Origin of the sequence: Streptomyces sp. NPDC058307 (assembly GCF_042880295.1) — a bacterium.
Lineage (GTDB): Bacteria > Actinomycetota > Actinomycetes > Streptomycetales > Streptomycetaceae > Streptomyces.
Map to the genome: position 1 here is coordinate 162238 of NZ_JBHVYZ010000003.1, position 55834 is coordinate 218071.

Annotated in this window: 54 protein-coding genes and 2 pseudogenes (1 of these 56 cut by a window edge); 25 read left to right on the plus strand and 31 right to left on the minus strand. The window is 71.4% G+C overall.

Annotated features, from left to right (window positions below):
• Window positions 1–735: 735 nt before the first annotated feature.
• Window positions 736–1449 carry a dienelactone hydrolase family protein gene (locus ACFVYN_RS03815; RefSeq protein WP_389991994.1) on the minus strand — a complete coding sequence of 238 codons (714 nt, stop codon included), beginning with the start codon at window positions 1447–1449 and terminating at the stop codon, window positions 736–738.
• A 177-nt stretch (window positions 1450–1626) separates the two neighbouring features.
• Between ACFVYN_RS03815 and ACFVYN_RS03820 the strand changes: the two genes are divergently transcribed.
• Window positions 1627–2019, plus strand: coding sequence for a VOC family protein (locus ACFVYN_RS03820; RefSeq protein ID WP_389991996.1), 393 nt, complete (start codon window positions 1627–1629; stop codon window positions 2017–2019).
• 46 nt (window positions 2020–2065) lie between these two features.
• Window positions 2066–3139, plus strand: coding sequence for an adenosine deaminase (locus ACFVYN_RS03825; protein WP_389991999.1), 1074 nt, complete (start codon window positions 2066–2068; stop codon window positions 3137–3139).
• Here ACFVYN_RS03825 and ACFVYN_RS03830 read toward each other — a convergent pair.
• The 3 genes from ACFVYN_RS03830 to ACFVYN_RS03840 all read right to left on the minus strand — a co-directional run bounded on the left by ACFVYN_RS03830 (window position 3127) and on the right by ACFVYN_RS03840 (window position 6229).
• Window positions 3127–3636, minus strand: a complete 510-nt coding sequence (locus ACFVYN_RS03830) for a DinB family protein (RefSeq protein ID WP_389992002.1) — start codon at window positions 3634–3636, stop codon at window positions 3127–3129. The genes ACFVYN_RS03825 and ACFVYN_RS03830 overlap by 13 nt on opposite strands.
• Window positions 3637–3715: 79 nt before the next feature.
• On the minus strand, window positions 3716–5215 hold the full coding sequence (locus ACFVYN_RS03835; RefSeq protein WP_389992006.1) for a carotenoid oxygenase family protein: 1500 nt from the start codon (window positions 5213–5215) through the stop codon (window positions 3716–3718).
• 114 nt (window positions 5216–5329) lie between these two features.
• Window positions 5330–6229, minus strand: a complete 900-nt coding sequence (locus tag ACFVYN_RS03840; protein WP_389992008.1) for a LysR family transcriptional regulator — start codon at window positions 6227–6229, stop codon at window positions 5330–5332.
• Between the two features lie 123 nt (window positions 6230–6352).
• On the opposite strand from ACFVYN_RS03840, the gene mgrA reads away from it, so the two are divergent.
• Window positions 6353–7348, plus strand: coding sequence for an L-glyceraldehyde 3-phosphate reductase (gene mgrA / locus ACFVYN_RS03845; protein WP_389992011.1), 996 nt, complete (start codon window positions 6353–6355; stop codon window positions 7346–7348).
• A gap of 74 nt (window positions 7349–7422) precedes the next feature.
• Here mgrA and ACFVYN_RS03850 read toward each other — a convergent pair whose 3' ends face one another.
• On the minus strand, window positions 7423–7806 hold the full coding sequence (locus tag ACFVYN_RS03850; protein WP_389992014.1) for a nuclear transport factor 2 family protein: 384 nt from the start codon (window positions 7804–7806) through the stop codon (window positions 7423–7425).
• Between the two features lie 332 nt (window positions 7807–8138).
• Here ACFVYN_RS03850 and ACFVYN_RS03855 point away from each other — a divergent pair, with 332 nt between their 5' ends.
• The 4 genes from ACFVYN_RS03855 to ACFVYN_RS03870 are packed head-to-tail and all read left to right on the plus strand — an operon-like array spanning window position 8139 to window position 12458.
• Entirely contained in the window at window positions 8139–8549 is a 411-nt protein-coding gene (locus tag ACFVYN_RS03855) for a hypothetical protein (protein ID WP_389992017.1), read from the plus strand.
• Window positions 8550–8604: 55 nt separating this feature from the next.
• Complete coding sequence (locus ACFVYN_RS03860) at window positions 8605–10938, plus strand: FHA domain-containing protein (RefSeq protein ID WP_389992019.1); 2334 nt, start codon at window positions 8605–8607, stop codon at window positions 10936–10938.
• A gap of 7 nt (window positions 10939–10945) precedes the next feature.
• Entirely contained in the window at window positions 10946–11479 is a 534-nt protein-coding gene (locus ACFVYN_RS03865; protein ID WP_389992022.1) for a hypothetical protein, read from the plus strand.
• Complete coding sequence (locus ACFVYN_RS03870; RefSeq protein ID WP_389992025.1) at window positions 11469–12458, plus strand: serine/threonine-protein kinase; 990 nt, start codon at window positions 11469–11471, stop codon at window positions 12456–12458. The genes ACFVYN_RS03865 and ACFVYN_RS03870 overlap by 11 nt, the downstream gene beginning before the upstream one ends.
• On the opposite strand, the gene ACFVYN_RS03875 is transcribed toward ACFVYN_RS03870, so the two are convergent.
• Both ACFVYN_RS03875 and ACFVYN_RS03880 read right to left on the minus strand, forming a co-directional pair.
• Window positions 12459–12872 (minus strand): nuclear transport factor 2 family protein, encoded by a 414-nt coding sequence (locus ACFVYN_RS03875; RefSeq protein WP_389992028.1) that lies wholly within the window; start codon window positions 12870–12872, stop codon window positions 12459–12461.
• 46 nt (window positions 12873–12918) lie between these two features.
• Window positions 12919–14196, minus strand: coding sequence for a streptophobe family protein (locus tag ACFVYN_RS03880; protein ID WP_389992031.1), 1278 nt, complete (start codon window positions 14194–14196; stop codon window positions 12919–12921).
• 169 nt (window positions 14197–14365) lie between these two features.
• Here ACFVYN_RS03880 and ACFVYN_RS03885 point away from each other — a divergent pair, with 169 nt between their 5' ends.
• Both ACFVYN_RS03885 and ACFVYN_RS03890 read left to right on the plus strand, forming a co-directional pair.
• Window positions 14366–15607: a DUF6777 domain-containing protein gene (locus tag ACFVYN_RS03885; RefSeq protein ID WP_389992034.1), complete on the plus strand. Its 1242-nt coding sequence runs from the start codon at window positions 14366–14368 to the stop codon at window positions 15605–15607.
• Between the two features lie 86 nt (window positions 15608–15693).
• Window positions 15694–16152 carry an ATP-binding protein gene (locus ACFVYN_RS03890; protein WP_389992037.1) on the plus strand — a complete coding sequence of 153 codons (459 nt, stop codon included), beginning with the start codon at window positions 15694–15696 and terminating at the stop codon, window positions 16150–16152.
• 111 nt (window positions 16153–16263) lie between these two features.
• Here the strand turns inward: ACFVYN_RS03890 and ACFVYN_RS03895 are convergent, their stop codons facing one another.
• Together ACFVYN_RS03895 and ACFVYN_RS03900 are read right to left on the minus strand one after the other, a co-directional pair.
• On the minus strand, window positions 16264–17160 hold the full coding sequence (locus tag ACFVYN_RS03895) for an RNA polymerase sigma factor SigF (RefSeq protein WP_389992040.1): 897 nt from the start codon (window positions 17158–17160) through the stop codon (window positions 16264–16266).
• A 218-nt stretch (window positions 17161–17378) separates the two neighbouring features.
• Window positions 17379–18158: a class I SAM-dependent methyltransferase gene (locus ACFVYN_RS03900; protein WP_389992253.1), complete on the minus strand. Its 780-nt coding sequence runs from the start codon at window positions 18156–18158 to the stop codon at window positions 17379–17381.
• 88 nt (window positions 18159–18246) lie between these two features.
• On the opposite strand from ACFVYN_RS03900, the gene ACFVYN_RS03905 reads away from it, so the two are divergent.
• Window positions 18247–18684 (plus strand): helix-turn-helix domain-containing protein, encoded by a 438-nt coding sequence (locus tag ACFVYN_RS03905; protein WP_389992042.1) that lies wholly within the window; start codon window positions 18247–18249, stop codon window positions 18682–18684.
• Between the two features lie 18 nt (window positions 18685–18702).
• Here the strand turns inward: ACFVYN_RS03905 and ACFVYN_RS03910 are convergent, their stop codons facing one another.
• The 3 genes from ACFVYN_RS03910 to ACFVYN_RS03920 form a co-directional block, all read right to left on the minus strand.
• Window positions 18703–19305 (minus strand): ClpP family protease, encoded by a 603-nt coding sequence (locus tag ACFVYN_RS03910; protein WP_389992045.1) that lies wholly within the window; start codon window positions 19303–19305, stop codon window positions 18703–18705.
• 1 nt (window position 19306) lies between these two features.
• Window positions 19307–19930: a ClpP family protease gene (locus ACFVYN_RS03915; RefSeq protein ID WP_389992047.1), complete on the minus strand. Its 624-nt coding sequence runs from the start codon at window positions 19928–19930 to the stop codon at window positions 19307–19309.
• 123 nt (window positions 19931–20053) lie between these two features.
• Complete coding sequence (locus ACFVYN_RS03920) at window positions 20054–21277, minus strand: epoxide hydrolase family protein (protein ID WP_389992050.1); 1224 nt, start codon at window positions 21275–21277, stop codon at window positions 20054–20056.
• Between the two features lie 124 nt (window positions 21278–21401).
• On the opposite strand from ACFVYN_RS03920, the gene ACFVYN_RS03925 reads away from it, so the two are divergent.
• Window positions 21402–21884, plus strand: coding sequence for a VOC family protein (locus tag ACFVYN_RS03925; protein ID WP_389992053.1), 483 nt, complete (start codon window positions 21402–21404; stop codon window positions 21882–21884).
• Between the two features lie 50 nt (window positions 21885–21934).
• Here the strand turns inward: ACFVYN_RS03925 and ACFVYN_RS03930 are convergent, their stop codons facing one another.
• The 4 genes from ACFVYN_RS03930 to ACFVYN_RS03945 form a co-directional block, all read right to left on the minus strand.
• Window positions 21935–22834: an SGNH/GDSL hydrolase family protein gene (locus ACFVYN_RS03930; protein ID WP_389992056.1), complete on the minus strand. Its 900-nt coding sequence runs from the start codon at window positions 22832–22834 to the stop codon at window positions 21935–21937.
• A gap of 169 nt (window positions 22835–23003) precedes the next feature.
• The gene (locus tag ACFVYN_RS03935) at window positions 23004–23882 is read right to left on the minus strand and encodes a geranyl diphosphate 2-C-methyltransferase (RefSeq protein ID WP_389992256.1); all 879 of its coding nucleotides are present in this window, start codon (window positions 23880–23882) and stop codon (window positions 23004–23006) included.
• Window positions 23883–23932: 50 nt separating this feature from the next.
• On the minus strand, window positions 23933–24979 hold the full coding sequence (locus ACFVYN_RS03940) for a family 2 encapsulin nanocompartment cargo protein terpene cyclase (RefSeq protein WP_389992059.1): 1047 nt from the start codon (window positions 24977–24979) through the stop codon (window positions 23933–23935).
• Window positions 24976–26412, minus strand: coding sequence for a family 2B encapsulin nanocompartment shell protein (locus tag ACFVYN_RS03945; protein ID WP_389992062.1), 1437 nt, complete (start codon window positions 26410–26412; stop codon window positions 24976–24978). The genes ACFVYN_RS03940 and ACFVYN_RS03945 overlap by 4 nt, the downstream gene beginning before the upstream one ends.
• Before the next feature lie 618 nt (window positions 26413–27030).
• Between ACFVYN_RS03945 and ACFVYN_RS03950 the strand changes: the two are divergent.
• The 5 genes and pseudogenes from ACFVYN_RS03950 to ACFVYN_RS03970 all read left to right on the plus strand — a co-directional run.
• Window positions 27031–27267: pseudogene (locus ACFVYN_RS03950) on the plus strand (LLM class flavin-dependent oxidoreductase); the annotation flags it as partial.
• Window positions 27268–27764: 497 nt separating this feature from the next.
• Entirely contained in the window at window positions 27765–28565 is an 801-nt protein-coding gene (locus ACFVYN_RS03955; RefSeq protein ID WP_389992064.1) for a VOC family protein, read from the plus strand.
• 443 nt (window positions 28566–29008) lie between these two features.
• Window positions 29009–29224 carry a hypothetical protein gene (locus ACFVYN_RS03960; protein ID WP_389992067.1) on the plus strand — a complete coding sequence of 72 codons (216 nt, stop codon included), beginning with the start codon at window positions 29009–29011 and terminating at the stop codon, window positions 29222–29224.
• A gap of 100 nt (window positions 29225–29324) precedes the next feature.
• A complete protein-coding gene (locus tag ACFVYN_RS03965) occupies window positions 29325–29528 on the plus strand; it encodes a hypothetical protein (RefSeq protein ID WP_389992070.1) in 204 nt (67 codons plus the stop codon).
• Between the two features lie 23 nt (window positions 29529–29551).
• Window positions 29552–30253, plus strand: coding sequence for a ribonuclease H (locus ACFVYN_RS03970; protein WP_389992073.1), 702 nt, complete (start codon window positions 29552–29554; stop codon window positions 30251–30253).
• 21 nt (window positions 30254–30274) lie between these two features.
• On the opposite strand, the gene ACFVYN_RS03975 is transcribed toward ACFVYN_RS03970, so the two are convergent.
• From ACFVYN_RS03975 to ACFVYN_RS03985, 3 genes are all read right to left on the minus strand, one after another.
• The gene (locus tag ACFVYN_RS03975) at window positions 30275–30727 is read right to left on the minus strand and encodes an SRPBCC family protein (RefSeq protein WP_389992075.1); all 453 of its coding nucleotides are present in this window, start codon (window positions 30725–30727) and stop codon (window positions 30275–30277) included.
• A gap of 82 nt (window positions 30728–30809) precedes the next feature.
• Window positions 30810–31634, minus strand: a complete 825-nt coding sequence (locus tag ACFVYN_RS03980) for a tyrosinase family protein (protein ID WP_389992077.1) — start codon at window positions 31632–31634, stop codon at window positions 30810–30812.
• A gap of 32 nt (window positions 31635–31666) precedes the next feature.
• Entirely contained in the window at window positions 31667–32011 is a 345-nt protein-coding gene (locus tag ACFVYN_RS03985) for a tyrosinase cofactor (RefSeq protein WP_389992081.1), read from the minus strand.
• 334 nt (window positions 32012–32345) lie between these two features.
• On the opposite strand from ACFVYN_RS03985, the gene ACFVYN_RS03990 reads away from it, so the two are divergent.
• From ACFVYN_RS03990 to ACFVYN_RS04000, 3 genes are all read left to right on the plus strand, one after another.
• Window positions 32346–33572: an FAD-dependent monooxygenase gene (locus ACFVYN_RS03990; protein WP_389992084.1), complete on the plus strand. Its 1227-nt coding sequence runs from the start codon at window positions 32346–32348 to the stop codon at window positions 33570–33572.
• A gap of 93 nt (window positions 33573–33665) precedes the next feature.
• A complete protein-coding gene (locus tag ACFVYN_RS03995) occupies window positions 33666–35156 on the plus strand; it encodes an MFS transporter (RefSeq protein ID WP_389992087.1) in 1491 nt (496 codons plus the stop codon).
• Window positions 35153–35734, plus strand: coding sequence for a TetR family transcriptional regulator (locus tag ACFVYN_RS04000; protein ID WP_389992089.1), 582 nt, complete (start codon window positions 35153–35155; stop codon window positions 35732–35734). Before ACFVYN_RS03995 ends, ACFVYN_RS04000 begins: the two co-directional genes overlap by 4 nt.
• Here ACFVYN_RS04000 and ACFVYN_RS04005 read toward each other — a convergent pair.
• The gene (locus ACFVYN_RS04005) at window positions 35731–37455 is read right to left on the minus strand and encodes a cholesterol oxidase substrate-binding domain-containing protein (protein WP_389992259.1); all 1725 of its coding nucleotides are present in this window, start codon (window positions 37453–37455) and stop codon (window positions 35731–35733) included. The genes ACFVYN_RS04000 and ACFVYN_RS04005 overlap by 4 nt on opposite strands.
• Window positions 37456–37606: 151 nt before the next feature.
• Here ACFVYN_RS04005 and ACFVYN_RS04010 point away from each other — a divergent pair, with 151 nt between their 5' ends.
• Both ACFVYN_RS04010 and ACFVYN_RS04015 read left to right on the plus strand, forming a co-directional pair.
• The gene (locus tag ACFVYN_RS04010) at window positions 37607–38590 is read left to right on the plus strand and encodes an aldo/keto reductase (RefSeq protein WP_389992092.1); all 984 of its coding nucleotides are present in this window, start codon (window positions 37607–37609) and stop codon (window positions 38588–38590) included.
• An 83-nt stretch (window positions 38591–38673) separates the two neighbouring features.
• Window positions 38674–39159 (plus strand): DUF6328 family protein, encoded by a 486-nt coding sequence (locus ACFVYN_RS04015; protein ID WP_389992095.1) that lies wholly within the window; start codon window positions 38674–38676, stop codon window positions 39157–39159.
• On the opposite strand, the gene ACFVYN_RS04020 is transcribed toward ACFVYN_RS04015, so the two are convergent.
• The 4 genes from ACFVYN_RS04020 to ACFVYN_RS04035 all read right to left on the minus strand — a co-directional run bounded on the left by ACFVYN_RS04020 (window position 39080) and on the right by ACFVYN_RS04035 (window position 42490).
• Window positions 39080–39772, minus strand: a complete 693-nt coding sequence (locus tag ACFVYN_RS04020; protein ID WP_389992097.1) for a DUF2238 domain-containing protein — start codon at window positions 39770–39772, stop codon at window positions 39080–39082. The two genes, ACFVYN_RS04015 and ACFVYN_RS04020, sit on opposite strands and share 80 nt — an antisense overlap.
• A 97-nt stretch (window positions 39773–39869) precedes the next feature.
• Complete coding sequence (locus tag ACFVYN_RS04025; RefSeq protein WP_389992100.1) at window positions 39870–40307, minus strand: SsgA family sporulation/cell division regulator; 438 nt, start codon at window positions 40305–40307, stop codon at window positions 39870–39872.
• A 61-nt stretch (window positions 40308–40368) separates the two neighbouring features.
• Window positions 40369–41424, minus strand: coding sequence for a hypothetical protein (locus tag ACFVYN_RS04030; RefSeq protein ID WP_389992102.1), 1056 nt, complete (start codon window positions 41422–41424; stop codon window positions 40369–40371).
• A 94-nt stretch (window positions 41425–41518) separates the two neighbouring features.
• The gene (locus tag ACFVYN_RS04035; RefSeq protein ID WP_389992105.1) at window positions 41519–42490 is read right to left on the minus strand and encodes an LLM class F420-dependent oxidoreductase; all 972 of its coding nucleotides are present in this window, start codon (window positions 42488–42490) and stop codon (window positions 41519–41521) included.
• Between the two features lie 87 nt (window positions 42491–42577).
• On the opposite strand from ACFVYN_RS04035, the gene ACFVYN_RS04040 reads away from it, so the two are divergent.
• Window positions 42578–43993: a serine hydrolase domain-containing protein gene (locus ACFVYN_RS04040; RefSeq protein WP_389992108.1), complete on the plus strand. Its 1416-nt coding sequence runs from the start codon at window positions 42578–42580 to the stop codon at window positions 43991–43993.
• Here the strand turns inward: ACFVYN_RS04040 and ACFVYN_RS04045 are convergent.
• The 7 genes and pseudogenes from ACFVYN_RS04045 to ACFVYN_RS04075 form a co-directional block, all read right to left on the minus strand.
• Window positions 43985–45628 carry a serine/threonine protein kinase gene (locus tag ACFVYN_RS04045; RefSeq protein ID WP_389992111.1) on the minus strand — a complete coding sequence of 548 codons (1644 nt, stop codon included), beginning with the start codon at window positions 45626–45628 and terminating at the stop codon, window positions 43985–43987. The genes ACFVYN_RS04040 and ACFVYN_RS04045 overlap by 9 nt on opposite strands.
• A 157-nt stretch (window positions 45629–45785) precedes the next feature.
• The gene (locus tag ACFVYN_RS04050; RefSeq protein ID WP_389992114.1) at window positions 45786–46745 is read right to left on the minus strand and encodes a threonine/serine dehydratase; all 960 of its coding nucleotides are present in this window, start codon (window positions 46743–46745) and stop codon (window positions 45786–45788) included.
• Between the two features lie 73 nt (window positions 46746–46818).
• Window positions 46819–47793 (minus strand): polyprenyl synthetase family protein, encoded by a 975-nt coding sequence (locus ACFVYN_RS04055; protein ID WP_389992116.1) that lies wholly within the window; start codon window positions 47791–47793, stop codon window positions 46819–46821.
• A complete protein-coding gene (locus ACFVYN_RS04060; RefSeq protein WP_389992118.1) occupies window positions 47790–48830 on the minus strand; it encodes a tetratricopeptide repeat protein in 1041 nt (346 codons plus the stop codon). The genes ACFVYN_RS04055 and ACFVYN_RS04060 overlap by 4 nt, the downstream gene beginning before the upstream one ends.
• Before the next feature lie 171 nt (window positions 48831–49001).
• Window positions 49002–49678: pseudogene (locus ACFVYN_RS04065) on the minus strand (AIM24 family protein).
• 55 nt (window positions 49679–49733) lie between these two features.
• Window positions 49734–51203: a CAP domain-containing protein gene (locus ACFVYN_RS04070; RefSeq protein WP_389992121.1), complete on the minus strand. Its 1470-nt coding sequence runs from the start codon at window positions 51201–51203 to the stop codon at window positions 49734–49736.
• Window positions 51204–51271: 68 nt separating this feature from the next.
• Complete coding sequence (locus ACFVYN_RS04075; RefSeq protein WP_389992123.1) at window positions 51272–52498, minus strand: serine hydrolase domain-containing protein; 1227 nt, start codon at window positions 52496–52498, stop codon at window positions 51272–51274.
• A 92-nt stretch (window positions 52499–52590) separates the two neighbouring features.
• Here ACFVYN_RS04075 and ACFVYN_RS04080 point away from each other — a divergent pair, with 92 nt between their 5' ends.
• The 3 genes from ACFVYN_RS04080 to ACFVYN_RS04090 form a co-directional block, all read left to right on the plus strand.
• Entirely contained in the window at window positions 52591–53769 is a 1179-nt protein-coding gene (locus tag ACFVYN_RS04080; RefSeq protein WP_389992125.1) for an ROK family protein, read from the plus strand.
• A 51-nt stretch (window positions 53770–53820) separates the two neighbouring features.
• Window positions 53821–55599: an alpha-galactosidase D gene (locus ACFVYN_RS04085; RefSeq protein ID WP_389992127.1), complete on the plus strand. Its 1779-nt coding sequence runs from the start codon at window positions 53821–53823 to the stop codon at window positions 55597–55599.
• A gap of 107 nt (window positions 55600–55706) precedes the next feature.
• On the plus strand, window positions 55707–55834 hold the start of the coding sequence (locus ACFVYN_RS04090) for a glycoside hydrolase N-terminal domain-containing protein (RefSeq protein ID WP_389992129.1). Its footprint extends 2215 nt past the window's final position; only the first 128 of its 2343 coding nucleotides appear in the window; its start codon is at window positions 55707–55709; its stop codon lies beyond the right edge, outside the window.

Below are 55834 nucleotides of genomic sequence, written 5' to 3' on the forward strand. Positions count from 1 at the left end.
CCCGGCGCCCGGCAAGGCGTGTCTCCCAGGGGGCGCCGCCCCGCTGGCCGGCGTTGCCTGCCGTGCGGGGGCGATGGCAGGGCCCGGCTCGGGTGGGTCGACGCAGTGCGGCCGCCTGCCCGGCGCCCGGCAAGGCGTGTCTCCCAGGGGGCGCCGCCCCGCTGGCCGGCGTTGGCTGCCGTGCGGGGGCGACGGAAGGGCCCGCTCGGGTGGCCCGACCTCACGGTCGCCTTCCCGGCGCCGGGAAGGGCGTGTGCCCCAAGGGGGCGCAGCGTTATCCGTCGGCGTCGCCCGACGCGCAGCGGCCGACGGCACGGCCACCACCGCTCGGCCGGATCTGCCGGACCCCGCTCACGGCCGGCTCGATCGAGGGGCACGCCCCAACCTAGCCGCGCGCTAAGGCCCCGCCTCCGCTCGGCTGGGTGTGCCGGTCCCCACTAGCGGTTGGCCTGAGCCAAGAGGCAGGCCCCGATGCAGCCGCGCGGCACGGCCCCGCCTCCGCTCGTCAGGATGTACCCGCCCCCACTCATGGCCGGCGTGATCGGAGGCGCAGGCCCCGTCCCCAATTCAGCCGCGCGCCACGGCCCCGCCACCGCGCGGCCGGGCGTGCCGGACCTCGCTCACCGTCAGCGTGATCGACGCGCAGCCGGACCCCGCCGCGCCGCCCGGCCCCGCCACCGCGCGGCCGGGCGTGCCGGACCCCGCTCAGCGTCAGCGTGATCCGACGCGCAGGCCCTAACCCAGCCGCTCGTGCAGGAAGGGCACCGTGCGCTCCCAGGCGCGGGCGGCGGACTCGGCGTCGTACGTTTGGCCACCGTCGTTGAAGAAGGCGTGGTTGGCCGGGTAGAGGCGCAGGTCCGGGGTGATCCCGGACTGCTCGCGGACGGCCTCGCGCAGAGCCTCCAGGCTTTCCGCCGGGATGCTCTGGTCGAGCTCGCCGTAGTGGCCCAGGATCTGCGCCTTCAGGCCCGAGAAGTCGGGCAGCTCGCCCTGGATCACACCGTAGAACGGCACGGCGGCGCTCACCCGGGGGTCGGCCGCCGCCAGGTACACGACGAATCCGCCGCCCATGCAGAAGCCGACCGCACCAACGGTGTCCGAGGTGACCTCGTCCAGCGACAGCAGGTGGTCGACCGCGCCGGACAGCAGCTCCACGCCCCGAGAGACCGGCAGCGCCCGCATCATCCGCAGGGCCTCCTCGCTGTCGTGGGCGACATTGCCGCCGTACAGGTCGGGAGCGAGGGCGACGAAGCCCTCCGCCGCCAGCCGATCGGCGACGTCGGCGATGTGGTCGGTCAGGCCCCACCACTCCTGGATCACGATGACGCCCGGCCCGCTCCCGGACGGCGGCAGCGCCAGATAGCCGTGCGCGGTGGTGCCGCCGCTGGGGAAGGTGACGTTCTGGTGGGCGGGTGCTCCGGTCGACTTCGGCTTCGGCAGTTCGGCCATGGTGCTCGACTCCTGTGCAGCTGTCCGGTGGGGGCGCCGGAGCCGTGGCCCCGGCGGTGATCACCAGCCTGCCACGCACCGGACGGCCCGCCCACGGCAGCCCCGGCGGACCGGGCTGGCGCCCCTCAGGTTTTACGTATAACCTCTCCCGTCAACCCCCCCTCCCGAGAGGCCCCGATGAGACGCGTCGCCCTGGTCACCCTCGTCGTCGACGACTACGACGAGGCGATCCGCTTCTACACCGAAGCCCTCGGCTTCCGGCTCGTCGAGGACACCCCCCGCCCCGACGGCTCCCGCTGGGTCGTCGTACGGCCGGACGAGCGCGACGGCGGCACCGACCTGCTGCTCGCCCGCGCCAAGGACGAGGCACAGCAGAGCCGGGTGGGGAACCAGACCGGCGGCCGCGTCGGATTCTTCCTCCACACCGACGACTTCACCCGCGACCACGCCCGCATGCTCGCCGCGGGCGTGACCTTCCTGGAGGAGCCCCGCCACGAGCCCTACGGCTCGGTCGCCGTCTTCCAGGACCTGTACGGAAACCGCTGGGACCTGCTCCAGCCCGCCGACTGAACGCCGACTGAACCACCCGCCACCCTGTTCGAGGAAAGACCCCGCCATGACCGCTACGCGCGTAGACGCCGACCTGATCCGCCGCCTCCCCAAGGCCGTCCTGCACGACCACCTCGACGGCGGCCTGCGCCCCGCCACCGTGGTGGAGCTCGCGGCGGAGGTCGGCCACACCCTGCCCACCACCGACCCGGACGAGCTCGCCGCCTGGTACTTCGAGGCCGCCAACTCCGGTGACCTGGTGCGCTACATAGCCACCTTCGAGCACACCCTCGCCGTCATGCAGACCCGCGAGGGCCTGCTGCGCACCGCCGAGGAGTACGTCGTCGACCTGGCCGCCGACGGGGTCGTGTACGGCGAGGTGCGCTACGCCCCCGAGCTGAACACCAAGGGCGGGCTGGCCATGGCCGAGGTCGTCGAGACCGTCCAGGAGGGCCTGGCCGCCGGTATGGCGAAGGCCGCCGCCGCGGGCACCCCGGTGCGGGTCGGCACCCTGCTGTGCGGGATGCGGATGTTCGACCGGGTGCACGAGGCCGCCGACCTGGCCGTGGCCTTCCGGGACGCCGGTGTCGTCGGCTTCGACATCGCGGGCGCCGAGGACGGCTTCCCGGCCGCCGACCACCTGGCGGCCTTCGAGCACCTGCGGCGCGAGAACGTTCCGTTCACCATCCACGCCGGCGAGGCCCACGGCCTGGCCAGCATCCACCAGGCCGTGCAGGTGTGCGGCGCCCAGCGGCTCGGCCACGGCGTGCGGATCACCGAGGACATCCCCGACCTCGCGGGCGGCAAGCTCGGCCGGCTCGCGGGCTGGGTCCGGGACCGCCGTATCGCCCTGGAGATGTGCCCGACCTCCAACCTCCAGACCGGCGCGGCCACCTCGATCGCCGAGCACCCGATCACGGCGCTGAAGGACCTGGGCTTCCGGGTCACCCTCAACACCGACAACCGGCTGGTGTCGGGGACGACGATGACCCGCGAGATGTCTCTGCTGGTCGAGGAGGCGGGCTGGACGGTCGAGGACCTGCGCACGGTCACGGTCAACGCCCTCAAGAGCGCCTTCATCCCGTTCGACGAGCGCAAGGCCCTCATCGAGGACGTCGTCCTGCCGGGCTACGCGTTCTGAAGCAGCCCCCGCAGATAGGCGGCCTGTCCGACGTGCTGGAGATCGTCGGACAGGACGCTGACCAGCCGCACCGCCAGGGTGACCGGCGGATCCCAGTTCTCGTCCACGACCCGGTCCAGGTCCTGGTCCGTCAGCCCGCGCAGGGCTTCGAGACTCTGGGCGTGCACGGCGTCGTAGTACCCGGTCAGCAGGTCAGCGGAGTCGACCCGCACCTTGGCGACCTGCGCGGAGGTGTGGCCGTAGCCGATGTCTCGCGGCTTCAGGTCGAGGCCGAAGCGCTTCTCCCAGTCCTGTGTCAGCCACACCTGGTCGAGGCCGAGGGCGCCGGCGACGTGGTCGTCCTGGACGCGGGTGAGATGCCAGACCAGCCAGGCAACGGAGTTGGCGTGGGGACCGGGACGGTGGTTGAGGTCGTCGGGGCCCAGGCCCTCGACGACGGCGTGGACTTCTTCCTGGATGCGGCTGTAGCCGTCGATGAGGATGTCCTTTGCATGCATGACATCCACCATCGCGCATCACGCCGCGTCACGCGTCGGAATTCCGCTGCGGTGTCACGCGCCGGAATCCGCTGCGGTGTCACGCGTCGGGAATCCAGCTCCCGTGGAGGCCCAGCGGCACCCGCGCCGGCAGATGGATCCGGGCCACCGGCTCACCCGTGAAGTCCTGGGCCGCGAGGATCACCAGGTCCGAGGCCCCGCGATCGGGGTTGTGCACATACGCGATCGCGTAGCCGTCGTCCTCGGCGGCCCTCGTGTCGCAGGGGTCGGACGGCACGAACACGGCCTCGCTCGCCGCCGCTCCCCGGGACAGCCGGTGCACCTGGGAGGTGCCCCTCAGCAGGTCGTGCTTGATGAGGGCGTTGCTGAACGCCCGGTCGGGCGGCGGGTTGCCGTCGACCGCCTGATAGGCCACCGTCATCTCCGCGGAGGCGGCCGAGTAGCCGTAGCGGTGCCGGCGGGACACCAACGCCTCGTTGACCCGCGGGAATTCCTGGGGTCGGTCGTCGAGGGTCCGGATCCGTACCCGGCCCTGACGCAGGTCGACCGTCCACCGGTCGAGCCGCGGAGTGCCGGGCGTATAGGGCCCGCCCGAGCCGTTGCCGGCCACGAGGAAGTGCGCGTCGAAGTTGGTCGTGTCGATGATCAGGTTCGAGCCCTCCTCGTAGGCGTTGAGGGTGTGCGAGTAGTACACCGGGTCGACGTCGAACCAGCGGACCGCACCTCCCTTGCGAGGCAGCACGCCGATCCGAGCCGGATGCCGGTCGTTCCAGACGTACGGGACGATGTCACCGCGCTCGGCGCCCGCCGGGTCGAAGGTGACCGGCATGTCGAGGATCACCACATGGTTCTCGGTGAGCGCGAAGTCATGGATCATCGGCGCGTCCGCCACCGGGATCCTCGTACTGCGCGAGACGCGGCCGGCCGGATCGACGACCAGGTGCCGCACATGGTCCCAGGTCGGGTAGTAGGCGATCGCGTGCAGCTCACCGGCGTGTGCGTCGAACTTGGTGTGCGCGGTGAAGGCGCCCTCCAGGGTGCCCCGGAAGTCGTACGTGCCGACGGTGTTCAGCTCCTCGTCGAGCTCGTACGGCAGCGGTCCGCTCTCCTGGAGCGCGAGGATCCGCCCGCGGTAGGGGATCACATGGGTGTTGCACGGGAAGTCGTCCGGCGGCACCGGGCCCGGGTAGGGCTCGCCGAGCTTCTTCGCCACCTGGGAGGAGCGCACCCAGCGGTTGCGGTACCACTCGGCGCGGCCCTCGCGCAGCCGGACGCCGTGCACCATGCCCTCGCCGAGCATCCAGTGGTGGGCGCGCGGGTCCTCGATGCCCAGCGCGTTGGGGCCGTTGCGCAGATAGCGGCCGTTCAGCTCGCGCGGGATGCGGCCGGTGACCGGCAGGTCTAAGGCCGTCAGTTCCTCGGTGACGGGTTCGAACGCGCCCTCCAGGAAGGGGAAGCGGCGCGCTGTCCGGGGCGCCGCCGCGGCGGGCGACGCGCCCGCTCCGGTGCCGACGAGCGCTCCGGCCGCCGTGATCGCCGCCGCGCCGCGCAGGACGTTCCGTCGTGTGGGGTCCGTCATCTTCCCTACTCCTGACCGTAGTTGTTTTCGGGAACGGTCACGAGTCTGGTGCGCGGGACGGGTCAGGTCACGAGGGCTGGGCCCCGTCCGGGGGTGTACTCAAGCCCCTGTTTCCTAGCCCTCTCTTTCCGGGCCTCCTGTATCCAGCAAGGTCATCAGGGCCCGGGCCGCCGGGCTGGTGGCCTGGGCGGGCGGCAGCAGCGCGACCGTCTCGTACACGGTCTCGCCGGTGCCCTTGAGCGGGAGCGCGGTCAGCGACTCCCGTTTGTGCCGGAAGTGCCGTGGTACGACGGCCACGCCGAGGTTCTCGTCCACCAGGTCCAGGAGGCTGTGCACGTCGTTGACCTCCAGGGCGACGTTGCGGCGCAGACCCGCGCCGGCGAAGGCGGCGTCGGTGGTGCGGCGCGGCCCCCAGTCCGGATGGAAGTCGACGAAGACCTCGCCGTCCAGATCCTCCGGCGTCACGGCCGCGCCGACGGCCGCGAGCCGGTGGCTGGGATGGCACAGCACGGTCATGGGCTCGCTCGACAGCGGTACGACGCGCAACTGGTCGGTGTCCTGCTGCGCCGCCCGCACGGCGAACGCCAGGTCGAGGCGCCCGGCCGCCACCTCCTCCGCGAGCGCGGCCGAGCCCGCCTGGCGCAGACAGATCTCGACATCGGGATGCTGCCGCCGGAACGCGGCGAGCAGACCCGCCACGTGCAGCCCGGCGATGCACTGCTCGGAGCCCAGCGCGAGCATCCCGCGCAGCACGCCCTGCACCGCGGCCACCGCCTCGTGGGCGGAGCGCACCTGCGCGAGGATCCGCTCGGCCTCACCGAGCAGGGCCCGACCGGCCGGGGTGAGCGTGACCCGGCGGGTGGTCCGCACGAACAGCGGGGTCTGCAGCTCCCGCTCCAGCGCCCGGATGGACGCGGACAGCCCCGACTGGGACACCAGGAGGCGTTCGGCGGCCCGGGTGAAGTGCTGGTCCTCGGCGACGGCCACGAAGTGCTGGAGATGGCGCAGTTCCATGATTGAGAAGCCTATCCGCTGAATTCCATCGGATTCTTCTGTTGGACCAATGCCCCCAGGTCGCGAAAGAGTGGACACAGGTTCAGGACCCTGGTCCACCGTGCCAACCCCTCTGGAGTCGCGTTGTACACCGCACACCCCGACCGCTACGCGGAGATGCCCTACCGGCGCACCGGACGCAGCGGCCTGAAGCTTCCCGCGATCTCGCTCGGCCTGTGGCACAACTTCGGCCCGGCGGACCGCACTGTCGAGACACAGCGGGCCATCCTGCGCCGCGCCTTCGACCTCGGCGTCACCCACTTCGACCTCGCCAACAACTACGGCCCGCCGCCCGGCGCCGCCGAGTCCGCGTTCGGCGAGGCCCTCAAGGCCGACCTCGCGTCCTACCGCGACGAGCTGATCGTCTCGACCAAGGCCGGCTATCTGATGTGGCCCGGCCCGTACGGCGAGTGGGGCTCCCGCAAGTACCTGCTGTCGTCGCTGGACCAGAGCCTGACCCGGATGGGCCTGGACTACGTCGACATCTTCTACTCGCACCGCCCCGACCCGGAGACTCCCCTGGAGGAGACGATGGGCGCCCTGCACACCGCGGTCCAGCAGGGCAAGGCGCTCTACGTCGGCATCTCCAACTACTCGGCCGAGCAGACCCGCGAGGCCGCCCGCATCCTCGGTGAGCTGGGCACCCCGCTCCTCATCCACCAGCCGCGCTACTCGATGCTGGACCGCCGCCCCGAGGACGGCGGCCTGCTGGACGCGCTGGACGAGCTCGAGGTCGGCTCGATCGTCTTCTCCCCGCTGGAGCAGGGACTGCTCACCGGCCGCTACCTCGACGGCATCCCCGAGGACTCCCGGGCCGCGAGCGACAGCCCCTTCCTGAACTCCGACGCGGTCACCGAGGACCTGGTCCAGAAGCTGCGCGAGCTCAACGACATCGCCAAGGGCCGCGGCCAGACCCTCGCCCAGCTGGCCCTGGCCTGGGTCCTGCGCGGCGGCCGCGTCACCTCGGCCCTCGTCGGCGCGAGCAGTCCCAAGCAGATCGAGGACAGCGTCGGCACGATCGCCAACCTGGACTTCGACACGGAGGAACTGGCGAGGATCGACGCGATCGTCAAGGCGTGACCGACCCGACCGTCGTGGCGGCGAACAGGTGAGCGGGACCGGGCCCCGGCGTCAGGCCGGGGCCCGGTCCTCCCTCACGCTCCCGCGGGCACCCGGTCCAGGAACCCGTACACGGTCCTGATCCGGCCGTCCTCGGCCAGCGTGATGACATCGGAGCCGGCGACGGGTGCCGAGCCGTCGGCAGCGCTCACCAGCTCCCAGGAGAACCGGACGGTGTCGTGGTGCCCCTCGACGGGGCCGGTGATGTGGAAGGTGAACCCCGGGAACTGCTCGTGCGCCGCCGCGATCACCGCAGTGATCTGGTCGTGCCCGACCACGTCGGCGAGGGGGTCGGTGTAACCGCCGCCCACCGCCCAGGCGGCCGCGACGGCCTTCGCGCGGGTCTCGGGCTCCCGTGCGTTCCAGGCTTCGAAGTAGCGGGCGACGGCATTCTCGTAGCGTTCCATGGTCGCGGGCATGGGAAATCAGCCTCCATCGAGGTCGTCTGTGCTGGTGGGGCCTGTGGGGACAACCCTGCCCGCGGCGCGCGGAAGCGTCGATTACTTCCGGGGTCATGAGGTTTGAACGTGTACCCGTCAGATTTCGGCCAGGGGGAGGGGTGAATATGCCAGGAGACTGGCCAAAAAGACGTGGTGACAGTGTTTCAGTAGTGAACATACTCGACTGACAGGGCCTTCACTTCGAGCGAGGTGCCCGTCACGTTCAGCAGCAAGAGCCGCGTACCGCACCTGAGCCGCACGGAAAGCGAGGCCCTGCCGACAGGCGAACGGAGCAAGCGGGGGAGTGGATCGTGCACGACGAATTCCTGTGCCACGTCACCGGGTACGGCATCTGCGACGGCCGGCGCATCGGCGTACCGCTCGGAACCTACCGCGCGCCCACCCTCGCCCTCGCCCTGTGGTGGTTACGGGACCGGGCCTTATGGATCGCCGACCGATTGGACCCCCAGCCCGAGGCCGAGTACCTGCCGGCCGGCGCCCTCGCCCCCGTCGCCGCAACCGTGCTCGACGTGCCCGCCGTGATGCGCGCCTGGTGTGCCGACCTCTACCAACAGGAACTGGTCGCCGACGAGTTGGCGGCCGGTCGGCTGGTTCGGATCGCCGCGAGCGACGACACCACGGAGTACGAACTGCTCGCCGAGTCCGTGGACGCCGCGAGAATGCACCGGATGGCCTCGATGCTCTTCACCCCTGTGGCCTGAGCCGCTCGGTTCGCGCCAGCAGGCACCCAAAGGGGTGAATCGGTAGAATTCAGTCATGGCGGAGCGGCCGGTCGCACCGACGGCGCCCGAGCTCGTCCTGGAGACCGACACCGGCTCCACGGTGATGAGCCCGGGCCACGACTACCACGTCGGACGCGACCCCTTGTGTGACATCGTCATCGACGATGCCCGGGTCTCTTGGCACCACGCGGTGCTGCGACCCGAGGCCGACCACTGGACCCTCGAGGACGAGCACAGCACCAACGGCACCTACGCCGAGGGCCGCCGCGTTCATGAGTGGTACGTCGGCCCCGGCAGCGTGATCCGCTTCGGCAGCCCCTCCGACGGCCCCTGCGCGGTTCTGCTGGGCATCCCCACCCCCGAGCGCCCCTCGGCCGTCTCGATGCCCGGCCTCACCGGCACCTTCCGGCAGCCCACCGCCGTACGCCCGCTGCCCACCCGCACGGTCCGTATCGGCCGCGCCGACGACAACGACCTCGTCGTCGACGACCTGGTCGTCTCCCGCCACCACGCCGAGCTGCGCGCGCTGCCCGACGCCACGTACGAGATCGTCGACCTCGGCAGTCACAACGGCACCTATCTCAACGGCCGGCCCGTCACGAGCGCCCCCATCGGGCCCGGGGACATCGTCGGCATCGGCCACTCGGCGTTCTGCCTCGTCGGCGACACACTCCAGGAGTACGTCGACACCGGCGACGTCTCCCTCGACGTCCAGGACCTCACGGTCGCCGTGGACCACGGCCGCAAGACCCTGCTCGACCACGTGTCCTTCCCGGTGGGCGAGAAGTGCCTGCTCGCGGTCGTCGGCCCGAGCGGCGCCGGGAAGTCCACACTCCTGAACGCCCTCACCGGCCAGCGCCCCGCCGACCACGGCACCGTCCTGTACGACGGCCGCGACCTCTACCGCGACTACGCCGAACTGCGCCAGCGCATCGGCCTGGTCCCGCAGGACGACATCCTGCACGCCCAGCTCACCGTCCGCAGCGCCCTGACCTACGCCGCCGAGCTGCGCTTCCCGCAGGACACCGCGAAGGCCGAACGCCGCGAACGGGTCGACGAGGTCATCCGCGAGCTCGGCCTGGAACAGCGCGCCCGGCAGCCCGTGCACAGCCTCTCCGGCGGACAGCGCAAGCGCGTCAGCGTGGCCCTGGAGCTGCTGACCAAGCCGTCCCTGCTCTTCCTCGACGAGCCGACCTCGGGTCTGGACCCCGGCATGGACCGCTCGGTGATGCACATGCTGCGCGGCCTCGCCGACGACGGCCGCACGGTCATCGTCGTCACCCACAGCGTCCTGAGCCTCGACGTCTGCGACCGTCTCCTCGTCCTCGCGCCCGGCGGCAGGATCGCCTACTACGGTCCGCCCGAGGACGCCCTCGCCTACTTCGGCTTCACCCAGTGGCCCGAGGCGTTCGAAGCCTTCGAACGCGACGAGGACCGCGACTGGGCGGGCGACTTCCGCTCCTCGGCCTTCCAGCACCAGTACGTAGCCGAGGCCACCGCACAGCCCCGGACGCCCCGCTCCGAGCCGGTCATCATCGCGCCCCCGCCGCGGCCCCGCAGCCGCGGCGCCCAGCTCGGCACCCTGATCCGCCGCTACACCGCCGCCCTCGGCGCCGACCGCACCTTCCTCGCCATCATGATCGCGCTGCCCTTCGTCATGGGCGCCATGGCCCGGGCCCTCGCCGGCAGCCACCTCACCCGCGACACCGCGATGAACGCCCTGCTCATCCTGTGCGTCGGCGGCGTCCTCACCGGCGCCGCGAACGCCGTGCGCGAACTGGTGAAGGAACGGGTCATCTACCAGCGGGAACGGGCCGTCGGCCTGTCCAGATCGGCGTACCTGATGTCCAAGGTCGTCGTACTGGGCGCGATCACCGTCGTGCAGGCGGTGGTCCTGACCCTGGTCGCCCTCCTCGGCGTCGACCTCAACGCGCCCGGCGGCGAAGGCGTGGTGATGCCGCCCCTTGCCGAGATCACCATCGCGGTCGCCCTGCTGTCGTTCACGGCGATGATGCTCGGCCTGCTCGTGTCCGCGCTGGTGCGCAAGGAGGAGGTGACCATGCCCCTGCTCGTGCTGCTCGCCATCGTCCAGGTCGTCTTCTGCGGCGCCCTGCTGAAGCTCGACGGCGTACCCGGACTGGAACAGCTGTCCTGGCTGGTGCCCTCCCGCTGGGCGCTCGGCGCGATGGCCGGCACCATCGGCCTCGCCCGGATCGTGCCGGGCGACCTCACCGGCGACCCCCTCTTCAAGCACTCGGCGAGCGTATGGCTCCTCAACATCGCCATGCTCGTCGTCCTGTCCGCGCTCTTCGGATACGTCGTCTCCCGGCTGCTGCGGCGCCACGAACCCGTGGTCATGCGGAAGTAGGCCGCCGATGACGACCCCCGGCTTCCGGCCCACCCATGTCGTACCCGGCTACGGCATGCCCGCCTGGGAGGCCCCCGACCCCGCGCGCCCCACCGTGCCCCTCGACCCCCTCCTCCCCGTCCAGCTCGCGGAGCGGCGCGGCGACTGGGCGTACGTCCTGTGCGCCAACGGCTGGTCGGCCTGGGTCGACGGCCGCCACCTGGTCGCCGTACCCCAGGACCCGCCCGCCCCCGAGAGCCCCCTCACCCGCGCCGCCGACCCGCGCCCCCTGCTGGCCCGCGCCGACGAGACCCTCGCCCGCTACCGGGCCGCCGTCGAGGAGCTGACCCGCGGCGGCCTCGACGGGGAGGCGTTCCGCGGCCGCACCAGGGGACTGCGGATCGGGGTGGTCGTCGACGGGGAACACATGTGGCTGTACGACGCGCAGCACGGACGCTGGGTGTACGCCGACGGGACCCGGCTGAACACCTACGCCACCGATGACGGGCCACAGGCGGGCGGACACGCCCCGACCCAGGTCGTGACGCGCGATGGCACATGAGACCAGCCTCTTCTCCGGCAGCCCCTCCGAACTGGTCGGCCGGCAGGTCGCGAGCTACCGCGTCGAGCAGGAGATCGGCCGGGGCGGCATGGCCGTCGTCTACCGGGCCCGGGACCTGCGCCTGGACCGCACGGTGGCGCTGAAACTGCTCGCCCCGGAGCTCGCCCGCAACGACACCTTCCGCAACCGCTTCAGCCACGAGTCCCGGGTGGCCGCCGCGATCGACCACCCGCACATCGTCCCCGTCTTCGAGGCGGGCGAGACGGACGGCGTGCTGTACATCGCCATGCGGTACGTCGCCGGCAGCGATCTGCGTCATCTCCTGGACCGCCAGGGGCCGTTGCCGCTCCCGACCGCGCTGCGGATCGCCGCCCAGGTGGCCTCCGCGCTCGACGCGGCCCACGAGCACGGACTGGTCCACCGGGACGTGAAGCCCGGGAACATCCTGGTCTCCCGGGGCACCGACAGCGACCATCCCGAGCACGTCTACCTCACCGACTTCGGCCTCACGAAGAAGTCCCTGTCGCTGACCGGGTTCACGACGGTCGGCCAGTTCGTCGGCACCCTCGACTACGTGGCCCCCGAGCAGATCTCCGGCCGCCCGGTCGACGGCCGCTGCGACGTCTACGGCTTCGCCTGCGTGGTCTACGAGACCCTCACCGGCCATCCGCCCTTCCGTCGTGACGACGACATGGCCCTGCTGTGGGCCCACCAGTACGACGCCCCGCCCCCGCTCTCCGAGTCCCGCCCCGGCCTGCCGGCCCCCCTCGACGCGGTGTTCGCCAAGGCCCTCGCCAAGAGCCCCGACGACCGCCACGACTCCTGCCTCGACTTCGTCGCGGCCCTCCGCTCGACGGCGACGGGGGGTCACCCACCGACGGAGGTGGCGACGGAGGTGGCCGTGAGGACCGTAGACCCGGAGGAAACCCGCCCGAAGCCCCCGCCGCGCTGGGCGGAGCCGGTGATCCGAGGGCGGTAGTCAGCCCCGGCCCAGGCCGTTCAGCGGCACCTTCCGGGCCAGCACCCTGCGGTGGCTGATCCGCCACTCGGCGCCGACTCGGACCACGGTGTCCTCGTAGGTGACCGAGCCGCACGAGCCGTCCGCCTTGACGCCGAGGCCCTTGGAACGAGCGTGGACCCGGCCGTCGGTCATCTCCTCGACGATCACGTTGGTGACGTGGTGCGCCACGGGGTTCCCGGCCCCCAGTGCCAGGGCCGCCTCCTTGACCGCGGCGAGTCCGGTGAGTTCTCCCTGGCCGAAGTCCGACAGGTCGTAGACGACGTCCGCGGTGAACACCTCGTGCAGCCGGTCCAGTGCCCCGGCGTCCACCAGGTGCCCGTGCAGGGCGATCAACTCGGTCACGGCCAGTCGGTCTTCGAGACCCGGCGTCATACGGTGTGTCCCTTCCTCGGTTGAGCGCACCCTGTCACGCACCGGGTCACGCGTCAGCCGGTTTGATCTCCCCTTTGCGGCGTACCGGCCGGGCCGGAAGCGCACCGAGGAAACCGGTGACCAGGCCCCACAGCGCGCCGAGGGCCACCGCCGGCCACACATCCGGGTCGAGGAACAGCTGACCGCGCAGGCCGCCGCCGAGGTCGCCGATGCCGAGGACCGACAGGCCGTAGTGGGCGGAGGTGCGGCCCATGAGGCAGATCATGAGGACCGTCAGGGCGAGGGCGACCGCCAGGTGCACGGCGTGCTGCCGGGCGCGGACCCGGGCGGGGGAGCGGGCCGCCATCAGGAACGCCACCGAGAGCAGCAGGACCGCCTCGACGGCCACCAGCCACCACACGCGGCCGTCGTGCTCGGCGAGTGTGTGCAGATTGAGCGTGGCGGTGTCCTTGGAGCGCAGGACCTCGTCCAGGAGGTGGGGCATGGGCAGTCCGAAGGAGCCCTCCACCCGGCCGTTCCAGGTGGCGCCGAGGCCGATGGTCAGGGCGAGCCAGACCAGGTTCGGCATGCCCAGCAGGATCACCGCGAGTGTCTGGGGCGCGTGGCCGCGGGTCACGGAGACGACCAGGGCGACGAGGACGCCGAGGACGACGTGGGCGAGGAGGAGCACGACCATGGCGTGCGCCGCGGGCCGCACCGACTCCTGAAGGCGCAGCAGTCGCCCGGGCAGGGGAGCCCGGCGCGAGACCAGCAGGGCCAGCACCAGGACGCCGGCCATCCACAGCAGGCCGAACACCAGGGTCTGCGGTACGTCCGTGGTGAAGCCGACCTCGGGTGAGACGCCGAAGATATCGCCCAGGTCACTCAGCGTGTCGTCGCCGAGCGAGAGCTTGAACGTCTGGCGGGCCGCAAAGGCCAGGGCGAGGAGCGCGAGGAGCCACAGGGCGGTGATCCGGACCGCCCACCCTGCGAGTTCCCGGCCGCCGGCGACGGCCCGGTGCCGCAGCGGCCGCAGGAAACCCGCGCCTAGCGCCAGCGCACCGGTCAGGGTGACGGAGAGAGGGATCACGGTCAGCCCGGCCTTGCTGTCGGTGAGCCCTCCCGCGCCTCCTGACAGCTTGACCGTGCCGCCGACGGCCGTGACGACGCTCGCCGCGACGACCCGGGGGAACGCGTGGTCCGGGAGGTCGGCCGCCCCCGCCGCCCACAGGCCCAGCGCGGCCACCACCCCCATGGCGATCAGCGTGACCAGCACCGTGGCCAGCGCGTGGACCCAGCCGTGGCGAGCGACGACCGTCTGGTCGAAGGGGGGGTGCGGGTTCACCCTGCCACGCTATGCAGCACGGAGACGGCTCGCCTGCCGGGAGGTCCGTCCGCGTCCGCTTGCGGGCGGCACGGGGCCCGAGCAAACAATGGGTATGTCGCGGAAAAATGCGGCTGAATCGGGGCAATCGGATCGCGCCGCAGGAGTCCCGCGCCGGGAAGAAGAACGCGTGAGCGTCGAACCGCCTTCGTCGGGCCGCCCCACCGGGCCGCCCTCGGGCCCCCTGTCGGGCCCTTCGCAGCCCCCTTCGGGCCCGCCCTCCCAGCCCCCGGGCAGCAGCGGCGGAGCATCCACGCCCCCACCCCGCCGCCCTTGGTGGCGGTCGGCGCCCCGGGTGGCGGTCATCGCCGCCGCGGTCGTCGTCGCCGTGGTCCTCGCGCTCGTCTTCACCCGCTCCGGCGGCGGCTCCACCTCGGCCGGAGGGGACGGCGACGGCGAGGTCTTCCTCCAGGCCGCCGCCAAGACGGGCCCCGACCCCTTCACCGAGTCGACCGCGAAGGACAGCACGGTGCCCCCGGTCTCCGCCACCCCGACCCGCGCCTCCGCACCGGCGAACGCCGTACGCGGTGTGGACGGCGCCGCTCCCGGCCTCTACGGCGGCACCCGCAACGTCTCCAGTTGCGACATCGAGAAGCAGGTCAAGGCCCTCGGGGCAGACCCCGCGAAGAACAGCGCGTTCGCCTCGGTCGCCGGCGTCCAGCCGTCCGGGATCCCCGCCTTCCTGCGCTCGCTCACACCCGTCCAGCTGCGCATGGACACCCGTGTCACCAACCACGGCTACCGTGACGGCGCCGCCACCGGTTACCAGGCCGTCCTCCAGGCCGGCACCGCCGTGCTCGTCGACGACCGCGGAGTGCCCCGCACGCGCTGTGCCTGCGGCAACCCGCTGACCCCGCCGGTGGCCCAGCAGAGCGCGCCGAAACCCACCGGCGACTCCTGGGCGTCGTACCACCCCTCGAACGTGGTCGTGGTGGCACCCTCGACGACGGTCATCAACCTCTTCGTGATCTACGACCCCGACCACCACGACTGGGTCGCCCGGCACCGCGGCGACACCGGGGGCAAGGACCACAAGACCCACCGGCCGGCCAGGCCCTCCCCGCCGGTGAGCGTGTCCCCGCCGACGGCGCCCGGCACCTCGTCGTCGCCGGCCTCCCCGTCACCGTGCGTCTCCAAGTCGAGCGGGGCGCAGAAGCCCCCCAGGTCGCACCACCCGTGCCCGCCGGGCCTGGTCGCCCCGTCCTCCCCGGCCACGAGCCCGCCCACGTCACAGCCGCCCAGCAGTGAATCCCCACGTGAGCCCCTCGTACCCGAGTCGTCGGCACCACCGGCGCCCCTCACCTCCGACACCACGCCGGAGACGACACCGTCCTCGCCCCTGTCCAGCGCCACGGTGTCCCCGGCAGTGTGACGTATCACCTGGACTGCGACGGGCATCCCGGGGTACGAGCACTGGTGCAGCAGCGTCCGGCCAGTCCGGCTTCGAGAGAGAAACGCATGATCGATCACCTGGACGGGGCAGTGATACCGACTGGTTTCGACGTGCCCGTGGAACCCCTACGGCGGGCAGCGCACTACACCGGCGAGCCGGGAAGTATCGCCGAGGCGCGGTCGTTCGCCGCGGACTTCCTCGACAGGCTCAGAACCGAGTGGTGTGCCGACATCGGCAACCGTGCCGAGGACGAGGTGCTCCTCGTGGTGAGCGAACTCGTCACCAACGCCGACCGGCACAGCAACGGGCCGTACATCCTCGAGCTCGAGGGCACCGACGCGGCGGTCGTCGTCACGGTCTACGACAGCAGCGAAGCCCTGCCCCGCAGGTTCCCGAGGGATCCCCAGCGCGTCGGCCGGCACGGTCTGGAGATCGTGCACGTCCTGGCACGGGAGGTCGCGGCGGAACGCGTACCGGTGGGCAAGCGGGTGAGGGCCGTACTGGGCTTCGGCGCCAAGGGGTGAGCGGCCCGCCTCAGGCGCTTGAACCTCACCGGTTCTGACCGAGCCTGCCGATCGCACGTACAGCGGGTGCCGTCCAAGGACGGCACCCGCTTTTTTCGCTGTCCGTGTGGGTCAGGCGCAGCCCAGCTCGCCGAGCATGCCCTCGCGCAGCCGCGTGATGATCCGCTTGATCAGCCGGGACACGTGCATCTGCGAGCAGCCGAGCCGCTCACCGATCTCCGACTGGGTGGCCTCCTCCACGAACCGCATGTGGATGATCTGCCGGTCGCGGTCGCTGAGCTCGGCCATCAGCGGGGCCAGTGAGTGGAAGTCCTCGACGAGCCGCAGCCCGTCCTCCTCCACCCCGATGAAGTCGGCGAGCACCGCTTCGCCGCCCTCGGGGCCGTCGCCGGTCAGGGCGGCGTCCAGGGACGAGGAGTTGTAGCCGTTCGAGGCGATCTGCGCCTCGACCACCTCCTTCTCGGAGATGTTCATCAGGGTGGCGAGTTCGGCCACCGTCGGATCGCGGTCCAGTCGGCTGCCGAGTTCCTCACGCGCCTTGGCCAGCTCGACGCGCAGCTCCTGAAGGCGCCGCGGGACGTGCACCGCCCAGGTGGTGTCACGGAAGAAGCGCTTGATCTCGCCGACGATGTAAGGCAGCGCGAACGACGTGAACTCGACCTCGCGGGAGATCTCGAACCGGTCGATCGCCTTGATCAGGCCGATCATGCCGGTCTGGACGATGTCCTCCATGTCGTCCCCACGGCCCCGGAACCTTCCGGCCGCGAAGCGTACGAGCGACATGTTCATCTCGATGAGGGTGTTGCGCGCGTACTGGTACTCGTGCGTGCCTTCCTCGAGCTCGGTCAGGCGCTGGAAGAACTGGCGGGACAGCTCGCGTGCGTCCCGAGGGGCGACGGAGCGCGGTTCCTCGACTCCCGGCAGGGGTGTCCCACCCGTCCTGGTCCCGCTGGCGTGCTCGGTGACCTGTGCCTCCGAACGGTTCACGGCGGTGACGGCGGTATGCATTACCTCTCCCACGAAAGTCACGGCTCGACGTCTGCCTCTTCGGCCTGGGTTGTCTCGAGTGCTGCAGGTGTGGCCCGCCGGGTACCCGGAACGCAAGAACATATGCGTGTCCGGACCACCGGCCGACCGATCAGCCCGCAGCTCTCTCGCTCTGCGGCTACCCCGGTAGTGACGACGCATGCCTCCCAAGTTGACCGGTGGCGTGAAATCGCCGTTCCTCAGGGAGCGATCCGGCTCGCGACGATCAGTTCGTGGAGGTAGCGCTTGGTGACCCGGCCGCCGTGCCGTGTCTCGATCAGATCCCGGATGCAGGTCAGGAGGCCCTCGCGGCGGGTGCTGTCGAGAGCCCGGTGGCCCGAGTAGGTGAGGAGGACGTCGATGTACTGGTCGGCGGTGCGGGTGATGTCCTGTTCGAAACGGGTCACCGTGACGTCACCGAAGCGTGGGCAGGCCTCGAACTCCTCCGTCTCCGAGACGGTCTCGGACGACGGCAGGAGCCGCAGCCCGGGCGGTGTGGCCGGATCCCAGCGTTCGTAGCACTCCTGGGCCCGGGCGAAGAAGTCGGTCGTGCCGCCCGCCACGTGGTGGGTGATCACGACAGCGAGGTGTCCTCCGGCGCGCAGCGCGTCCGCCGCCTTCTCCACCCGGACGGCCGGGTCGATCCAGTGGAAGGCGGTGGCGCAGGCGACCAGGTCGAAGGGCTCCTCCGGCAGCGGCCAGCGCTCGAACTCGGCGGTCCGCACCTCGACCCGGGGGAACTCCGCCAGCCGCCGCCGGGCCACCGCGGCCATCGCGTCGCCCAGCTCTACTGCGGTGATGTGACATCCGGACCCGGCCAGGGCACGGGTCAGCTGACCGGTACCCGGGCCGATCTCCAGCACACGGCTCTGCGGGCCGAGGCCCGCCGACCGCGCCAACTCACCGACCAGAGCGGGCGGGTAGGCCGGACGCGCCTTGTCGTACAGCTCCGCCGCCTCGTTGAACGTCTCGCGCAGCACCGGGACCCGCGCCCTTCCCGTCGTTGATTCCACCCAGGGCAGAATGCCGGACCCTTCCCCTGGCGGCCATGGAATTTAGGCTGACCCGGTGAGCAACGAAGCGCCGAACCAAGCCCGCGTGATCCCGCTGCGCCCGCAGTCCGCGCGCCAGGGGTCCGTCCGCCCAGTGTCCGAACGCCCCGCCACGACACCGCCGCGGGATCCCGCCGCCAGGGAGACCCGACAGTCCAGGGAACCCCTGTGGCGTGACCTCGTCGGTGACGTCCTGCGCCGCGAGCGCCTAGCCCAGGAGCGCACCCTCAAGGACGTGGCCGACGCGGCCCGGATCTCGATGCCCTACCTCTCCGAGGTCGAGCGCGGCCGCAAGGAGGCTTCCTCGGAGGTCCTCGCGGCCGCCGCCCAGGCACTGGGTCTCGGCCTCGGTGATCTGCTCTCCCTGGCCCAGGGGGAGCTCACCCGGCACTCCGCGCGCAGCCGCCGCGCGGTGCCGGGATCGCCGTACAACGGGATGTGCCTGGCGGCCTGAGGCGGCGGGGCCGGTGTCTCAGACCGTTACGAGGCGCCGGCTCACCACCTCGTCGGCCAGCCCGTACTCCACGGCCTCCTGCGCGGTGAACACCTTGTCGCGGTTCATGTCCGCGCGCAGGGTCGCGATGTCGTGGTGGGTGTGGCGGGCCAGCACCTCCTCGACCTGGGAGCGGATGCGGACCATCTCCTTGGCCTGCAGGGCGAGATCGGAGATGGCGCCGCGGCTGCCGCCGGAGGCGGGCTGGCCGAGCAGTACGCGCGCGTGCTCCAGCACGAGCCGGCGCCCCGGGTCCCCTCCGGCGAGCAGGACGGCCGCGGTGGACGCCGCCTGCCCCACGCACAGCGTCGAGATCGGCGCCTGCACGTAGGTCATCGTGTCGTAGATCGCCATCAGCGAGGTGAACGATCCGCCGGGGGAGTTGATGTAGATCGAGATCTCGTTCTCCGGCGCCGCCGACTCCAGATACAGCAGCTGCGCGATCACCACGTTGGCGACGCCGTCGTCGATCTCGGTGCCGAGGAAGATGATCCGCTCGGAGAGCAGGCGGCTGAACACGTCGGAGGACCGCTCACCGTGCGCGGTCCGCTCGACGACGTACGGAATCGTGTAGTTCGCCATGTCAGAGCCCCATCCGTCGCTTCGAGGCGGCCGGGCGGACGTCCGCGAGGGACTCCAGGACCCGGTCCACCATGCCGTACTGCCTGGCCTCCTCGGCCGTGAACCACCGGTCGCGGTCGCCGTCGCGGGCGATGGTCTCCGGTGTCTGGCCCGTGTTCTCGGCGAGGAGCCGCTCCATGGTCAGTTTGCTGTGATCCAGGTTCTCCGCCTGGATCAGGATGTCAGCGGTGGTCCCGCCGATGCCCGCGGAGCCCTGGTGCATCATGATCCGGGCGTTGGGCAGGGCGTACCGCTTGCCTGGCGTGCCGCCGCAGAGCAGGAACTGGCCCATGCTCGCCGCGAAACCCATGGCGAGCGTCGACACGTCGTTGGGAACCAGCCGCATCGTGTCGTAGATGGCGAGGCCCGCGTACACGGAGCCGCCCGGACTGTTGATGTACAGGCTGATGTCGGTGCGCGGGTCCTCCGCGGACAGGACCAGCAGCTGGGAGCAGACGCGGTTGGCGGAGACCTCGTCGACCTGGGTGCCCAGCAGGACGATGCGCTGGGCGAGGAGCTGGGCGGCCAGTTGGTCGTCGAAGCGGGTGGGAGGGGTGTCGCCCTCCTCGGCCCGGATGGAAGTCATGGGCTGTCCTCGTGGTCGTAGGGATGCCGTCGGCTCCACTGTTGACCTCGGACGATGCCCCGAAGCGGTTTCTCTGCCGGTGGCAGATTCGCCACCGGCAGAGCGCGGGCCCCGGGGCTGTGCTCAGCGGTGGGCTCGGCCCTTCTCGCGCAGCTGCCGGAAGAACGCCCGTACGTCGCCAACCAGCAGGTCCGGCTCCTCCATCGCCGCGAAGTGGCCGCCGCGGTCGAACTCGGTCCAGCGCACGAGGTTCTCGGTGCGCTCCGCCTTGTGCCGCAACGGGATCTGGATCTCCTCCGGGAAGACGGCGAGGGCGGTCGGCGCGGTCGACGGTTCGGTGGGCCGGGCCGCCCGGTCGCCCGTGGCGTGCGCCCGCTCGTAGTAGATCCGGGCGGCCGAACCGGCGGTCCCGGTCAGCCAGTACAGCATCACGTTGGTCAGCAGCCGGTCCCGGTCCACGGCCTCCTCGGGCAGCTCGGCGGAGTCGGTCCACTCCTGGAACTTCTCGACGATCCAGGCGAGTTGGCCGACAGGCGAGTCGGTGAGGGCGTAGGCGAGGGTCTGCGGCCTGGTGGAGTGCAGGACCGCGTACCCGGTGCCCTCGCCCGACCAGGCGCTCCACCGGCGCCAGGACTCCAGCGCGCGCTCCCGTTCCCCGGGGTCGAGCGCGGCGAGTTCCTCCTCCGTCGGTTCCTGCGTCGCCTGCGCGCCCGGCAGCAGGTTGAGGTGGACGCCGATGATCCGCTCGGGATGGGCGCGGCCCAGCTCCCGCGAGATCGCCGAGCCCCAGTCGCCGCCCTGCGCGCCGAACCGCTCGTAACCGAGCCGTGTCATCAGCTCGGCCCACGCGTCGGCGATCCGGCCCGCCTCCCAGCCGGTGTCCGCGGGCGGCCCGGACAGCCCGAACCCGGGGATGCTCGGTACGACGACGTGGAAGGCGTCGGCCCGGTCGCCGCCGTGGGCCGCCGGATCGGTCAACGGGCTCACCACGTCCAGGAATTCGACGATCGAGCCCGGCCAGCCGTGCGTGATGACCAACGGGGTGGCGTCCGGTTCGGGGGAGCGGATGTGGGCGAAGTGCACGGTCGTGCCGTCGATGACGGTCGTGAACTGCGGCCACTCGTTCAGCTGTGCCTCGGCCGCCCGCCAGTCGTAGGAGTGCCGCCAGTGGTGCGCGAGCTCACGCAGATAGCCGGCCGGGACGCCGTACGCCCAGCCCGTGGCCGAGAGGTCGTCGGGCCAGCGGGTGCGGTCGAGCCGGTCGTGGAGGTCGTCGAGGTCGCTCTGCGGAATGCCGAGGCGGAAGGGCCGGACCGGGTCCGTGTGCTCTGTGGGCGCAGACGTCATGCTCGGATGCTAGTTCGCACCGGTGTATCGGCCACCTGGATTAATCCGCCGTCCGACCGATGAGTTCCGCGGCGAGGATCGGTCGACACAGATGACGGACGTTCCCACGACCCAGGAGGTACTCATGGCCACCGACGCTTTCACCACGTGTCTCTGGTTCGACGGCCAGGCCGAGGAGGCCGCCCACTTCTACGTCTCGGTCTTCAAGAACTCCAGCATCGGCGATGTCGCCCGCTATCCGGAGGGCGCGCCCCAGCCCGCCGGCAGCGTGCTGACCGTCGAGTTCACGGCGAACGGCCACCGGTTCCTCGCCCTGAACGGCGGCCCCGAGTTCAAGTTCACCGAGGCGGTCTCCTTCATGGTCTTCTGCGAGAACCAGGAGGAGATCGACTACTACTGGACCAGGCTCACCGAGGGCGGCGGCGAGCCCGGCCCCTGCGGCTGGCTCAAGGACCGGTACGGCCTGTCCTGGCAGGTGGTGCCGGACCGGTTGCAGGCCATGGTCACCGACCCGGACCCGGCGAAGTCGGCCCGCGTCATGAAGGCGTTCATGGCGATGGGCAAGTTCGACCTCGCCGCCCTGGACCGGGCCTACGCGGGCGAGTGAGCCCACCTCGACCGCGCGCGGGCGCTCCTCAGGACGACCTCAGGACGACCTCAGGACGAACCGATCACCCGCGTGATCGCCCGGGCGATCCGCAGGATGCCGGGGGAGCGGACCGGGCACGGCCTGGGCGTGGACGTCGTGGGCGCCAGACAGAAGTGCAGATAGTCCTTGTCGAGGTGCAGGGCGGTGCGGTCGCGGCCCGGCTGGGTGCAGTAGCCGGGATGCTCGTGCTCGTAGGAGGTGCACGGCAGGTACTGGACCCAGGAGTAGCGGGAACCGGCGGGCGCCACCGTCGCGCCCGCGTCGGCGACGACATCGCCCGAGGCGGCCGCCTGCTCGTCGTACAGCTCGTTCACGCGCCGGACCCGGTCGGGGGTGATCGGGTCCGGGCCCTGTGCCACCCACACGATCCGCGGCCGCCGTTCACCGCCCGCCGCGGCGATCTGACCGGTCAGCCTCTTCAGGTCCGCCCGGTATCTGCTGAAGTACTTCCGCGGCGAGGCGGCATGACTGATCCCGTCCATGCACCAGGTGTAGCCCCACGCGTTGCCCCAGAACTGCAGCACCACGAAGTCCGGGTGCAGCGCCCGGACCAGCGCGGCCGCCTTGTCCCGGTCGGGCACCAGCGACTTCTTCCCGGTGCCCTCCAGGTAGTCGCACGGCGTGGTCCCCGAGTACGGCGCGCTCGTGTACGTCGCCCGCAGGTCCCGGCGCAGCTCCTGCCCGAGGACCCGCTGGGCCTCCATGGCGAGCGAGTCGCCGAGATACAGCACCCGCGGGGCGACGACGGCCGCGGAGACGCTCGGGGAGGTCTGGGCGCGCTGATGCGTGGTGGCCGCGCGGGGGACGTCCGGGGTCGGTGGTGCCGTCTCCGGTCCGTCCGACGGGTCGCTGCAGGCGCCGAGCAGCAGGACTGCCGTCAGTAACCCCACGATCCACGGTTTCCGCATGCGCGACTCCCGCCCCGGTCGCCGAAAAACGGTTCCCCAGGCAAGCACAGCCGGGCTCCGAGGGGAAGATGCGGGACACGGTTCAGGCCGTCCGGGTGAGGCGGGCGGCACCCGGTCGGTCGCGGCCCCCGGGACCACGCCGACCGGGTACCTGGCAAAGGAGCGTGGCTCACACCCGGTCGGCGGCGATCAGCAGGTACTGGAAACTGCCGTTCCGGTAGGCCGTCAGGAAGGTGTCCTCGATTCCCGTGACCAGATGGTCGGCCTCCTTGCGCAGCTCCCAGTACGGCAGGGCCGCCTCGGTCAGATCCTCCACGTGCACCGGCACCAGCCGGTTGCGGGCCATGGCCCGGAAGTACTCCGAGCGGGGATGGATGTCGCAGATGTAGTGGGCGTTGATGAGCGAGACCTCCCGGGAGGCCTGTCCGTAGGTGTCGTTGTAGCAGCCTGTGATCACCACATAGCGTCCGCCGCGGCGCAGCAGCCGGGCGTGTTCGGCGAACAGCAGGTCCAGTTCGACGTACATGGTCGACTCGTTGTTCCACGAGGCCGCGTAGGCCCCTGCGGGCAGCCCGGTGTCGAGCATGTTGCGGTGGTGGTAGCGCACCCGGTCGTCGATGCCCCGCTTGCGGGCCTGCGCGTTCGCGAACTCCGCCTGTTTCCCGGAGATGGTGACGCCGTCGGCATGGCAGCCGTACCGCAGATGCGCCACGACACTGCCACCGCCGCGCCCGCACCCCGCGTCGAAGACCCGGTCCTCGGGGGTGAGCGGGCCCAGATGGGCGGTGAGGACCTCGGCCTGCGCGTGTTCGAGGCGGTGCAGTTCGGCGGTGATCCGCGCGCGCCGCCGTACCGGATCGGGTTCGTCGAGCACGGAGCGGTCGGCCTCTCCGACGCCGTAGTGGTGGTGGTAGAGGTCGTCGAGCTTTCCGAGTTCGAGGTTGACCGGGTTCTCCTCGGCGTTCCAGTAGTCCGCGACACGGTTCTGGTACGTCGACTGGGTCGGCACCGGAGCTGTCCGGGTGCCGGCGTCGGGGGCGATGGTCAACGGTGACTCCTCCTGCTGGTGTTCCTGACGTTCTGTCATTCGACCGCGCTTTACCAGTAGTTGGGCAGGTGGTAGCGGTGGCTGTTGGTGGCGTGCCACTCGTGGTTGCCGGCCACCCAGTCGGACAGACCGCGGGCGTAGCGCTCGACGAGCGGTGAGCCGGCGGCCAGCAGGGCGGACTCCTCGTCGAAGGCCTCCATGATCTGGTTGTGGATCCCGACGGCCTTCAGATAGGCGGCCTTGAGCCCGCACCGCTCGTTGGCGGCGATGACCTGGGGCAGGTTGAGATGGGTGGGGTCGGCCAGTTCCTTGGTGAAGGAGTACAGGTCGTTGACGAGGGTGGTGGCGTTGCCGGCGAGTGCGGTGAAGCGCTGGATCTCGGGGCGGGCGTACACCGCCTCGGGCAGTTCCCAGCCGTCCACCGCGTCGACGATCGACAGACAGGGACGGAAGTTGTTGAACTGCCGCATCACCAGGTACTCCCACACCTGGGGCATGTACCGGGTCTCGCCCCAGGCGGCCTCGCCCAGATATCCCAGGTGCAGCCGGGCGATGTCGTGCAGGAACCGGTCGGTCTGGCTGGGAGTGGCGATGACGGCGTAGTCCTTGAGGGCCCAGTGGTACGACCTGAGCGGCCCGTCGGCCTGCACTCCGCTCAGCCACTGCTCCTGGAGGTCGGGCGGGCCCTGGTACGGGTCGAGTGCCGACTGGGCCAGGACCAGCCGTCCGCCGAGGCCGCTGCGCGAACCGCCCTTGTCCTCGTCTTCCTCGCAGTAGCAGTTGTCGACGATGTTCTCGGCGAGGAGCAGCTTCCCGGCCACGGTGAGGCGTTCCAGATCTGCCGCCTCCGGGTGCTGGAGCACCACGGCCCGGCCGAACTGGAACCCCGAGAAGTCCCCGTTCCATGTCTCGGGGAACAGATCCAGGCGCCGGGCCCAGGATTCCAGCCTGCGGTCGATCTCCGCGGCCTTCACGGGGTCCGCGGGGGCGACCTGGCGGTACCTGAGACCCGGGATCGTCCCACTGCGCCGGCCGGTGCGCAGTGTGCCCGCGATATCGGGTGGCCCCGGCAGGGACCGGATGTGCGTCGCGGTCACTCGGCCGTCCGCCCGATCTGGGCGTTCTCCAGGATCCCCACCGCGTCGGGCACGAGGATGGCCATCGAGTAGTAGGCGGTGACCAGGTAGCGGATGATCGAGTTGGCGTCGATGCCCATGAACCGTACGTTCAGGCCCGGTTGGTACTCCTCGGGGATCCCGGTCTGGTAGAGCCCGACGGCTCCCTGGTCGCCCTCCCCGGTGCGCAGCGCGATGATGCTGCTGGTGTGCTGCGGGCTGACCGGGATCTTGTTGCACGGGAAGATCGGCACGCCCCGCCAGGCGGGGATCTCGTGCCCCTCCACGCTCGCCGTGCCCGGTACCAGACCGCGCCGGTTGCACTGCCGGAAGAACGCCGCGATGGCCTTCGGATGGGCGAGGAACAGCTTGGTCTTGCGGCGCATGGCAAGCAGTTCGTCCATGTCGTCCGGGGTCGGCGGGCCGGTGAAGGTGCTGACGCGCTGGCCGTGGTCGGCGTTGTGCAGCAGCCCGAACTCCCGGTTGTTGACCAGTTCCCACTCCTGGCGTTCGCGGATCTCCTCGATGGTGAGCCGGAGTTGCTGCTCGGTCTGGTCCATCGGGTTGTTGTAGAGGTCGGCCACCCGGGTGTGGACGCGCAGCACGGTCTGGGTGAGGGACAACTCGTACTCGCGCGGGGCGAGTTCGTAGTCGACATAGCCGCCGTTGATCGTCGGCTCCCCGACGTGGCCCGCCTGGACGGGGACGTCGGCCTCGCCCTTGCGGTTCATCGGCAGGCTCTGCCGCCGCGCGTAGGCCTCCAGATGGGCCGCGAGCGAGGGCACCCGCTCGGTGAACTCCGTGACCACCGACCAGGGGAGGGCCATGACCACGCCCGCGGTCTCGGCCCGGACCGAGCTCAGCCACAGCGGATCGGGCTGCCCTATGGCCTCGTCGCCCATCTGGGCGCCGTCGGTGACGACACCGACGATCTCCTCCTCGCCGTACTTGCCCTCGGTGAAGCGGGTGAAGCGGCCGTGCACGACGAGGTACGCCTCCGTGACCGGCTGCCCTGCCTCGACGAGGATCTGGCCGGCGCGGACCTCCCGGACCCGGAAGCGGGTGGCGACCTCCTTGAGGACCTCGGTGTCGGAGTAGCCGCGCAGGACGGGGAGTTCGGTGAGGGTCTCGGGGATGACCCTGATGTCGTCGGCGCCGTTCTGTTCGAACTGCACCCGGCCCCGGCCCACCCGGAGCTGAAGGCGCCGGTTGACCCGGTAGGTGCCGCCCTTCACGTCCACCCACGGCAGCATGCGCAGCAGCCAGCGGGAGCTGATGGCCTGCATCTGGGGTTCGGACTTGGTGGTGGTGGCGAGCTGCCGGGCGGCTGTGGTGCTGAGGCTGGTGAGCCGGTCCTCGGACGGGGAGCCGGGTTCCTCGACGGCGGGTCCGGTGGCGCTGTCCGGTGTGGTCACATTCCCTCCTGGGAGATGAGCGGGCTGACCTTGCGCGAGGACCAGCCAAACAGCTGGAGCGGCCGCCTGATCAGGGCGTGCAGGGGGCGGCTTCACGGCCGGGAAGGTGTAAACCTTGCCGGTGAGGCAGTCGGCGCATCATGAGTGCCCCCGCGCTCCTCAGGACAGGTCGTGCACCAGTACGGCCGCCCGGTCGAAGCGCCCCGCCTTCAGATCCCGCAGCGCCCGGTCGGCCTCCGGCCGCGGATACGTGTGTGCTCGCGTGTACGCCGTTCCGGGCGGCCAGGGCCGGGGACTCCCGTCCGTCCTCACGTGTGGGGGAGGTGACGCCGCGCACCTCCTTCTCGTGGAACCGTTCGCTCTCGCCGTGCAGTGCGGGCGCGTCGCCGAGGTGGACCCCGGCGACGGCCGGCACCCCGCCCCGGTCGAGGGCCGCAATGCCAGGGGGACCAGGTCACGCACCGGCGCGAAGGGGATCGCGCTGTCCAGGGGCTCGGTCGGCATCTCGCGCGAGTCCCGCGCCGACGCCGCTGCCAGTTTCGGCGCCGGTTTCCGTGCGGACGCACCCCGGGTCGGGACAGGCACGGTGGCACCCTCGGCCGGCGCCACCGTGCGCACTTCTACATCGGCGGCATGGGTCACGCGGCCCGTAACTTCCACGCCGATCTGATGGCCCGTATGGGGTACGAGGAGCAGGCGCGCAGGATCCAGCGGCTGTTCCTGGAAGGCCGCCGGGGCGAGGCAGTGTTGGCCGTGCCGGACGCGTTCGCCGACGAGAACTCCCTGGTCGGACCGCGCGAACGCATCGCCGAGCGGCTGGAGTCGTGGTGGCGCAAGGGGCCGGTGACGGAGATGGGCGCTGCCGCCGAAGCCGTAGAGCCCAAGGCGCCCGCCCGGTGGCCGGGAGACCCGGCCCAGTGCCCGGTGGCCGCTGCTCCCCGCGCACGCGGAGGGGCGAGCGACACTTCGTCGATCCCGCCGGGGCAACCGGTAGCCGAGCGGTCGGTACGAGCGCGTAGCCGCCGTCGGCGTCCCAGCCGGTGTACCGGGAGACGGGCGCAGGTTCTCGGACCCGCGCACGCAGTGCACGCGCGTCCGGCCCGTCCGCCCCAGCCAGGTTGCTCCCACCCGCTCACCGGGCTGGAAGCCGCGCACCGCCGCTCCGAGCCCGGCCCACACGCACGCGTGCACGTGCACGAGAAGGTCGTCGTGGCCCGGCACCGGCACCGCACCTCGGTGAGTGTCCTTTCTGTCCGGTCTGGAGTGGAACAGTCCGTTCGCCGCGCGGTCGGCCGCAACCGTGACTAGCGTGTGGAGACGGACCGACCACCGATTCGGGAAGGGCCGCGATCATGGCCGTACAACCTGAGGGAACCCCCTGTTGGGCCGATGCGATGTTCAGCGACGTCGAGGGAGCCAAGAGCTTCTACGGCGACGTGCTCGGCTGGACCTTCGGCGAGTCGTCGTCGGAGTACGGCAACTACACGCAGGCCTACGCGGACGGCAAGGCCGTCGCCGCCGTCGTGCCGCCGATGCCGGGTCAGGAGGGTCACTCGCAGTGGTGCCTGTACCTCGCGTCGCCGGACGCCGCCGCCACCGCCGGCAAGATCCGTGACAACGGCGGCGAGGTGCTCATGGAACCGATGCGGGTCGGCGACTTCGGCACGATGTGCCTGGCGCGCGACCCGAGTGGTGTCGTCTTCGGCGTGTGGCAGGGGGGCACCCACGAGGGCTTCGAGGCGCCGCCCGGGCAGCCCGGCGCGTTCTGCTGGGCCGAGATCTACACCCGCGAACCCGAGAAGTCCGACACGTTCTTCCCGGCTGTCTTCGGCTACAGCGCCCAGCGGATGCAGGACGACGCCATCGACTTCCGCATGTTCAACCTCGGCGACAACAGCGTCCTCGGCCGCATGAAGATGACCGACGACTTCCCGCCCGAGGTACCGGCGTACATCAACGTCTACTTCTCGGTCCCCGACTGCGACGACGCCGTGGCCCGCGCCACCAAGCTCGGCGGTGTCCTGCGGTTCGGGCCGATGGACTCGCCGTTCGGCCGGTTCGCGGCCCTCAGCGACCCGCAGGGTGCGAGCTTCTCGGTCATCGACGTGACGACGACCCAGGGAGACATGCCCCAGATCTCCGACGTGCCCTGACCGGTGCGCACCGCCGTGAGCACAACGGCGGTGCAGTGCATCGAGACGGTCCCGCCCATCGCGTCGACGGCGTTGCCGAGGCCGTCGAGCGGCGCGTCGCGCGTGGCGGCGGGCAGCTGTCCGCGGCCGCCGAAGGTGGGACCTGGTCCAGCCCACTGCGCGGCGTGGACCCGGTCCCAGTCGAAGCGCCCCTCCTCCGGCTCGCCGAACGCGGCCGCCTCGCGGATCCCGCCGGTCGCCGTGGCGGGGACGCCCGCGTAGGCGTCCGGACCGGTCATCCGGCGTCAGTCCGTCGGAAGGTCGGGCAGGGCGCGGGCGCAGGCCTCGGTGAACACCTCGGCCACGTCGTGCGCGGGTGGGAAGGCGTTACACAACAGGGCCAGTCGCCCGCCCGGCCGCAGGACCCGGGCCGCCCGGCCGGCACCGGCGACGGGGTCGACCCAGTGCCAGACGGTTCCCGCTCCGCGGTCTCGCGGTGCTCTCCAACAAAGTGGGCATGCGCCCACTCGACAAGGGGCCTGCACCGCCACTTCGAGGACTTCGACGCCTTCCTCGTCGCCCTCGTGCTGGACCGCATCGGCCGGATCGCGCTCCGCTCCCGGACCCTGCGCGAGTCCGCGGGGACCGGTGACGTCGTCGGCAACCTCGCCGCCGCCTGACCGATCTCTTCGGCGTTGCCACCCTGCGGATCGTCGGCTGGCCATCGCGCGGGACCCCCTGCGCGCCCGATTGCGCGAGGCCAGGGGCGGGGGAGTGCCGGTGCTGCGGGAGGCCACGGCGATGATGGCCGGCCGTCTCGCCGCCGAGCGCGGACGGGGGCGCATCCCGGCCGACGCGGACGTGGACCTGCTCGCTCCCACGCTGATCGGGGTCGCGCACTTGCTCTTCACCGACGCGGAGGGGGCCGCATCCGGGGCCGAGGAGGTCCGCAGGGTCGTGGCCGGGGCCGTCCCGGCGGGGTGAACGGGCGCCCGTGCGCTCATGGCATGATCGAGCGCATGCGTGAACGACTGGTGGCCGCGTGCGACGGGGCTTCGAAGGGAAATCCGGGGCCCGCGGCCTGGGCCTGGGTCATCGCCGACGAGTCGGAGACGACGCCGTCCCGCTGGGAGGCGGGCCCGCTCGGCAAGGCCACCAACAACGTGGCCGAACTCACCGCGCTGGAGCGGCTGCTCGCCGCGACCGACCCGGATGTGCCGCTGGAGATCCGGATGGACTCCCAGTACGCCATGAAGGCCGTCACCACCTGGCTGCCGGGCTGGAAGCGCAACGGCTGGAAGACCTCCGCGGGCAAGCCGGTCGCCAACCAGGACCTCGTCGTACGGATCGACGAACTGCTCGACGGGCGTGCGGTCGAGTTCCGTTACGTCCCTGCCCACCAGGTCGACGGCGACCCGCTCAACGACTTCGCCGACCGCGCGGCCAGCCAGGCGGCCATCGTCCAGGAGCCGGCGAGCAGCGAACTGGGCTCCCCGCAGCCGCCGCCCTCGCCGGACACCCCGAAAAAGACCGACCGCCCCGCCCGGGCCAAGTCGCCCAAGCGGAGCGGCGGTTCGTCTCCTCGTACGATCAAGGCCAAGTTCCCCGGCCGGTGTCTGTGCGGACGGTCCTACGCGGCGGGCGAGCCCATCGCGAAGAACGCCCAGGGCTGGGGACACCCGGAATGCCGTACGGAAGCGGCCGGTTAGAAGCCGGCCCGAGCGCGAGGGTCAGATGACCGCGCCGCGCCACTCGCCGGTCTCCTGACCGCGCTCCTCGATGAACGTCTTGAAGCGCTCCAGGTCGCCCTTGGTCTGCCGCTTCACGAAGCCGAGCTTGTCGCCCACCTTCTCGGTGATGCTGTCCGGATGGAAGTCCATCTGGAGCATCACCTTGGTGTGGCCCTCGTCGAGCCGGTGGAAGGTCACCGCACCCGCCTGCTTGGCCTCGCCGGCGATGGTGGTCCAGGCGACCCGCTCGTCCGGGATCTGCTCGGTGATCTCCGCGTCGAACTCCTTGTGCACTCCGTTGACGTTGGTCACCCAGTGCGTGAGCGTGTCGGTGCGCTGTTCGATGCGCTCGACCCCGCTCATGAACTCGGGGAACGTCTCGAACTGCGTCCACTGGTTGTAGGCGGTGTGCACCGGCACGCCGACCTCGATGGACTCCTCGACCTGCGACACGGGTGAATCCCTCCTTCGTCTTCTCGGTGTGTACGACGCGGGTACCGCGTGATCCGCAGGGCAAACCGGAGCAAGCCGACTCTTAGTCGGTGTCGAAGGTGTAGTGGCGGGTGTGGTCGAGCAGGTCGGAGGGGCGCACGTCGTTCCACGGCCTCATGGTCTCGTCGAGATCGACGACCTCGGGTGTTCCGGCGGCCGGGACATAGCGGGAGTCCGGATGCCGCCGCTGCCACCGGGCCCACAGCTTGTCCACGTAGGCGTGGTGGAGCCAGAACACCGGGTCGTTGGGGGAGACCCCGGTCGCCATCTGCCCGCCCACCCAGACATGGACCCGGTTGTGCAGATTGACCCCGCGCCACCCCTCCAGATGGTTGCGGAAGCCGTCCGAAGCGCTGTTCCAGGGAGCCATGTCGTACGTCCGCATGGACAGCACCGGCTCCACCTCGCCCGGGGTCGGCAACTCCCGTACGCCGACCCCGAGCGAGCGCCGCAGATACGTGCGGTCGTCGACCCGCACGGTGATGGGCCAGTCGCCGGTGTCCGCGGCGAACGGGCCGTCCAGCACCCGCCCGTCCCGGCTGCGCCCGGTGCCGCCGAGGAAGTCGGGACCCCACAGCGAGGCGCGCGGGGAGCGGTCGGTGCTCCAGTCCCAGTAGGGGAGTGCCACCGAGGCGTCCACCGACTGCAGGGCGCGCTCGAAGTCGAGCAGGAATCTGCGGTGCCAGGGCAGGAAGGAGGGTGAACGGTGGCCGGTGCGCTCGCCGTTGTCGGTGTCGGACATGATGAAGCCGTTGTGTGTGGTGACGAACGTGTCGTAGCGGCCGCTGCGCTTCAGCTCCAGGACGGCGGCGACGAACCGCCGCTTCTCGTCGGCGGACAGGGTGGCCTGGTTCTTGCGGACGGTCATGTGCGGGTGCTCCAAAGAGGCGTACAGCGTGGTCAGTTGGCGGGGAGCGGCAGCAGCCGCGCGCCCTGGAGCTCGTCGACGGCGGCACGCGCGGCGGCGCGCGGGGTGGGCACCGGGTCGTAGTGGCTGACGACGCTGATCCAGGTGCCGTCGGCGTTGCGCATCACGTGCAGTTCCACGCCGTCGACCGTCACCCGGTAGCCGCCGTGGTGGCCGCCGGTGGACCGGCCCTGTATGCGGCGGCCCTGGTAGACCTCGGCGAAGACCTCCGGTGAGCCGTGGTGGTGCTCTTCGGCGGACGCGCGTCGGCTGGCGACCGCTCCTGCGGTGAGGGCGGCCGCCGTGGTGAGCGCGGTACGGCGGGTGAGTTCAGGCATGCGGTGTACCTCCTGTGTTGACGGACTCCGCATGCCTATCGGCCCGGTCGAGAGCGGGAGAAATCGCCCGTGACCGGTTGGCTCCGATCCAGACAATTACCTACATGTCGTACAGCATTGAACGAAGATGATCTTGCTGGAGAGAGGGCTTTCCGGAACCCGGACGGAGGAATTCCTTCTCTCGCGGGCCGTTGATCCGATGATCCTTTGCTGGTGAACCCGCTGGCAGTGGCCCGCCTCACGCGCCGAAAGTGGCGCGAACCGGAGCGCGGATCCCGCACCCCCTGGCTGCTACTCTGCGTTGCCAATTGACCGCTTTGGGTAATTCCTAGGGGTGCGTGTGAAGGTCGCCTGCGTCGGCGGCGGGCCCGCCGGCCTGTATCTCTCGATCCTGCTGAAACGGCAGGACCCGTCCCACGACATCACTGTCCACGAGCGAGACCCGGAGGGCTCGACCTACGGCTGGGGCGTCACCTACTGGCGCGGACTGCTCGACAAGCTCCACCTTCACGACCCCGAGTCCGCCTGCGCGATCCAGGAGGCGTCGGTCACCTGGAACCAGGGCGAGGCCCGGGTGCGCGACCTGGTCACCCGGCGCCCGAGCGACGAGGGCTTCGGCATCGGCCGCCACCGCCTGCTGGAGATCCTCGCCGCCCGGGCCCGCTCCCTGGATGTACGGCTGGAGTTCGAGCACGAGATCACCCACGACAACCTCCCCGCGGCCGACCTCGTCGTGGCCGCCGACGGCGTGCGCAGCGCCCTGCGCACCAGGCACGCCGACCACTTCGGCGCCGAGACCACGGAGGGCCGCAACCACTACATCTGGCTCGGCACCAGCAAGGTCTTCGACTCCTTCACCTTCGCCTTCGTCGAGACCGACCACGGCTGGATCTGGTGCTACGGCTACGCCTTCAGCCCCGAGCGCAGCACCGTCGTCGTCGAATGCGCACCCCGGACCTGGACCGGCCTCGGCCTCGACAGCGCCGACGAGGCCGACGGACTCGCCCTGCTGGAGAAGCTGTTCGCCGACATCCTCGACGGCCATCCGCTGATCGGCCGCTCCACCGGCTCGGGCAGCGCCCAGTGGCTGCACTTCCGCACCCTCACCAACCGGACGTGGCACCGCGACAACCTCGTCCTGCTCGGCGACGCCGCCCACACCACCCACTACTCGATCGGCGCCGGCACCACCCTCGCCCTGGAGGACGCCATCGCCCTCGCCGACGCCCTGCATGCGCACAGCGAGCTTCACGAGCTTCCGCGGGCACTCGCCCGCTACGAGCGACAGCGCACGTCGGAGCTGCTCGCCATTCAGAGCGCGGCCCGCTACAGCGCCCAGTGGTACGAGAACCTGCCCCGCTACATCGACCTGCCGCCGGAGCAGATGTTCGCCCTGCTCGGCCAGCGTCACTCGCCGCTGCTGCCCCATGTCCCGCCCCAGCTGTACTACCGGATCGACAAGGCCGCCGGGCAGCTGGAGGCGCTGCGCCGGTTCAAGCGCTGGCTCGGACCGAAGGTCGCGCGCGGTGTGCACGCACGCGAGCTGGCCTCGCGGAAGTAGCGAAGGTCCTGGAAACGGTTGGGTGAATGACGATTCACCGCTAGAGTGAATTGTCATTCACCCACTGTTCTCCCTGTCGATTCCGGAGCGCCGATGGACCAGCAGGGCCCGATATCCCCGCCGCGCGGAGCCGCCAGCGGACCCGGCCTGCGGGCCCGGCTCACCGTGCCCGTGCTGGCGATGTGCGGCACGCTCATGGCCGTCATGCAGACCGTGGTCGTCCCGCTGCTGCCGGACCTGCCCCGGCTGACGCACTCCTCGCCCGGCGCCGTCTCGTGGATGGTCACGGCGACCCTGCTGGCCGGTGCCGTCCTCACCCCCGTGCTCGGCCGCGCCGGTGACATGTACGGCAAGCGCCGGGTGCTGACCGGCGCCCTCGTCCTGATGACGCTCGGCTCGGTGATGTGCGCCCTGTCGTCCGACATCGCCGTGCTCATCGCGGCCCGTGCCCTCCAGGGTGCCGCGGCCGCCGTGGTGCCGCTCTCGATCAGCATCCTGCGCGACGAACTGCCGCCCGAGCGCCGGGGTTCCGCGGTCGCGATGATGAGCTCCACGGTCGGCATCGGCGCCGCGCTCGGCCTGCCGCTGGCCGCCATGGTCGTCCAGTACGCCGACTGGCACACCATGTTCTGGATGACCAGCGCCCTCGGCGCCCTCGGGGTCACGGCCGTGTCGTGGGCGGTCCGCGAGTCGCCGGTACGGCAGCCGGGCCGCTTCGACGTGACGGGTGCCCTGGGCCTGGCCGTGGGCCTGGTGAGCCTGCTGCTCGGGGTGTCCCAGGGCGGCCAGTGGGGTTGGAGCAGCCCCCGTGTCCTCAGCCTGTTCCTGGTGGCCGTCGCCGACCTCGCCCTGTGGTGGTGGCGCCAACTGCGCACCGAGCAGCCCCTGGTCGACCTGCGGCTGGTCACCCGGCCGCGGGTGGGCCTGTCCCACGTGGCCGCCCTGCTCACCGGCTTCGCGTTCTACGCCAACTCCCTGGTGACGGCCCAGTTGGTCCAGGCGCCCAAGGCCACCGGTTACGGACTCGGCCTGTCGATCGTGGCCACCGGCCTGTGCCTGCTGCCGGGCGGAGTCACCATGCTCCTGTTCTCACCGCTGTCGGCCCGGATCTCCGCCACCCGCGGTCCGCGCATCACGCTCGCCCTCGGCGCCGCGGTCATCGCGTGCGGCTACGCCGTACGCATCGCGGACAGCCGGGCCCTGTGGATGATCATCCTCGGCGCGACCGTGGTGGCCACCGGCACCACCCTCGCCTACTCGGCGCTTCCCACCCTGATCCTGCGTGCCGTCCCGGCCGAGCAGACCGCATCCGCCAACGGCGTCAACGTCCTGATGCGCACCATCGGCCAGGCGGCCTCCAGCGCGGCGGTCGCGGCGGTGCTGGTCCACCACACCAGCCCGGTCGGCGGCGCACTCGTGCCCACCCTGCACGGCTATCTGGTGGCCTTCGGCATGGCGGGCGCGGTCGCCCTCGCGGCCTGCGCGGCGGCGCTGACCATCCCCGGCGACTCCGCGCCCGAGGGGACCCGCCGGGCCAAGGGCCGCACCCGGGGCGCGCGGGACGGGGCGATGGAGGGAGCATGAGTGCCGTGAGCACACCGCCCCCCACCACGACCGCCCGCCGCGACGCCGAGACGACCAAGGCCGCCATCCTCAGGGCGGCCCGCTATCTCCTGGCCCGCACCCCCTACGCCGACATCACCCTCAAGGCGGTCGCCGAACGCGCCGGCGTCAGCCCGCCGTTGATCGTGAAGTACTTCGGCAACAAGGACGCCCTCCTCGCCCGCGTCATGTCCTTCGAGTCCGACGCGACGGCCCTGCTCGACGCCCCCCTGGGCGAACTGGGCCGCCACATGGTCCGCCATGTCCTCACCGGCCAGATCGAACGCGGCGCCGACCCCCTGCTCCGCATCGCCTTCGCCCCCGTCCAGGGCGAACACGGCGACATCCTGCGCGTCAACTTCCGCGCCCAGGTGGTCGAACGCCTCGCGGAGCGCCTGCGGGGCCCCGACGCAGGGCTGCGCGCCGAACTGGCCGTCGGCACCCTCCTGGGCCTGGGCGTGATGTACGGCATCGCCCGGGGCACCGAGCTGAGGGCGAGCGCCGTGGAGGACGTCGTGGACCGCTACGCCCCCACCGTGCAGGCCCACTTGACGCCCTAGCGGAACAGCCGGTCCAGGAACGCGTTGCCGAACACACCGTGCGGATCGAGCCGGTCCAGCACCCCCGCCGCCTGCCCCCACACCGCCTCACCGAACGACCCGGGAATCATCGTCCCCAGCACCTCCTCGTCCGCCCACACGGCGTCGTCCGTGTATGCCCAGCCCTTGGACCACTCGACGCGCGTCCCCCCGTAGCCGTCGAACAGGAACTGCTCGATCTCCCGCAGAAAGGCCTCCGCGTACGGCGTCCCCGGCAGCGTCAGGATGTCCAGCCACACCGCCGTGTCCCGCTCGGGGTGCGCCTGATCCGCGCGCAGCGCCGACAGCAGCGGAGCCCGCGCCCCCACCACCTCGGCCTCGGCCGGGTCGTCGAGCCCGGTCACCCTGATCTCCACCGTCCCGTTGACCGGGAACTTCCCCTGAGCGGTGTACGCGGCCAGCCGCTCCCGGTAGAACTCCGTGAACTCCGAGATCACGCGCTGCACTTGATCCCGGCTTGTCAGCACCGCGTACCCGTTGGCGGTCACCCGCAGCGTCGTCGGCCTGATGTAGAGCAGCGTGTTCTTGGACGGCCCCCAGATGTCAGCCGACAGCGTCGCCGTGAGCCCCACGGTCGCCACGTCGAGCTGCGCGTTGCCGAGCACCGGCGCCAGATACCAGGCCGCGTCCGACATCATCCGCCCGGCCAGATCCGCCACCGGGGTCGGAACGTTGTCGGAGAAGGGATAGTTGTACGGCGAGGTCACGCGCCGCGAGGTCAGCGGCTTGCGCGGCGCCACGCTCCACACCTTCAGCCACGGGAACTCCGTGTAGGCGAACCAGATCGCCTCGACCCGCCCGGCCTCCTCCAGGAAGCTCGCGAAGGTCCGCCCGTCACCGCCGGGCGCGGCGAAGAGCTCGGCCGCCGGAATGTCGACCCGGCTGACACAGCGCAGGTTGCTGTTCGCGCCCACCCGCAGCACGACCTCGGTGACGAACGTCCGCCCGAGATGAGTGAGCAGGGCCGCGCTGTCGGCCTCGGCGCGGCTGAAGGTACGCAGCCCGTACGCACCGCCGTCCTCGTCCCACACCACCGCCGTCAGCGACAGGATGCGATTGCTGAGCGAGCCGTACGTCTGCCCGGGCAGCCGCTCCTCCCCGTCGGCCGGAACGGCGGTGCCGTGCGCGTCGATCGCCAGCGCGCCGCCCAGGGTGAGGTCACCGGGCGCGGGTGTGGCGGTGACCCCGAGTCCGTGGCCCTCCAGGAAGGTGAGCAGCGCCTCCAGCGTGACACCGGTGCCGGCCCGCACCGCGGCGGCGGAGTCCAGGGACAGGCCGGTGAGGTGGGAGGCGGTGTCGACGAGGAGGACGGGCGCGTCCGACGCGGTGCCCTCGGTGATGGTCAGGGGCGACCAGCCGTGCGAGGAGCCCCGCGCGCGGACCCGCCAGCCGTGCCGCCAGGCCCAGTTGACGACCTCGACCACCTGGTCCGGGCCGGTGGGCGCACAGGCCCACAGGCCGTCGGCGGTGATCTCGCCGACCCAGTTCCGGTACGCCGAGCGGTGCAGGGCCACGCCCGCCGGGAAGTCGGGCAGCTCCTCGGCCGCGGCCGCCGGATCGGCCGGCAGCAGAATCGGTACGGCGGCGAGGGCGGCGGCGCTCGCGAGGAAGCCGCGACGGGTCCAGGACGGGGTCTCCTGCGGGTGGTTGCGGGGGTTGCGGGGGTTGCGGTGGTTGCTCACAGAACGATCAGTCACGGAGTCACGCTAGGCGGATGTTGACACGTGCATGCCTTGCCTCGAAACGTGTCACCCATGTGAGTGAACAATTCACAGGTCCCGACCCGGAGTGACTCGTTCCGCGCAGGTCGGCGGCGGATGACAGACTGACACCATGGACGAGCGCACATTCGGCAGGTCGCAGCAGCACGCATCCGTCGTCGGACTCGGCACCTGGCAGCTGGGGGCCGACTGGGGAGACGTCGACGACAAGGAAGCCCTCTCGGTGCTGGAGGCGGCGGCCGAGTCGGGGGTCACCTTCTTCGACACCGCGGACGTGTACGGCGACGGACGCAGCGAGCAGACCATCGCCGCGTTCCTCAGCGGCAGGCCCGACCTGCATGTGCTGGTGGCGACGAAGATGGGCCGCCGCGTCGACCAGATCCCCGAGAACTACGTCCTCGACAACTTCCGCGCCTGGAACGACCGTTCCCGCCGCAATCTCGGCGTCGACCGCATCGACCTGGTCCAGCTGCACTGCCCGCCGACACCCGTCTACTCCACGGACGAGGTGTTCGACGCCCTGGACACCCTGGTCGAGGAGGAGCGCATCGCCCACTACGGCGTCAGCGTGGAGACCTGCGCGGAGGCGCTGACCGCGATCGCCCGGCCCGGTGTGGCGAGCGTGCAGATCATCCTCAACGCCTTCCGCATGAAGCCGCTGCGCGAGGTGCTGCCCGCCGCGCGGGAGGCGGGCGTCGGCATCATCGCCCGGGTCCCGCTGGCCTCGGGCCTGCTGTCCGGCAAGTACACCAAGGAGACGGTCTTCCCGGAGAACGACCACCGCGCCTACAACCGGCACGGCGAGGCCTTCGACGTCGGCGAGACCTTCTCCGGCGTCGACTACACGACCGGTGTCGAGGCCGCCGCCGAGTTCTCCGCACTGGCACCCGAGGGCTACACCCCGGCCCAGCTCGCCCTGCGCTGGATCATCGAGCAGCCCGGCGTCACCACCGTCATCCCCGGCGCCCGCAACCCCGAGCAGGCCCGCGCCAACGCGGCCGCCGCCAAGCTGCCGCCGCTGTCCGAGGACACCCTCGCGGCCGTCCGCGACCTCTACGACCGCCGCATCAAGGACCATGTCGAGCACCGCTGGTGACCCTGCCCGGCTCCGGGACCCGGCGGCCCGCCGCTCCCGGCGCCGCGCTGTTTGAAAGATCAGCCACCGGATACCCGTTCCGCATGGTGGAGACGGTGAGACGGACGGGCCGCGACGAGACCGAGGAAGAGCGCGCGGACCGCATGTGGGTCGAACTCATCCAGGAGATCCGCGTAGCGCAGACAGGCGTGCAGATCCTGTTCGGCTTTCTGCTCACCGTGGTGTTCACCCCCCGCTACGACGATCTTGCCCACACCGACCAGGTCATCTACATCGTGACCGTCGTCCTCGGCTCGTGCGCCACCGGAGCCCTCATAGGGCCGGTCTCCCTGCACCGCCTCGTCTCGGGGCGGCGCATCAAGCCCCAGGCCGTGCGGATCGCCTCCCGGCTGACCTTCGTGGGTCTGGTCCTGCTGCTGGTGACGATGACGTCCGCGCTGCTGCTGATCCTGCGCGTCGCGACCCACGACACCTGGGTGCCCTGGCTCGTCACCGCAGTCGTGGCCTGGTATCTGGTGTGCTGGTTCGGAGTGCCCCTGTGGACCCGGCGCCGCTATACGACGAAGTGACGCGCGGCCCGGCCAGCTGCCGGTCGTGCAGGCGGCTCAGCGCCAGCACGGACACCGTGGCGCCGATCAGCGCGCAGAACATGTCCCACTGGGTGTCCCAGACGTCTCCCTGCGTGGCCAGGAAGGCGTCCGCCGAGTGACCCCCGATCACCGCGGCCGCCCACTCCAGCATCTCGAAGACGGCACTGAAGGCCAGACACGCGCACACCGTCAGCGGCGCCAGCCAGCGGCTGCCCCGCAGCGGTGACGTACGGCTGAGCAGCTCCCGTACGAGGACCGCCGGCACGAAGCCCTGCATGAGGTGGCCGAGACGGTCGTACGGATTGCGGTCGAGCCCGAAGGTGTCCCGCACCCAGTCGCCGAGCGGCACCTGCGCGTAGGTGTAGTGGCCGCCCACCATCAGCACGAGCGCGTGCACCGCCAGCAGACAGCACAGCAGTTCGGTCATGGGAAAGCGGCGCCACGTGAGCACGATAAGCGGCAGCCCCACCAGGACCCACACGGTCTCCAGGATCCAGGTGGTGCGGTCGCGCGGGTCCCAGCCCGAAAGGACCAGAGCGGCGACCACGGCACAGGCGAGCAGGACGGGCAGGCGCCGTCGCACAGCGGTCATGAGGTGCTCCTTGTCGTAGGAGCTCTCATCGTGGGGGCAGGGGGAGGACGGCGGCATGAGTACGGCTACTCAAGCCGGGTGCGCACCGTCCCCTGTCTCAGCCGCCCGCGATGACCGAGGCCAGGAAGTCGTCCACTCTGACCTCCTCCTGGCCCGGCGGCACGATCTCGCGGGTCTCGCGCAGGAAGGACGCCAGGGCCGGGGCCCACGCGAAGACCACGGCGTGCTGGCGGCCCCCGTCGGGGCGGGCGTCGCCGAAGAACTCCATGCGCAGTTCCTCCCAGACACCGCTCGAGACGGGGCTGAGTCGCACGTCCCCGACGCCGACCGGACCACACAGGCCCTCGGCGAGCATCTCCCGGTCCAGCCGCCACCGCGCCAGCACCCGGCCGTCATGGCTGAACACCGCGGTGACGGCGAACGGGTCCGCCGTGTCGTAGCCCAGGTGGGCGAGCACGGGGCACCGGCCCGTGCCGCCCGCCTGCAGTTGCACGACCAGAGTCTTGTGCGCGGTCCTGTGGACGAAGGAGTTCACCTGGAGGCCTCCGGGAAAAACGACGTAGAGCCCTCTAGTACCCCTGATTCGGCCAAGATGCTCAGCCGTCCGAGTGATTTGCCTTCGCACCGCGCAGGGCTGTAATACACGAGGCGATGGCCTGCTGGAGTTCCTCCAGCTGCTGGACCATGTCGTCCTCGTAGAAGTCCTGGGCGTCGTCGAAGGTCAGCTCCTCGAACACCTTGGTCGCCTTCTGGAGGCTGTTGTAGAACTTCGTCCGCCGCTCCTGGACCCGCAGTTCCGGATCGGCCTCCACGGCCTCGGCGACAAGGGACTTCATGGTGTCGAACGCCTCGGCCGCCCACTCGCCGGTGTCCTCGTCCTCCTCCAGTTCCTCCAGGAGCGACAGGTGCCGCTCGGCCTCCTGGCGCAGGTCCACGGGCGCGTCGATGGTCTGCCCGGCCGGTGTTTTGACCTGCCCGGACTCGGCGATCTGGCGGACGTATCCGATCCGGTCGGCCGCCCTGCTCTCGGTGGCCACGGCCTTCTTGAGGTCGTCCGTGCGCACCACGTCCCGGGCCAGCGAGGCCTGCAGCTCCGGGTCCTCCTTGATCCGGTCGAGCAGCGCGCTGCGCGCGGCCCGGGCGGTGGAGGGGTCGGCGAGGATCGCCGCACGCAGCGCGGTCGGGTTCTCGGCGACCTCCAGGGCCTTCGTCGGCCGGATGCCCTCGGCCTGAGCGGCCTCGGCGATGGCGGTGCCGCGCTCGGAGGTCGCGCTGTTGCGGGAGACGTAGTAGTCGAGCCACACGTCCGCGTCCGGCAGCTCCACGTCCTGGCCCGGCGCCAGCGCCTCGAAGTGCGGGACCATGCCGTCGTCGGCGGCCCGGTCCCAGGCCTTGTAGTAGCGCATGACGCGCTCGGGCGAGCAGCCGGCGAGCCCGGCGAACTCCTTCGCGGACACCTTCGGAGTCTCGTCCGCGCTCTGGCCGCCGGGCCGCACGCTGCGCGCCACCATCAGGGCGAAGGCCCATCCGCCGGTCCGCGCGTACACCCCGAACTCGCGGGCGTCGCGCGCGACGAGGTCGGACAGGGGCGCGCCGGACGTCTCGGCCGGGGCCTCGGAGGACGTCTCGGACGGGTCGATCGCTAGGGTCACGGGTGTTTCTCCTGGGCAGGCTCGTTCGGACCGCACGATGTGCGGGTCGGAAGCCTATTGCACTCCCCAGGTACCACCCCGGCGGCCGGCCCGCTCAGGCGAACGCGTCGCGCAGCGCGGGCAGCAGCGTCTTCTCCGACCAGTCGAGGAACTCCGGCTGCGAGTCGCCGCCGATCTGCACCAGCGCGACCTCGGTGAAACCAGCCTCCGCGTAAGGCCGTACGGCCTCGACGAAGGCGTCGGGGTCGTCACCGCACGGGATCGACGCCGCCACGTCGTCGGGGGTGACGAACTGGGTGGCCGACTCGAAGGCGTCCGGGTGCGGGAGTTCGGAGTTGACCTTCCAGCCGTTGCCGAACCAGCGGAACTGGGAGTGCGCCCGCTTGATCGCCGTGTCCCGGTCGGCGTCGTAGCAGACGGGCAGCTGCCCCACCCTCGGCTTGCCCTCGCCGCCGTTGCGGTCGAACGCTTCGAGCAGGCCCGCCTTGGGCTCCGTGGCGATGACGAGGTCGGCGAGGCGGCCGGCCAACTTGCACGACTGCTCACCGGAGACGGCCAGACCGATCTGCGGCGGCTCGTCGGGCAGGTCCCACAGCCGGGCCGACTCCACGTCGAAGTGGTTCCCGCGGTGGTTGACATGACCGCCCTCGAACAGCGCGCGGATGATCTCCACCGCCTCTTCCAGCATCTCCTGCCGCACGTCGGCCGACGGCCAGCCGCCGCCCACCACGTGCTCGTTGAGGTTCTCGCCCGAACCCAGGCCCAGCCGGAACCGGCCCTCCGAGAGCAACTGCATGGTCGCCGCCTTCTGCGCCACCACTGCCGGGTGGTAGCGGAAGGAGGGACAGGTCACGTACGTCATCAGCGGAATGCGCGAGGTCGCCTGGGCGGCCGCCCCGAGCACGCTCCACGCGTACGGCGAGTGTCCCTGCGACCGCAGCCACGGGAAGTAGTGGTCCGAGGTCACCGAGAAGTCGTAACCCACCTCCTCGGCCCGCACCACATGGCCCACCAGCTCACGGGGGCCGGCCTGCTCGGTCATCATCGTGTATCCGATTTGCACCATGGGTTCCGGGTCCCCGGTGACCGGACGGGAAAACAGGGCTTCCGAGGCACTCTCGATCAAGGCCGGTGAACGAGGGAGGATGCCCGTATGAGTTCCCTGCCCACGAGCACCCCTGCCGCCCAGGGCGTCGACGCGGCCGGCATACAGGCCTTCCTCGACGCCTTCGAAGCCGAACCGCACCTCGATCCGCACAGTTTCATGCTGCTGCGCCACGGCCAGGTCGTCGCCTCCGGCTGGTGGGCGCCGTACGCCCCGGACCGGCCCCAGCTCCTCTACTCGCTCAGCAAGAGCTTCACGGCCACGGCCGCCGGGTTCGCCGTCGCCGAGGGGCTGATCCGGCTGGACGACCCGGTGATCTCGTACTTCCCCGAGTTCGAGGCCGACGTCACCGACCCGCGCAGCCGCGCGATGCTCGTACGGCACGTGGCGTCGATGGCCAGCGGTCATGTGGAGGAGACGCTGGACCGGGCGCGCGCACAGGACCGCGAAGAGCTCGTCCGGGGGTTCCTGCTGGTCCCGCCGGACAAGGACCCGGGCACCGTCTTCGCCTACAACCAGCCCGCCACCTACACCCTCGCCGCGATCGTCCAGCGGGTCACGGGACAGAAGCTCACCGAGTACCTGCGGCCCCGGCTGTTCGAGCCGCTCGGCATCGGCGAGGTGGCCTGGATCGCCGACCGCAGGGGCCGCGAGCTCGGCTTCAGCGGCCTGCACGCCACGACCGACGCGATCGCCCGGCTCGGCCTGCTGTATCTGCGGGGCGGGGTGTGGGAGGGCGAGCGGCTGCTGCCCGAGTCGTGGGTGGCCGAGGCGACCCGGGTCCAGATCGCACACGAGGCACCGCCGGTGGGCGGCTGGGCGGACTGGCAGCAGGGTTACGGCTTCCAGTTCTGGATGGCCAGGCACGGTTACCGCGGGGACGGGGCATACGGGCAGTTCTGTGTGGTGCTGCCCGAGCAGGACGCGGTGCTCGCGATCACCTCGGAGACCGAGGACATGCAGAAGGTCCTGGACCTGGTCTGGGAGCATCTGCTCCCCGCCTTCGGCGCCGGCCCGCTGCCCGGCGGTGGGGCGGCGGACGCGGCCCTGGCCGACCGGCTGGCCCGACTCGCCCTGCCGCCCGCCGAGGGCAAGCCCGCCCCCAAGGGGAGCACCGGCGTCTTCACGCCCGCCGGCGGTACCTGCGCCGGTCAGCCGACTCTGACCGCGATCGAGGTGGACCCGGGCGGCCGGGTGACCCTCGTCGACGACGGCGACCGGCTGGACCTGGCGCTCGGAGCCGGGCAGGGCGGCTGGACGGTCGTCGACGAGCCCGTGCCCGTCGCGGTGAGCGGCGGCTGGAGCGACGCGGAGAACCTGGCTTTCGACCTGGCGTTCCTTGAGACCCCGCACCACCTGCTCGTGACGTGCTCGCTGGAGGACCGGACGTTCACCGCACGCTGGCGCACGCAGCCCCTGCACGCCGGTCCGCTGCGGCGGATGCGGGCACCGCGCTCAGCCTGAGGGCACGTGGAGGGTGCTCAGGAAGGTGTCCAGCGCCTCCTGGTTCGCGTCGTCGTTCCAGTCGGCCGCCGGGGTCGTCCAGCGCAGTGAGTAGCCGCGGCCCCCGCCGATGAGGAAACCGCGGCCGAAGGTGCGCACCCGGGTGCCGTCGACGTCCTCCACCCACTGCATGTCCGCGGCCTTGTGGTCCTGGTAGGTCGTCGCGCGGATGTCACCGAGGCGCTCGTAGCCGGGGTGGTCCTTCAGCCCCGGCTCCACGTCGTCGCGCCACACCGCCACGGCGTCCGTGCCGACGGCCTTGCTGTAGGTGATGGCGAGCGTGCGCGGGTCACCGGAGGCGCCGAAGGTGACGCGGTACGCCAGGTCCTCCTGGCGCGAGGTCCCCAGCGGCTTCCAGCCCTTGGGCAGGGCGAGGGAGAAGCCTTCGGGGGAGCGGTACTCGCTGTACCCGGGCGGCAGCCCCGTGCCCGCGGTGGCGGTGGCCGTGGCCGTCCTGCTCGGGCTCCGGGTGGGCGTCGGCGACGCGGGCGGGCCGGAGTTCTCGTCGGTGCGGTTTCCGGGGGCGCTGAACGACGGGGAGGGGACCTCGGGCGCCGGGGCGGGCAGGGAGGCGGAGGCGGAGGCCGACGCGGACGGGGCGGGCGCCTCGCCGGTCGTCCCGCTGTCGCCGCCGGGCAGCGCGTTGGTGACCGTGAGGACGACGGCGGCCACCGCGACGACGGCCAGGGCGGTCCCGGCGATGAGGAGCCGGCTGCCGCGGCCCGGCGCCATGCCGGGCAGGAGCAGCCGGGACCTGGGCTCCTCCAAAGGGGCCGAGTCGGGGTCCTCGTCGAGGACCCTCAGGAGTGCGCCCCGCACGGCCGTGCGGCTCAGCCGTTCCCGGGAGCTCTTGCGCAGCAGTCCCTGCACGGTCGGGGTGAGCGGCCCGGCCCGCACCGGCGCCCTGAGCGGCAGTCGGTCGACCCCCTTCAGGGTGGCCGCTGGACGGTCGCGGTCACGGAACGGCGGTCGTCCCTCGACCAGCGTGTACAGGATCGCGCCGAGCGCCCACAGGTCGGCGGCCGGCCCGATGCGCTCGTCACGGGCCTGTTCCGGGGAGGCGTACGACGGTGCCGAGAGCCTCGGGGCGAGGGTCGCGCCGGCCAGGCCGAAGCCGGTGACGACGACGGAACCCTGGTGGTGCACGAACACCTGGCCCGGGCTGAGCTCACCGTGGGTGATGCCCTCGCTGTGCGCCGCCTCCAGCACCTCCAGCAGCTCCAGGCCGATGCGGGCCGCCCGCACATGGTCGAACGTGCCCTGCCGACCGAGGAGTTCGCCCAGCGGGATGCCGTCGACCGGCTCGGTGACGGTCCACAGGCTGTCCTCCTGCGTGAAGGCGTCCACGACCGCGGCGATCCGGCCGGGGGCGAGGATCCGCATGGTCTTGGACATCCGGACGACTCCCGCGGCGGTGCGCAGCGCGGTCTCCTCGTCCGTGCCGGCGGGCAGCCCGATCTCGGTGAGCAGGCAGGGGCGTTCGGTCGCGACGTCCTCGCCGTACCAGCAGGTCCGGTTGGTCTCGCGGTGCAGGACGTCCAGGGGCCGGTACCGTCCTGCGACCAACTCGTGTGTGGAGACGTGCGCCTTGACCATGTCATCCCTCGCTGAACCCCTGGCTCTCACCTTTCCCAGAGGTACGGCGGGTACGACGGGGTGTGTTCAATCAAATCGGCAACCGATGGAATCCGCTTTCCGTATGCTCGGTTTCTGACTCACAAGTCAGTAGAACGAACGCGGTCGAGCACCTTCCTCACCGCAGCCCGAACCGCCCGGCCCAGTCCATGACGTCGGCGGTGGTGGCGTTGCCGCCGCACACGACCAGGCCCAGCCGGCAGTCGTCCCCGACCCGCTCCAGCACCATGCGGGCGGCGGGCAGGAGACAGCCCGCCGCGGGTTCGCCCCACACCTTGGCGTGGTCGGCGAGGTCGAGGCAGCCCTGCACGGCCTCCCGGTCCGGGACCACGAGCACCTCGGTGACCAGAGCCGCCACATGGTCGTACGTCAGCTGCGCGACGGACGGGGCGCTCAGCGTGGACACGACGGAGGACAGCGCGACCGGCACGGGCCCGCCCGCGGCGAGCGCCCGGGACATCGCCTCGGCGCCCTCGGTCTCCACACCCCAGACCCTGACACCCGGACGACGCGCCCGCAGCGCCGCCGCGACCCCGGCGATCAGCCCACCGCCCCCGACGCTGACGAGGACGTCGGTGAGGTCGCCCGCGTCCTCGGCGAACTCCACCCCGACCGTCCCCTGCCCCGCGATCACCAGCGGGTCGTCGAAGGGGTGGACCAGCGTCAGCCCCTCGTCCCGCAGCCGGTTCACGAGCGAGAAGGCGCTGTCCATGTCCTCGGTCAGCCGCAGCGACGCCCCGGCCGCCGCCACGATCTCCACGGACCGGGCGGGCGCGGAACGCGGCATGACCACCGTCGCCTTCACGTCCAGGGCGGCCGCCATGTGGGCCAGGGCGATCCCGTGGTTGCCGCCGCTGACGGCCACGACCCCGGCCGCCCGCTCGGCCTCGCTCAGCGAGAGCAGCTTGGCCGTCGCCCCGCGCGCCTTGAACGAGCCGGTGCGCTGGAGCAGTTCGAGCTTGACGGTGACCGGAGCGCCGAGCAGCGCGGACAGACCGGGGCTGGGCAGGGTCGGTGTGCGTACGACGTGTCCGGCGATCAGCCCGGCCTGCCGCTCGATGTCCGCGATCCCGATCAAGACGGTTCCTTCCGGCGGGGAGTGCTCCTCCCGAACCACCCTGTCCCCACGGACGGCGCAGGTCAACCGGCCCTCAGAGATCGCGCCGCAGCAGGTAGTCCAGCAAGGGACGCAGCTGGTACGCCGTCTCAGCGGCAGCCAGGTGACGGCGTGACTCGGAGAGAGCGGCCGATCTGCCGCCGCACTGCTCGATCAGGGCCGCGATCTCGGGCAGGGGTCCGTCCGACTCCAGGAGCCGCGCCAGGCGCGCCGCCGCGGGAGTCGGCGAGTCGAGCGCGGCCAGCACCGGGAACGTCTTCTTCCGTTCCCGCAGATCGCCGTGCACGGGCTTGCCGGTGACCAGGGGATCGCCCCAGATGCCCAGCATGTCGTCGACGATCTGGAAGGCGACCCCCAGATGCCGTCCCGCCCGGTCCAGCGCGGCCACCTCGGCCGGGGACGCCCCGCCGAGCAGGGCGCCCAGCGCCGCCGCGCAGCCCAGCAGCGCGCCGGTCTTGTGCTCGGCCATGGCCCGGTACTCCGCCGGCCGCACCCGCTCCGGTCCCGTCCAGGGGCGCGTGGCGAACAGGAGGTCGTCCGCCTGCCCCCGCACGAGGTCGGACAGGGCCCCGGACAGCAGGCGTACGGCGTCGGAGCCGGCGTCGGCGAGGGTCTCGACGGCGAGCGCGAACAGGGCGTCTCCCGCGAGGACGGCGGGTCCGGTGCCGTAGGCCTTCCACACCGTGGGGCGGCCGCGCCGGGCCGGGTCGCCGTCCATGATGTCGTCGTGGAGCAGTGAGAAGACGTGCACCAGTTCCACCGCGACCGCGGCGGGCACCCCGGCCCGCCCGGGCGCTCCGGCCGCCTCGGCACCCAGCACGGCGAGCGCCTGCCGTATCCCCTTGCCGCCCGAGGCCACGGCCGGGGCGCCGCCGACCTCGCACCAGCCGAAGGAGTAGGCGGCCATCTCGCTCACCCAGGGGTGCAGTCGGCCGACGGCCTCCTGGAGCGCCGGCTGCACCAATGCGCGGCAGCGGGTGAGGAGTTCGGGAACGGCGACGGTCGTCACAGAGTCGCCTCCGCCCGCACGCCGAACTCCTCCTGGGCCCGCTTCACCATCTCCCGCGCGTGCCGCAGCCCGGTGCGCTCCAACACGCGGGCCAGGTCGTCCAGTTCGGCCGCGGTCTCGGCCCGGTCGCGGCCCAGGCGAGCCAGTGCCTTGGCGAGCCCCAGCCGGGCCAGGGCCTCCCCGCGCGGTTCGCTCATGGCCCGGAACTCGGCGAGCGCCTGCTCGTACAGGTCGCGGGCCTCGGCGTAACGTCCGGCCCGGTAGAGGACGTTGCCGCGCATCTTGTGGTTGTAGGCCAGCGCGCTGGACAGGTTCATCTCCCGGCATGTGGCCTCCGCCTCGGACAGCAGGGCGAGGGCCCGTTCGGTGTCCCCGTCGCGCACGGAGACGAGGTCGGCGAGCCCGCGCAGCGCCCAGGCGTGACCGCGCCGGTCGTCGGCGCCCGCTGCGATCTGCGCCGCCTCCTCGAACATGGCGAACGCGGTGTCGTAGGAGCCGGTGTTGCGGTGCATCTGCGCGATGCCGGACAGCGCCCACACCGTGTGCCGTGCCTCGCCGCGCCGCCTGGCCTCGGCCAGCAACTGCTCGTGCAGCCGGCCGACGGCCTCGTAGTCGCCCTGGATACGGCCGGTCTCGGCCAGCCCCGCCAGCGAGTAGCCGCGCACCACGACGTCCCCGCCCCGCTCGCCGAGCTCGGCCGCGAGCCCCAACAGCCGCCGGGCCAGGGCGAATCCGCCCCGCTGGCGGGCCAGCGTGCCGCCGCTCCACAGCGCCCAGGCCATGCCCGCGGTGTCCCCGGCACGGCGGGCGGCCCGGTAACTCGCCTTCCAGGCCCGGTCGGCGTCGGCGACCCGGCCGAGCCTGCGCTGCGCCTCGGCGACCGCCAGTCCGGAGCGGGCCGCCTCTCCGTGCCGTCCGGCGCGCTCGGCCGCTCTCAACTGCTCGGTGCCGGCGGCCAGGACGTCGTCCAGCGAGGAGTTCACGGAGAGAGCGGTGAGGGCGCCCTGGTACTCCGGGGCGAATGCCTTGCCGTACATGTATGCCTTTCCGTCCGTATACACCTCATCTATACGTGCTGTGTATACATGGTGTGCATAGTGTCTTGAAAATGAGCCCCGTCCCGGAGGTCGGGGCGTCATCCGCTGCCGGTCAAGACGGGGACGGAGCCGGACGGGTTGCCTGTGAGGCGTAGATGACTGCCTGGGGCCTCAGTGCTGCTGCGCCTTCTGCGGGGTCACCTCGCTCGGCCGCACGACGACGTAGCCCGAGCCCTGCAGCATCAGTTGCACCGCCTCACCGGAACCGCCGCGCAGCATCGAGCCGTGGACTGCGAGCGGTGCAGCGAGGTGTTGAGGCCCGCCGTCCAGCCGACGACCGCGTCCGTGTCGACGTACACGGGGAAATCCGGCGAGACCGGGATCACCAGCGGGTTGCCCTCACAGACGAGGCCGAGTCTGCCGTGGCCCGTGAAGACGCTGTTGAACAGACCGCCGCCGGCGATGCCGGCGCCCTTGACGGTCGAGATCCGGTAGGCCAGCGAGGCGTCGAAACACAGGACGTTGCGGCCGTTGACCGTGAACTCGTCGCCCGGTTCCACGTCCACGATGAAACAGTTCTGTGCCTCGTGCGCGAACCAGGCCTCGCCCTGTCCGCGCACCGCCATCAGCGGCAGTCCCTCGCCGGTCATGGCCCGCTTGAGCATGCCGCCCACGCCCTGGCCCTTGCGCTCGAACTGGAGATTGCCGCGGTAGGCGACCATCGCCCCCTGACGGGCGAGCATCTCGCCGTGCACCGCGTACCTGATGCACTTGGCGTTCTCGACCGTCATGCCCGGCGCGGTGGCCGGCTGCACCATGTGCTCACTGGAAAAGAGGTCACCCTTCATGGGGGCATCCTGGCCCGGAGGGATCCCCTCCGCCAAGATCCCCGCCCGTGCGGGATCAGGCACCGAAGAGCTGGGTCCAGTACGTGCCTGCCGGGCCGCCGCCCGCGAACCCGATCCCGATGTGGGTGAAGTCGGGCTTGAGGACGTTGGCGCGGTGACCGGGGCTGTTCATCCAGCCCTCGACGACCTCGGCGGCGGAGCGCTGGCCGCACGCGATGTTCTCCCCGATCGAGCGGCGGGTGGAACCCGCGGCGGCGGCCCGGTCCCAGGGCTGGGTGCCCTCCGGCGAGGTGTGGGAGTAGAAGGCGCGGACCGCCATGTCGGTGCTGTACGCCTGTGCGGCTCGGGCCAGCAGGGGATCGACGGCGAGCGGTGGCAGACCGGCGCGGGCCCGCTCGCGGTTGGTGAGGCCGACGACCTCGTCGGCGGTCCGCCTCAGGTCGGCGGGCGTGAGCGGCCTGGCCCACAGGGCTGTCCAGTACGTGTCGCCGGAGCGCCCTTGGGTGGCGTGCGCCAGCCCGACGTGGCTGAAGGCCGGGTCGTGCAGGGTCCGCCGGGGCTGCTCGGTGCGCAGACAGTACTCGACGAGCTCGGACGGGTTGCGGGGCCCGGAGACGAGGTGTTCGCCGACGGTGACGTACGCGAATCCGGTGGCGGTGAGCCGCTGGAAGACGGAGACCCCGTCGGGGCCCTCGACACCGAGCCGGCCCGCGGAGGCCATGGCCGAGGCGTGGCGGCGGGCGGCTTCGGTGAGCCGGGGGTCGAGCGTGACCGGGGGCGAACTTGCGGTGGAGCGGGCGGAGTTGACGAGTGAGAGGAAGGTGGCCAGATCGGGGGAAGGAGCCGGGGCGGGCGGCGTGTGGCTCGGGGGTGGTGGACAGGTCGCGGACGCTCCCGAGGGTGTCCGGAAAGCGGGTGCGGTGGCAGGCCGTGCTACCGGTGCCGTGGGCGTCGCCCGCGCTGGGGGTGCAGCGGCCGAGGGTGCGGTGGCCCGCCCCGTACCCGGGGCCGTCAGCGACGCGGAAGGTGTCGCGGGCGTCGGTGTGTCGTCCATGACGTCCACCCCGAAGTCCCGCGCCAGCCCCGCGAGCCCGTCCGCGTACCCCTGTCCGAGTGCCCGCAGCTTCCAGCCGTCGCCCCGCCGGTAGATCTCCGCGAGCAGCAGCACGGTCTCCTGCCGGGGCCGCGGTGGCGCGAACCGGGCCAGCGGGCGACCGCCGGCGCCCGTGATCTGGAGGACCGGCGCGGGCAGCCGGCCCAGGGGAGTGCCGGGGTCGGCCGGGCTGACGACCACTGTGACCCGGGCGGCGCCCGCGCGCAGTCGCCGGGGATCGACCGTCAGCGCGTCCCCTGAGAGCCGGGCGCCGGGCGCGGCCGGCTGGTTGTAGAACACGAAATCCGCGTCGCCCCGGACCTTGCCGCCCTCGTCAGTGACGAGGGCGGACACGTCGAAGGGGCCGGACACCCGCACGGTGACGGCCCCTTCGGGGAGAGGCAGATTGCCCCCTGGGACCAACTCGCTCATCGTGCCGCCCTGGTGTCGTCGCTCGCCGGTAGAACGCACACCAGGGCGCAGGGGTTCCCGGAGTGCGCTCAGTCCAGCGGGAGCGCGGGCGCCTTGTCCTCGTGCCGCTCCACCGGAGCCCCGCCGCGCGGTGCCTTGCCGCGTAGAGCGTTGCCGCGCAGAGCCTTGACCGCTTTGCCGCAGAACGCGGAGTCCAGGGTGCGCAGCATCGTGTTGAGGACCATGCCGTTGTTGGACGTGTTGGCGACCGCTGCGAGCGTGCGCTTGCCGTCCTTCGAGGCGAACGCGTATGTGTAGAAGCCCTGCACGGCACCGGTGTGCCCGTACACCGAGACACCGCACGACAGATCGCGACGGCGCAGCCCGAGACCGTACGCCTGGCTGGTCCCCGACGGCATCCATCGTTCCATCTGGGCCAGTTGCGCGGCCGAGGTGAGCCGGCCGCCGAGCAGGGCGGACAGGAAGGTGTTCAGGTCCCGGGTGCTGGAGATGAGCGCGCCCGCGCTCTGCGCCCACGACACGGTCTGCTCGGTCGCGTCGACGAGCGGGGCGCCCGCCTGGTCCGGGGTGAGATAGCCGCGGGCGTGCGGGCCGGGGATCTCCATGCCGGGGTGCGCATAGAACGTGTCGCGCAGCTGCAGCGGCTCGATGATCCGGTGCTCGTACTCGGTCCGCACCGGGTTCCCGGTCAGCTTCTCGATGAGCATCCCGGCGACGACGAAGTTGGTGTTCGAGTACGCGTACACCGCGCCCGGCGCGTTGGTGCGCGGGTGCTGCAGTGAGAGCTTCACCAGTTCCGCGGGGGTGAACACCCTCTTGCGGACCGCCTCGAAGCCCGGGACCGTCTTGGCGAACATGTCGTTCGTGTAGTCGTACAGGCCGCTGCGGTGGCCCAGGACGTGCCGCACCGTGATCCGGTCGTCCGGCAGCAGCCCGGGCAGGTACCGGTTGACCGGCGCGTCGAGCTTCAGCTTGCCCTCGTCGACCAGTTGGAGCAGGACGACGGCGGTGAAGGTCTTGGTGACGCTGCCGATGCGGAACCGGTCGGTGTCGGTCATCGCCCGCGCGCTCGTGCGGTCCGCGACGCCGACCGCGGCCCGGAACACCGTGCCCCCGTCGTCGATCCGGGCCATGGACCCCGGCGCGCCCTGCGCCTGCGCGGAACGCAACACGGTGCGCAGCCCCGCGAGGTCCACCGCGGGTGCGGCGGGTGAGTCGGCGTGGGCGGGGACCGCGAGAAGGGGCAGCAGGACCGCTCCGGCCACCGTCCCGACCACCACGCGTGCTGATGTCATACGGCTCGTCTCCTTGACTGGTCACAGCAACGGCACAGCCAATCCTGCTTCTTTTATTGACGGCGGAAAAGAATCCCCCTAGGTTCCCGGTCATGCGCCCCACCACCCGCGCCGAGACGTTCCCCGCCAACACCCCCGCCGCCTCACAGGTGTTCACCTCTGTCCTGTCCCACGGGCCCCTCACCCGTCTGGAGGTGGCCCGGCGTGTCGGACTGTCACCGGCCGCCGTCACCAAGGCGGTCCGCCCCCTCATAGAGGCCGGGTACCTGGTGGAGGGCGCGGACGAGGAGGCCCGGCCCGCTCTCGGCCGGCCCGCGAACCTCGTCCGGGTGGACGGCGGACGGGCTCTGTTCATAGGCGTCAAGGTCACCGGTGGCGAGGTCATCGGTGTTCTCACCGACCTGTGCTGCCGTATCCGGGTCGCCCGGCATCTGCCCCTGCCCGACCGCGACCCGAGGACGGTGCTCGCGAGCATCGCCGAGCTCACCCAGAAGCTCCTGGCCGAGACGGACGGCCCCACGGCCCCCGTCCTGGGGCTCGGCATCGCGGTCTCCGGTGACGTCGACCGGGCCGAGGGCACCGTCCGCTACTCGCCGTTCCTGGAGTGGCGCGAGGTCCCGCTCGCCGAACTCGCCGCCATGACCACCGGGTTGCCGGTCACCGTCGACAACGACGTACGCGCCCTGACGGTCGGCGAGCAGTGGTTCGGCGCAGGGGCGGGCCTGTCCGACTTCGCCGTGGTCACCGTGGGCGCCGGCATCGGCTGCGGCCTGGTGGTGCACGGCCGGGTGGTCGCCGGGGCGCACGGAGTGGCCGGGGAGATCGGCCATGTGACCGTCGATCCGTCCGGTCCGCTCTGCCACTGCGGCAACCGCGGCTGCGTCGAGGCGATCGCCGGGGAGGCCGCGATCGTCCGGCAGGTCCGCGAGGCCACCGGCGCCGAACTCCCCGACGCCCGAGCGGCCCTGGCCCTGGCCCGTGAAGGGGTCGCCGGGGCCCGGGACGTGTACGCGCGCGCGGGCGAGGCGATCGGCCGGGGCATCGCCACCGTCGCCAACCTCCTCGGCCCCGAACGCGTGATCATCTCCGGCGAGGGACTCGCCGCCTACGACCTGTTCGCCGAGCAGATCCGCGAGGCCTTCGTCGCGGCCGCCTTCGGCTCCGCCGCCCGGTGCGACGTCCGCACCCACCCGCTGCCCTTCGACGAGTGGGCGCGCGGAGCCGCCGCCACCGCCATCCAGTCCTTCATCAGCCCGGACCCGAGCCGCTAAGACCCCGCGCCCGACCCGCACTCCACCCGCACCCCATTGGAGGTACGACCCATGCGGTCATCCTCGTACTTCGCCATGCCCGCAAGCGCCCTGCTGGTGCTCGCGCTCACTGCGGTCGCCGCCCCCACCGCGCACGCCGCCGACTCCCCGGTGCCCGCCCCCGCCACCAAGCCCTACATGGGCTGGTCCAGTTGGAGCATGCAGTCCTCCAAGTACCCCGGCCTCAACCCGGACGGCGACTACAGCTACCTCACCGAGGCCAACGTCCTGAAGCAGACCGACGCCCTCGCCGCCAAGCTGAAGAAGTACGGCTACGAGTACGTCAACATCGACGCCGGCTGGTGGATGGACAAGACCTGGAAGTCCGGGTTCGACCGGTACGGCCGCCAGAAGCCCGACCCGGTCCGCTTCCCCAGCGGTATGAAGGCCGTCGCCGACCGCATCCACGCCAACGGCCTCAAGGCCGGCATCTATCTCCCGGCCGGCCTGGAGAAGGGGGCCTACGGCGACGGGAAGACCCCGATCTGGAACGCCGAGGGCTGCACCACGGCCGACATCGTGTACGGCGACCTGCGCACCACCAACGGCTGGGACAGCGCCTACAAACTCGACTTCTCCAAGCCCTGCACGAGCAAGTACATCGACTCCCAGGCCCAGTTGATCGCCGACTGGGGCTACGACTTCCTCAAGCTCGACGGCGTCGGGCCCGGCTCCGGGAAGAGCGGTGACCAGTACGACAACGTTGCCGACGTGGCCGCCTGGCACCGGGCGATAGCCGCCACCGGCCGTCCGATCCACTTCGAACTCTCCTGGTCCCTCGACATCGGACACGCCGCCGACTGGAAGAAGTACTCGCAGGGCTGGCGCATCGACACCGACGTCGAGTGCTACTGCAACACGCTGGTCAGCTGGGAGAACTCGGTCGACGACCGCTGGGACGACACCCCCGCCTGGACCCGGCACGCCGGACCCGGCGGCTGGAACGACCTCGACTCCCTCGACGTCGGCAACGGGCAGATGGACGGCCTCACCAAGGCCGAACGGCAGAGCTACGCCACCCTGTGGGCCATCGCCAAGTCCCCCCTCTACACCGGCGACGACCTCACCCGCCTCGACTCCTACGGCCTGTCCCTGCTGACCAACCGCGAGGTCATCGCGATCGACCAGGGCCCCAACCCGCCCGCGCAGCCGGTCACCCCGTCCGACCCGCAGCAGGTGTGGGCCGCGAAGACCACCGACGGCACCTACACCGTCGCCCTGTTCAACCTCGCCGACGCCCCCGCCGCCGTCAGCGCCGACTGGACCACCCTCGGCTTCACCGGCAAGGCGTCCGTCCGCGACCTGTGGAACCACGAGAACCTCGGCACCTACACGAACAAGGTCACCCAGGCCCTGCCCGCCCACGGCTCGCGCCTGTTCACGGTCACCCCGCACGGCACCGCGGTCGCCCTCACGGGACACGAGGCCGAGTCCGCCGCGAACACCCTCAAGGGCAACGCCTCCGTGGCCGACTGCTCCGCCTGCTCGAACGGGAAGAAGGTCGGCAACTTGTACCTCGGTGGCACCCTGACCTTCAACGACGTCGTCGTCGCCAAGGCCGGCACCTACCAGATCAAGGTCTCCTACATCAGCGGTGACGCCCGCTCGGTGGACGTCTCGGCGAACGGCGGCGGCGCCACCCGCCACAAGCTCCCCGCCACCGGCGACTGGGGGACCGTGTCGAGCGTGTACGTGCCCGTGACGCTCAAAGCCGGCGCCAACACGATCACCTTCGACAGCGGCACCGGCTACGCGCCGGACATCGACCGGATCGACGTACCGAAGTCCTGATCAAGCGGATCGACGTGCCGAAGTCCTGATCAAGCGGATCGACGTGCCGAAGCCCTGATCCGGTGGATCGACGTGCCGAAGTCCTCTCCGAGCATCCAGGAGCCGCCATGCCCCCCGCCCCCTCCCGACGCGGTGTCCTCGCGCTGACCGCCGCGCTCGCCACCCTGCCCACGTTCACGGCGACCGCGGCGCCGCAGCGACCCACCGATTCACCGGCCCTCGACACCGACGCGCG

Bases quoted from the DNA above. Each gene is read 5' to 3' on its own strand.
- ACFVYN_RS03815 (WP_389991994.1), bottom strand. From the start codon at position 1,449: ATGGCCGAACTGCCGAAGCCGAAGTCGACCGGAGCACCCGCCCACCAG.
- ACFVYN_RS03820 (WP_389991996.1), top strand. From the start codon at position 1,627: ATGAGACGCGTCGCCCTGGTCACCCTCGTCGTCGACGACTACGACGAG.
- ACFVYN_RS03825 (WP_389991999.1), top strand. From the start codon at position 2,066: ATGACCGCTACGCGCGTAGACGCCGACCTGATCCGCCGCCTCCCCAAG.
- ACFVYN_RS03830 (WP_389992002.1), bottom strand. From the start codon at position 3,636: ATGCATGCAAAGGACATCCTCATCGACGGCTACAGCCGCATCCAGGAA.
- ACFVYN_RS03835 (WP_389992006.1), bottom strand. From the start codon at position 5,215: ATGACGGACCCCACACGACGGAACGTCCTGCGCGGCGCGGCGGCGATC.
- ACFVYN_RS03840 (WP_389992008.1), bottom strand. From the start codon at position 6,229: ATGGAACTGCGCCATCTCCAGCACTTCGTGGCCGTCGCCGAGGACCAG.
- ACFVYN_RS03850 (WP_389992014.1), bottom strand. From the start codon at position 7,806: ATGCCCGCGACCATGGAACGCTACGAGAATGCCGTCGCCCGCTACTTC.
- ACFVYN_RS03860 (WP_389992019.1), top strand. From the start codon at position 8,605: ATGGCGGAGCGGCCGGTCGCACCGACGGCGCCCGAGCTCGTCCTGGAG.
- ACFVYN_RS03865 (WP_389992022.1), top strand. From the start codon at position 10,946: ATGACGACCCCCGGCTTCCGGCCCACCCATGTCGTACCCGGCTACGGC.
- ACFVYN_RS03870 (WP_389992025.1), top strand. From the start codon at position 11,469: ATGGCACATGAGACCAGCCTCTTCTCCGGCAGCCCCTCCGAACTGGTC.
- ACFVYN_RS03875 (WP_389992028.1), bottom strand. From the start codon at position 12,872: ATGACGCCGGGTCTCGAAGACCGACTGGCCGTGACCGAGTTGATCGCC.
- ACFVYN_RS03890 (WP_389992037.1), top strand. From the start codon at position 15,694: ATGATCGATCACCTGGACGGGGCAGTGATACCGACTGGTTTCGACGTG.
- ACFVYN_RS03895 (WP_389992040.1), bottom strand. From the start codon at position 17,160: ATGCATACCGCCGTCACCGCCGTGAACCGTTCGGAGGCACAGGTCACC.
- ACFVYN_RS03910 (WP_389992045.1), bottom strand. From the start codon at position 19,305: ATGGCGAACTACACGATTCCGTACGTCGTCGAGCGGACCGCGCACGGT.
- ACFVYN_RS03915 (WP_389992047.1), bottom strand. From the start codon at position 19,930: ATGACTTCCATCCGGGCCGAGGAGGGCGACACCCCTCCCACCCGCTTC.
- ACFVYN_RS03920 (WP_389992050.1), bottom strand. From the start codon at position 21,277: ATGACGTCTGCGCCCACAGAGCACACGGACCCGGTCCGGCCCTTCCGC.
- ACFVYN_RS03925 (WP_389992053.1), top strand. From the start codon at position 21,402: ATGGCCACCGACGCTTTCACCACGTGTCTCTGGTTCGACGGCCAGGCC.
- ACFVYN_RS03930 (WP_389992056.1), bottom strand. From the start codon at position 22,834: ATGCGGAAACCGTGGATCGTGGGGTTACTGACGGCAGTCCTGCTGCTC.
- ACFVYN_RS03955 (WP_389992064.1), top strand. From the start codon at position 27,765: ATGGCCGTACAACCTGAGGGAACCCCCTGTTGGGCCGATGCGATGTTC.
- ACFVYN_RS03970 (WP_389992073.1), top strand. From the start codon at position 29,552: ATGATCGAGCGCATGCGTGAACGACTGGTGGCCGCGTGCGACGGGGCT.
- ACFVYN_RS03980 (WP_389992077.1), bottom strand. From the start codon at position 31,634: ATGACCGTCCGCAAGAACCAGGCCACCCTGTCCGCCGACGAGAAGCGG.
- ACFVYN_RS03985 (WP_389992081.1), bottom strand. From the start codon at position 32,011: ATGCCTGAACTCACCCGCCGTACCGCGCTCACCACGGCGGCCGCCCTC.
- ACFVYN_RS03995 (WP_389992087.1), top strand. From the start codon at position 33,666: ATGGACCAGCAGGGCCCGATATCCCCGCCGCGCGGAGCCGCCAGCGGA.
- ACFVYN_RS04000 (WP_389992089.1), top strand. From the start codon at position 35,153: ATGAGTGCCGTGAGCACACCGCCCCCCACCACGACCGCCCGCCGCGAC.
- ACFVYN_RS04010 (WP_389992092.1), top strand. From the start codon at position 37,607: ATGGACGAGCGCACATTCGGCAGGTCGCAGCAGCACGCATCCGTCGTC.
- ACFVYN_RS04015 (WP_389992095.1), top strand. From the start codon at position 38,674: ATGGTGGAGACGGTGAGACGGACGGGCCGCGACGAGACCGAGGAAGAG.
- ACFVYN_RS04020 (WP_389992097.1), bottom strand. From the start codon at position 39,772: ATGACCGCTGTGCGACGGCGCCTGCCCGTCCTGCTCGCCTGTGCCGTG.
- ACFVYN_RS04035 (WP_389992105.1), bottom strand. From the start codon at position 42,490: ATGGTGCAAATCGGATACACGATGATGACCGAGCAGGCCGGCCCCCGT.
- ACFVYN_RS04040 (WP_389992108.1), top strand. From the start codon at position 42,578: ATGAGTTCCCTGCCCACGAGCACCCCTGCCGCCCAGGGCGTCGACGCG.
- ACFVYN_RS04045 (WP_389992111.1), bottom strand. From the start codon at position 45,628: ATGGTCAAGGCGCACGTCTCCACACACGAGTTGGTCGCAGGACGGTAC.
- ACFVYN_RS04060 (WP_389992118.1), bottom strand. From the start codon at position 48,830: ATGTACGGCAAGGCATTCGCCCCGGAGTACCAGGGCGCCCTCACCGCT.
- ACFVYN_RS04070 (WP_389992121.1), bottom strand. From the start codon at position 51,203: ATGAGCGAGTTGGTCCCAGGGGGCAATCTGCCTCTCCCCGAAGGGGCC.
- ACFVYN_RS04075 (WP_389992123.1), bottom strand. From the start codon at position 52,498: ATGACATCAGCACGCGTGGTGGTCGGGACGGTGGCCGGAGCGGTCCTG.
- ACFVYN_RS04080 (WP_389992125.1), top strand. From the start codon at position 52,591: ATGCGCCCCACCACCCGCGCCGAGACGTTCCCCGCCAACACCCCCGCC.
- ACFVYN_RS04085 (WP_389992127.1), top strand. From the start codon at position 53,821: ATGCGGTCATCCTCGTACTTCGCCATGCCCGCAAGCGCCCTGCTGGTG.